We start from the raw sequence: 57,671 nt of genomic DNA, 5'->3' as shown, positions 1-57,671 counted from the left end.
CCAGTAATCACTTTAACAGGAGCAAATCCACAGGAGATTGAGTTAGGATCAGGATATACAGAATTGGGAGCTACTACAGATGACGGAAGTATGGTTAGTATTGATAGTTCTGATTTTGTAGATGCAGTTGGTCAGTATACAATTCGTTACAATGCGACAGACGCATCTGGTAATATGGCGACAGAATTTACCAGAACAGTAAATGTAGTTGATACTACAGCCCCAATAATCACTTTAACAGGAGCAAATCCACAGGAGATTGAGTTAGGGTCAGGATATACAGAATTGGGAGCTACTACAGATGATGGGAGTATGATTAGTATTGATAGTTCTGATTTTGTAGATGCTGTTGGTCAGTATACGATTACGTATAATGCTACCGATGCATCCGGTAATATGGCAGTAGAAGTTACTAGAACGGTAAATGTAGTTGATACTACAGCGCCAGTAATCACTTTAACAGGAGCGAATCCACAGGAGATAGAATTAGGATCAGGATATACAGAATTGGGAGCTACTACCGATGATGGAAGTATGGTTGCTATAGATAGTTCTGATTTTGTAGATGCTGTTGGTCAGTATACGATTCGTTATAATGCTACGGATGCATCCGGTAATATGGCAATAGAAGTTACCAGAACGGTAAATGTAGTTGATACTACAGCGCCAGTAATCACTTTAACAGGAGCAAATCCACAGGAGATAGAATTAGGATCAGGATATACAGAATTAGGAGCTACAACCGATGATGGAAGTATGGTTAGTATTGATAGTTCTGATTTTGTAGATGCTGTTGGTCAGTATACGATTCGTTACAATGCTACAGATGCATCCGGTAATATGGCAATAGAAGTTACCAGAACGGTAAATGTAGTTGATACTACAGCACCAGTAATTACTTTAACAGGAGCGAACCCACAAGAGATAGAATTAGGATCAGGATATACAGAATTAGGAGCTACAACAGATGATGGAAGTATAGTTACTATTGATAGTTCTGATTTTGTAGATGCTGTTGGTCAGTATACGATTCGTTATAATGCTAAAGATGCATCGGGTAATATGGCAGTAGAAGTTACCAGAACGGTAAATGTGGTTGATACTACAGCACCAGCAATTACTTTAACAGGAGCGAATCCACAGGAGATAGAATTAGGATCAGGATATACAGAATTAGGAGCTACAACCGATGATGGAAGTATGGTTAGTATTGATAGTTCTGATTTTGTAGATGCTGTTGGTCAGTATACGATTCGTTACAATGCTAAAGATGCATCGGGTAATATGGCAATAGAAGTTACTAGAACAGTAAATGTAGTTGATACTACAGCGCCAGTAATTACTTTAACGGGAGCGAATCCTCAAGAGATAGAATTGGGATCAGGATATACAGAATTAGGAGCTACTACGGATGATGGAAGTATGGTAACTATTGATAGTTCTGATTTTGTAGATGCCGTTGGTCAGTATACGATTCGTTACAATGCTACAGATGCATCGGGTAATATGGCGATAGAAGTTACCAGAACGGTAAATGTAGTTCCATTGTTAGGTATTTCTGATCAAGAATTGGTTGAGGTTTTTGTCGCACCAAACCCTGCGAATTATCAATTTGAAATAGCTGGATTGAAAAAGCAAGAAACAACCATTTTTATGTATGATTTTAGTGGGAAGCTAGTAAAATATATAAAACAGTATATGGGAGGAATGATAGACATCAGAGATCTAAGTTCTGGAGTCTATTTTGTGAAATTGGATATACCAAATAGTAAAACTTATAAGTTGATGAAGAACTAATAACACTAAGTTTTAGTGAAAAAGGATTTTCATAAGATTCGGCTAATAAGATAAGATTTACTAGTAAACCACTTAAATTTTTAAGTGGTTTATATCTTTTTAATAAGAAATGATAGTAAAACGACTCTATTTTAACATATTATAAAAAAACACTACCTAAGTTATGTGAAACAAGTAATTTTATTTTGTAACTTGATCTCGATTTATAAAAAATAGCGGAAAATTTAGTTTTTTTTACTATACTTATAATGTGCAAACCCAAAATTACTATACTATGAGAGTACTACTACTATTATCATTTGTTTTATCCCTACTTGTTTCCTGCAAGTCTCAGCAAAAAGGTGATGCCCTTACCGAAAATGAAGGTATTGAGGAGATCACCGAAGATGAACTGCTTACTGGAAAAGTTCTTGGAAATCGCAAGAAAAAAATCCAATATGTTGCTGTGAAATTGGTTGTAGATGAGAACACTTGTATGAAAGCTTATACTGATGAGGATGGTCTTTATGACTTTTTGGTAAATCCTAGTAAGCTGAATGAGAACAGTTATTTCGAATTTGTTTACAAAGGATATGTAAAAAAACAAGTTCCTTATAGCGAAATTGCCAAGAATGGTACGGTTAGATTAAGTACGAAAGGAGATGTGGTAACCACTACAGATTACCGTCTTTTTTATGAGGCTGTTCGATCTTGCAAAGACGAATTATAAATTCATCATYACACCTTATTTTCAGTGTTTTTGTTAAGCATAACAGTTTAAAATTGTTATACTAGGGAAATTTTACGCTTAGTTTTAGCGGATTTGTATATAGCTTCTACAATTCTGATGTCTTTTATTCCTTCTTCTCCAGGAACAAGCATATCGGTATTATTAATGATTGATAGAGCATCATCATCCATTTGTTTGGCCTGTTGGTTAGCGATGTAAGTATTCAATTGTTTTCCATCACTTGTCGTTCCCTTTACTCCAGAATACATGGAAAATGGTTGCAATTCATACCAACCATTAGCCGCGTCAACATGAAGTCTATGCATATCATGACCCAAACTTGTTTTTCCATGTGCAATTACTCCAGAAGGAAATTCTAAAGTAAAATGAGTCGTTTCATCAGTTTCGGTAAATATTTTCGGCCTTGTAGTCATCTGTTCAGCGACTACAGAAATAGGCTCCTCTCCAGTCGCATATCTGGCAGCATTCAGTGAATACACACCAAGATCATACATCGTTCCTCCACCTAATTTAGCATCGAGTCTCCAGCTTTTTTTGGGATTTCTTACATAGTAACCAATTTCCGCATGAACCGTCTTTATGTTTCCATAAGGTTTGGTAGATGCCCATTTGATCACTTGTTGCGTGTTAGGTTCATGTTGCATTCTATAACCAATAGCCAGTTTTACTTTGTTTTGTTGACAAGCTTTTATAATAGACTGGCATTCTTCTTCAGTTTTTGCCATTGGTTTTTCACACCAAACGTGTTTTCCCGTATTCGCAGCTTTTATTGCATACTTAGCATGTAGCCCTGTTGGTAAAACGATATATAACACATCTATATCTGGATTATCAGCAATACGATCTATATTCTCATAGTTATACACGTTTTTATCTGGAATACCGTATTTTTTTTGCCAAATAGGGATTTTGGAAGGTGTTCCAGTTACAATGCCTGTTAGTTTACAGTGCTTTGTTAACTGTAAGGCAGGAGCTAATACGACTGTACTATAGTTTCCCAAAGCAACAAGGCAAACACCAATTTTTTTTTCAGATGTATTAGAAAATAAATACTGAGATGGAATAAGACTGTATCCTGCAGCTAAACCAATATTTCTTATAAAAGATCTTCTATTTAGTTTCATAGGTTTTTAAATAAATAAGGTTTAAAAGATATAGATACTCCTAATTCTAGATATCGATATATTCAGAAACGGTTCTTTCTGAAACAATTTCTCCAGTATGTTTGGTGCTTGCTTTTTCGAATAATAAAAGATGTACTTCTTCATTATCTTTTGTAGTTGGACAGTGTTCCACTCCTTTTGGGACTACAATAAGCTCTCCAGCTTCAACTTTAACGGTTTTGTCCCGAAATTTCATATAAAGAGTTCCTTTTACCACCTGAAAAAGTTCATCCTCATCATCATGTTTATGCCAAACAAAATCACCACATACTTTAGCAAGGTATATCTGATTATCGTCTACGGTGGCAATTCGATGTGGATGCCATTGTTTATCGAATTTCGAAAGTTTATCTTGTATGTTTATTGCTTCCATGCTTTCAAAGTAATTAGCTATTTGAAAACAAGGTACTTATTTCTTTATTGATTCTTGTGGGTCTTAACGTTTCTTTATGCAGCAAACACCACATTGTTTTGGCGGTAATGATTACTTTTTGGGTAGAAGCATTTGTAATTTTAGTATGTCGCTCACTTTTGGCACCATGATGATGATCAATCCAGGTTTCAATAATGAGTTGATCATTTTCAAATGCAGGGTGATGATATTCTATGTAATGATTTAATACAACCCAAACATAAGTATTTCTAATCTCTTCAGTGGTTTTAGATTCCCAATGCTTCTTGGCGATATCCTGTACCCATTGAAGATACATAACGTTATTTACATGATTCATATCATCAATTGCAGAAGACGGTACAGTAATGGTATTTTGAAAAATATGAGACTCCATGATTGTTAGGTGATAACTAAACTTGATTGATACAATATACTATAAAGCTCCGTTGGTTAAAATCCAAGGATTAGTTTTGCGATATAAAAGAATAAGAAAATCCCAAAAATATCATTGCTAGTTGTGATAAATGGTCCAGTGGCAATAGCTGGATCAATTCCTCTTTTATCTAAAATTATTGGAACAAATGTGCCAATAAGTGCTGCTACAATAATTACACTCATTAGCGAAATTGCTATGGTAAGGCTGAAAGAGATTTCATATCCCATGATCATACCAAAAAGTATGATCAATAGAGCTAGTGCTGCACCATTAATTAAACTTAGTCCAATTTCTTTCAATAAACGATTCCATAGACTACCTTTTACATTGTCATTGGCCAACCCTTGTACAATAATAGCTGATGATTGCACTCCAACATTACCTGCCATTGCTGCTATAAGTGGTGTGTAAAAAAAGAGATCTCGTATTTGTGGATTATTCATAACATCTTCGAAATCTTGCATGATAAAAACACTACCTAATCCACCAAAAAGCCCTAAAATTAACCAAGGTAATCTGGCTCGTGTAAGTTCCCAAACATTATCATCCGCTTCCACATCTTGAGAGATACCAGCAGCCATTTGATAATCTTTTTCTGCTTCATCTTTAATAAAATCTACCATATCATCGATGGTAACTCTGCCTAACAATACAGTTTCATCATCAACTACTGGAATTGCTTCTAAATCATACTTCTGCATAATTCTTGCAACTTCTTCACCTTCTGTGGCAACATTTACATAATCTACTTTTGGGATATATACATCTTTAATATAGGCTTTTGTTGAAGCGGTAAGTAAATCTTTTAGTGATAATCTTCCTTTAAGTTTTCCTTCTTTATCTACTACATAAATCGAATGAACTCTTGTAACTTTCTCTGCTTGTCGACGCATTTCACGAACACAGCCCGCGACAGTCCAGGTTTCTTTTACCTTTACAAGTTCTTTTGCCATTAATCCACCTGCAGTATCTTCTTCATACAACAAGAGTTCTTTGATATCTTCGGCATGTTTTTCATCTTCAATTTCTGCAATTACCTCTTCGGCACGATCATCAGGTAATTCTGCAATCACATCGGCAGCATCATCAGTATCCATTTCTTCTAACTCTTCTGCAATTTCTTTTACAGAAAGTTTTTCTAAAATTCGCTCACGAAAATCTTCTTCTAACTCCATAAGAGCTTCAGAAGTTTTTTCGCTATCTAATAATTTAATGATGTAAGTTGCTTGATATAAATTAAGCTCTCCGATGATTTCGGCAATATCAGCAAAGTGGATTTCACCAAGCATTTCTTGCAAATGAACGTCACCTTCACTTTCAATAAGGTGTTTCACTTGGTCGATAAACTTATCTGAAATCTCGAATGACATAGAATATTCGTTTATAGGATTTCTTTACAAACGCTCACAAAGATAACCAAAGAAATGAATTGCAGTTTACAATGATGTTAAATGAGTGAATTCGTTGCTTTTTCTATTAATATTGTAAGTTCTATAAACTGATCAACATCTAATTGTTCCGGTCTTTTGGTTAATATTTCCATTTCTTTAATTTCATCAGGTAGTTGAAATGTTTTTAGACTATTTCTTAAGGTTTTTCGTCGTTGACCAAAAGCTGTTTTCACTACCTTAAAAAAAAGTTTTTCATCACATGGTAGTGTGTAGATTTCCTTTCGGATTAATCGTAATACACCACTATCGACTTTTGGAGGAGGATTAAAAACAGAAGGAGGTACCGTAAATAGATATTCAGCATCATAAAATGCTTGCGTTAATACCGATAAAATTCCATAAGTTTTGCTTCCTGGTTTTTCGCAGATACGTTGTGCAACTTCTTTTTGAAACATTCCAGTAAATTCAGGAATTCGTTCTCGGTTTTCTAAAGTTTTAAAGACTATTTGTGATGATATGTTGTATGGAAAGTTACCCGTAATAGCAAATGGATTGTTTTCAAATAGCGTATCTAAATCAAATCTTAGAAAATCTGCTTCAATAACTTCAAATCTGCCTTTGCCATTTCTTATTTCAGGATGCTCTAATGGAAAATTAGTATTGAGATATTCAATAGACTCGGTATCCAAGTCCATAGCGATCAAATTTAAATCTTTTTGAAGTATGTACTTAGTGAGTACTCCCATTCCAGGACCAATTTCAATGACATTATTGTAATTCTGTAAGGTTAAAGTATCACCGATTTTTTTGGCAATGTTTTCATCTCTTAAAAAATGCTGCCCCAAATGTTTTTTAGCACGTACAGCAGTTTTCTCATAATTTACTTTATCATGAGATCCTTGCCTTTTGTTTTTTTTGAATTTAGATGACATGCTAAAACGATTTTATTTTTTCAGAAAGAGTTTTTTCAATTGCTATTCGATCTCTTTTTCTAAACCAGGAAATTTCAAGATCAATTTTTCCACCTGATTTAGTAGTGATATAAGGTTCAGAACCTCCTTTTGCAGGATGAAAATTCTCAATTTCTGAATACAAGATTTCATGGCGACCAATGAGCATATGATTTTCATCAAAACTTATCGAAGGATTGTTGGATCTGATAATTTGAAATGCAGCGATCACAAATAGGATGAAAAGAATACTTATAACGATCTTTTCAAAAAAGGAACTTTCTATAAAGAAAGAGACAATATTGATAAATAAACTTATGATAAAGACCGCAAAACCAGCACAAACGATCAGACCAAAAATTTTAATTGCGTATAATATGGTTGCTCTATAAGTCTTCAAAAGTCTATATTTTTAATCTATTGGTAAGAAGATCACTAATCCTTCCAATTATTGTTCACTAATAACTTCTAGTTCGGTTCTGAAGGCAACAAAATGTCCCGCAAACCTATTGGACTTGGCACGCAATTGCTCGGCATCTTCTTTATAATATTTTTCAAGGGTCTCTTTACTGTCTGTGGTATATTGTACGGAGTAGGTAATACCACCCATTTCTTCATCTACTAATACTTTGCTCATCAAAGCTTTACTGAATTTTCCTGTGGCCAACATTTCTGGAATGTGTTCATTTTTCATCCAGTCTAACCATTCATCGTTTTTAGACTCTTCTATATTAATAGTTACGTTATAAATATACATGCTGATAATCTTCTTTATATAGTGCAACAAAGGATAATTTGCTACAGAATGGCAAATTTACAAAGAAGCTAAGAGCTACTATTCCTTTAATAGTAATTTATTTAATAGAAAATTAAATTCAAGAGGTTTCTAGTTAATAGCATCACCACGTAAAGCACGATATTTTTTTCTTGCATCTACAAAATAAATGCTATCGGCGTGGTTAAATATTAGCTTTTCGTATAACTCTTTTGCTTTTTCAGGTTCATTCAGCACATTTACATACAGCTCTGCTAACCAATAATACGCATCATCAACCAAAATATCTTCTGGATAGAACTCAATGATTTTTAAGTAGTTTACTTTTGCTTTTTCAAACTCTTTTTCTTTTTCAAACAGCTTAGCTTGTCTTAAGAATGTTTCATCTTCTATTTTTTCGCCTTTATGATTCACTAAGATTTCTTCATATTTGGCAATGGCCTCTTGGTTCTTATTCTGAAAAGATAATAAGTCGCCTCTTGCAAAAATTTTCAATGCCGTTTGGGTAGAATCTTCTAAGGAGTTATCGCTAATGATAAGACTCAATTCCATCGCATCATTTGCTATTAGCTGAGAAGTAGAAGATTTTAAAACATCCAATTGGGTTTGCGCCCATGCAAAATCACCTTTATAATAACTAGTTTTAGCTACTTTAAAACGAGCATCTTGCGCTAGAAAATTATTTTTAAGTGCGTTTTGTACTTGGGTGTAATATATGAGAGCTTGATTAAACTTTTGATCAAGAACAAGGATGTCTGCAATTTTCATTTTAGCTCTTGAAGATTGAAATCTGGATAGTTTTTCTTCATCCAATAAACGTTTTAAAAAATCAATTGCCTGCTTCTTTTCATCTTGATTAAAAGCTAGAAAATGAGCATAATCGATTTGTAAACCTATGGTTTCCCTAGATTTTCCATAGGTATTAAATACATCATTGTACTGCGCATTAATTTCTTTATAATCTTTTTTTTCGGCCAGATCTGTTTTAGCTTTTAGAATAATTTTATGAGCAGTAAGTTTCATATCATTTCCAGCGGGTGCTTTCAGGATATAATCCAGAATCTGCGTAGCAGATTTTATATCCTTAGCTCCAATAGCAATTCTGGCAAGATCTATAATTCCCTGTAATCCTTCATCTTTACGTTTATAAATAGCCTTTTCTTGTACAAAAGCCTTTTTAAAATCTTTTTGCTGTACAAAAAGCCAGCTCAACATTTCATTATAAATGATATCTGGATTTTGTTGTAACTTTTTGATCAATAGTTTTCGAAATATCACATTAGCTTCATTAAGAGGATCTTCTGTGATGTATTGATTAAAATTTCGTTGAACGATATTTTTATAATTAGGTTGTATCAATAACAAAGAGAGGTAGCTATTGAACATTTTTTCCAATTTTCCTTGCTCTCCATAGATTTTCGCAAGCTGTACATTAAAGTTAGCACCTGGATTAGAGGTCATTCCTCTTTCATAAATCAAAGCGGCTTGATCTAATAGATTATATTTTTCAAAAGCTTGAGCTAGAGAATAAGCTGCGTTTACATTATTACTATTGAATACATTGATCGCTTTATCATAGTACATATTGGCTTTTTCCGAATTTGCCTGCACTTCATAATGATGTCCAAGTTCTACTAATAATTGAGCATTATTAGGTTTTCTTTCGATCTGTTTTTTAAGAATTTCTTCAGCCTTGTCAAATTGTTCTAATTGTTGGTATGATTCAACAAGACCAAGTAAATAAGTGATTCTATTTGGATTTCGAGAATGAAGTTTTTGATAAACGGAAAGAGCTTTTTCGTATTGACCTTGCTGCACATAATTCTTTGCCAATTGTTCAGATTGACCAAACATTGGAACAGATAATATTAGAATAATGCATACAATCAGAAAGCGCATTCTGCAAGTTTTTTTGTAAATATAGCAAAATGCGCTTTGATATTATGTTATCACTAGTGTTAAACTAGGATATTACTACTATTAAAAAAAAGCAGAATTAATCAATATATTCGAATCCACAGTAAGGAACTAATACATCAGGAATTTTAATTCCTTTAGGTGTTTGATAATTCTCTAGAATTCCTGCTAGTACCCTTGGTAAAGCTAAAGAACTACCGTTAAGGGTATGAGCTAATTGATTTTTACCATTACTATCTTTATATCTAAGTTTTAAGCGATTGGCCTGATAAGATTCAAAATTAGACACAGAACTAATTTCTAACCAACGATCCTGAGCTGTAGAGAAAACCTCAAAATCGTAAGTGAGTGCAGAGGTAAAACCAATATCACCACCACATAACCTTAAAATTCTGTAAGGTAATTTAAGTTCATTAAGAATTTCTTTTACATGAGCGACCATTCCATCTAATGCTTCATAAGAGTTTTCTGGTTTTTCAATACGAACAATCTCTACTTTATCAAACTGATGTAAACGATTTAAACCTCTCACATGAGCTCCATAGGATCCTGCCTCTCTTCTAAAACAAGGAGTATATCCAGTACAAGTAATCGGAAGATCACTTTCATTAATTAGGTTATCTCTGAATAAATTGGTCACAGGAACCTCTGCCGTTGGAATTAAATATAAATCATCAGCAGTTACATGGTACATTTGCCCTTCTTTATCCGGTAATTGTCCAGTACCATATCCTGAGGCTTCATTTACCAAATGTGGTACTTGATATTCTTTATAACCAGCTCCGGTATTTTTATCTAAAAAATAGCTAATTAATGCGCGTTGTAGTCTTGCGCCTTTTCCTTTATATACAGGAAATCCAGCACCAGTAATTTTTACTCCAAGTTCAAAATCGATAATATCGTATTTCTTTGCTAACTCCCAATGTGGTTGTGCCCCTTCTTCTAATACAGGAATATCTCCTTCTCTGAATACTTCTTCATTATCTTCATCGCTTTGACCATTCGGAACTGAATCATGAGGAATATTAGGAATCGTATATAAAAGCTCGGTAAGTTCAGCTTTTACTTCTGGAAGTCTTTTTTCTAAAGAATTCATACTTTCCTTAATTTGAGAAGCTTTTTCCTTTAGAATATTTGCTTTTTGTGGCTCTCCGTTCTTAAATAAAATACCGATTTCTTTATTCAATTTATTAGAATCAGCTTTTATAGTATCCAATTTGGATTGAGTAGCGCGTCGCTCTTCATCCAGATCAATTACTTTGTCTAAAACAGCAGCAGCGTCAAAATTCCTCTTGGCTAATGCTTTGATATATTCCTCCTTATTCGCTATGATTTGTTGTGCAAGTAACATTGTTTTTGTTTTGGGCGATTCCACTCGTTTCCTCGTGGTCGGGCTATTCGTTATATCTTTTATTTTATTAATGAAATTTTCAGATTACAAAAAAACAGAAATAAAAATAAAAGGATGCCACTACTATCCCTTTCGCATTAAAGCAGCAAATTTAAAGAAAGATAGAAAAACAAGCATAGTAATATGTGGGTAAAATTAGTATGTAGATCTATAAAAGTTTCTACTAAGATCATCTACTTTAATTTTAGGTTTTCTATAATCTAATACCAAAAAAGGAATATAAAAACATGTTTTTATCGAATAAAAATGCATTTTATCGATAAAAAATTTAATTATTTTGAAGTTTTTTCTTACATTTATAAAAAGAATAATCAATACACTTCCTATTATGAAACTAATATACTTTTTATTTGCAGTATTTTTTATTCACACAATCTCTGCCTAAGAACTAGATGACAAAGATGTAGTTATTGCTGATTTTACTAAAGGATATAACTATCTTTCCCCTTCAAGAATTTTTGATCTACTAGACGAAAAATATCAAGAAACAAAGACGCTCGATGAAATTGATCGTTTTCTGGATAGTACGAATCAAACTTTAGGTATGATCGAAGATTGCAGAATTTTGTCAGAAACAAAAGGCAAAAAATCATATATCATGCAAGCCGAAAAATCTTCGATGATTATGAAGTTTGAATTTTCTAAAGACAACAAGATTACCCATTATGAGACCGAAGTTTTAGCAGCTTCAATCCCAACATTTTAAAATATAAAGCCCCGATAAAACAAAAAGTAGACTGCAACTTCAGGTTGTGGTCTTTTTTGTGAGGTATTTTGTGAGATGATGTTTTTCTAAACTAATTGGACTTAAAAGGTAATTTGCAAGATATAATCTTATTCTTCATAAGTGGCAAGATCCTTTAGTAATTTATTGGCTTTAAGACTATTAAAATAAGAGTTCTCGATGATAATTTGTAGCATTTGCTTGCACTTCTCTAGGTCTTTTGCTTTTAAATATAAAAGCGATTTGTACCAATATCCTTTTTCTGCATCAATAAGATCACTATGAATTAAGGTATCCAAACTTGCCTCAGACTTGGCAAATTCTCCAGTTTCTATATGAGATATTGCTTTGTATATATATAAGGTACTATTTTCTGGATCTAACTCAAGTAATGTATCAATGTGTAATAATGCTTCTTTATAATTTTTGTTTTTAAAATTCCTTTCAGCTAAGCTTAGATCCTTTTGTACTTCTTTAGAATTTCTAGTTACGAGCGAAGGCAGTTTTTCCGTATTATAATTCGCATATATTTCATCAATAGTGTATGAATCATTTTGAGGATAAAAGTTGATAAGTATTGCAAATAGGGCAGCCGCCGCAATAGCAGAAAAGAAGGTTAATCTCCTTATTTTACCTTTACGTTTATGATTCGTGGTAGCTTTTTGTATTACTTGTTTTAATCTATCAGCATTATCACGATACAAGGTGGTATATTCTTCTACTTCGGTTGTGTCTATTTTTGAAGCGTAACTCCATTCTTCTTCATTCAGAGTTTCAAAAAGTTGTTTCTCCAAAAGAAATTTTTCTCTTACATCAGGATCAGTCTTAATTTTATCCAAAAAATTATTTCGTTCCTTTTCAGAAAGTTTATTTCTTAAAAAACGTTCAATTAATATGTCTTCTTCTAAACTCATAATTCTCTAAGTGAATTATACCTTTTGTCTTTTCTAATTAGCTCTGTCAGTCGTTTTTTGCATTTAAATACTCGTTGTCTAACAACCAGTTCAGAGGAATATTCTGTATTGGCAACAATTTCTTCATAGGGTGTTTTTGCAAAGAAAAGTGTTAGGATCTCTTTGCAATTACCAGTAATTTCTGCAAATTTTTCAATAAATAACTCTTGTCGCTTTTGTTCTACAAGGGCATATGAACTATCTACATATTCATCATGTACTTCAACYTTTTCTACATTTGTTACCCTTTTTTTATGAGAATTTAACTCTCTTCGCCATAAATTTTTACAAATCGCTATTAAATACGCATCAAAACTGCCTGAAATACTAAATTTTTCTTTCTTATATCGAATTATTATTTGAATAAGACCTTTCTGAAATATATCCTCTGCATCCTCTGTATTTCCACTATTAAGAAAGATAAATTTTTTAATCGAAGGGAAGTTCTTATCGTATATCTGAGTAATTATTTTTGAGTCTTCTTTAGCAAGCTCATGTAGAAAAAAATTACCGTCCATAAATAAATGTTAAAACACAAAAATAAAATTTTATACTTTTGCGCGGGTAACTTTTCAAACTTTTATGAAGAGTAGGGAAACAAATAACGTAAAAAAATGAGGAAAAACATTATTTTAGGAGTACTAAGCTGTTTGTTCTTGTTCGCTTGTGAGCAAAATGAAGAACTTACAGAAATCGAAACAATTACTACAAAGGCTTTTGGAAATTCTGGAGGAAATACGAATTCTGCAATTCCGGATTTAACTTATGAAGATGGAACTCCTGTGCATTATACCATTGAAGATATCGAAGTAGTGGTAATCTATGAACCAGGAACAACAGAATCTCAGAAGGCGGTAATTAGGGCAAACCATGCTACCGAATTTGGTCCAGTGCAGGTAACACCATGTTCATCAAACTCTAATGGAGAAACTTGGAGTTATCAAGATTTAGTGATTCACAATTGGCGGTTTGTACCCTACCCAATCTTAAATATTATGCACAAGCAGCATATTGAAGCGGAAGATCCGGTAGAAAGAGCTGCACTTGTTAGAATCAGTCATACGACATATCAAGTTAATGATCCAAATATTGTTTGTGATTAATTAAATATTGAGAATAAGCAAGATTAAATATATCATCTTTTTTTGGCTGCTTATAGGTTATGTATTACCTATAAGTGGCCAAAATTGTTATGAGCAATTTGTAAAGCTTAAAGAAGATAAAAAGGTATTTGAGGAGATCGAGATTGATAACCTCTTAGATTGTACAAGTGATACTGCTCATATCATTGAAATATCGCATTTTTTCTCTGTTCATTTTTATAAGAAAAGGAAATATAGCCTTGCTATAAAATATGCAAAGATTGAAGTCGATCATTTTACTGATCAGTTGAAAAATAGTGTTGCTTACGAAAATGCGTTATATAATTTAGGGAGGTTTTATTTTAAAAACAGAGAATTTACTAAAGGAGTTGTTTGCTTTAAAAATGTTATTGAAACTAATATTACATCAATTAAAGTAGCAAGATCTTATGGAGAGTTGGGTAAATATTTTAGACGAAAAGGAGAATTGTATATAGCCTTGGATTATTCTAAAAAAGGTATCTACTTGTTGGAAAAAGAACCAAGTAAGAACAATTCACTAGAGTTAAGTCTTTTGTCATTATACATTAATACTACAATTATTTGTGATGAGCTAAATACTAAAACATCCTCTGATCAAGGTGTTCAGTTACTTAAAAAAGCAGATAGTTTAATATTGTTAAATCCAAAAATACTTTCACAGTATAACTTTTATTCGCTAAATGCTACTTATGCAAATTTATATGCCAATAAATACTTGAATGATTTTAGCAAATCAAAATATTACTATACTAAAAACTTAGAAAAGGGAATAGAACAAAAAGATTCTTCATTAATTTCTAATTCGTATGTAAATCTGGGAGAGTTATATTATAATCGCCGGAATGATAGTGCTTTATTTTATTTAGAACAAAGTTTAGTATATAATACAGATGATATCAATAAAAAAGCGGGAAGTTATAGAAACATTGCAAATTATTTCAATGAACGTAAAAATTACGAATTAGCTCTTGAAAATATAAAAAACTCATTGAGTTGGAGTTTTGGACTTAATGGTAAGATAACCAATCAAGCTCCATCCGAACTACAATTGTTCGAAACCACCGATAGAAGAAACGTTTTTAGAGCGTTACGGAGTAAAATTACCATTCTATTTGGTTTATACGAAAAAAACCAAGATCCCAAGTATCTAAAAGAAGTGATCCATGCGGTAACAATTAGTGATCGATTGGTTACTGTTATTATCGAGAATAGTTTTGAGATTAATACAAAATTACTATGGCGAAAAGAAGCTTCAGATACCTATACTATGGGAGTACGAGCAGCTTATCTTTTGCAGGATAAGGTCGCTATGTTCCGTTTTATGGAAAAAAATAAAGCCTTATTGCTAATACAAGGGATTAAAGAAAATACGATTCAATATGATTTGCCAAAAGGATTATTGGACAAAAGATTAGCGCTAAAAGAGAGCATTTTAAGTTTAGAGAATAGCGTACACCAAAATCAAGATATCTACACAAAAGAGAAAGATTCTCTGTTCGAATTGAAAAAAATGTATCAAGCTTTTAATGATTCACTCTATAAAGTAAACCCCAAATACATTGATGAAAAATTAAGAATAGAACCGACTTTATTGTCAGATGTAAAAGAAAAGTTAGATTCCAATACTGTAATTGTAGCGTATGCCCTAGATGAACAAAATCATGAGGTGCAAAATATATTTGGACTTGTTATCACTTCTAAAAATACATTTAGTTTCGAAGTAAAAAATACCAATGATTTATTAATTAATTTAGATCAGTATCAAAGTTTGATATCCAAACCTTTAAAGAAGAAAAAAGAACTAAATTCCTTTAAAGAGGTTTCTTACTCATTATATCAACAATTGTTTCCTGGAGAACATCTTAAAAAATTGATCAAGAATAAACATTTGGTGCTTATTCCAGATGTTTCAATGCAAAACATTCCTTTTGAAGCTTTTAATGTAAGTGAGAATTCACTAAAATATTTAATAGAACAAAATGATATTAGTTATACATATTCTGCCTCTTTTTTAGAGCATAACAGTAGAACTAAAAGAAAAACAAACTCTGATTTTATAGGGTTTGCACCGATTCAATTTTCAAATGCAAATCTTCCTGAGCTAGGTACTACCGAAGAAGAAATCTTATCGATAAATACTATTGTAAAAGGAGATACATACCTATTAGATCAGGCAAGTAAAGAAATGTTTATGAAAAAGAGTGAGGATGCTAAAATTATACATTTGGCTACTCATGCAAACTCTGGTGAAAAGCCTGAGATTTACTTTTTTAAGGATACGATCAGACTTCATGAACTCTACACCTATAAAAATAATTCTGATCTCGTTGTGCTAAGTGCATGTCAAACCAATTTAGGAAAAATTAATAAAGGCGAAGGTGTCTTTAGTTTAGCAAGAGGATTCTTTTATTCTGGTGCCAATACGGTTGTTTCATCCTTATGGAATGTAAATGACACTTCTACTTCCAGTATCATGAAAGATTTCTATGAAGATCTGGACGCTTCTTCTTCTAAAGTTAAAGCATTAAGTAATGCTAAACGAAAATATATAAAAGAGCATTCATTATCTGAAGTATCGCCTTATTATTGGGCTTCTTTTGTATTAATTGGAGATACAAATCAAGTCTTTGAAAACAACTTCACAGCCTATTATATCATAGGGTTCCTAATTCTTATCTTCTTTATTTTTATTTTTTTTAGAAAAAAAGGGTAACAAATTTCAAAAGTGTGAAGAGTAGGTAAACGAAATTCATTTTGAAAGATCCAATTCTGATTTATAAAACGAATAATTTTTAAGAAAAGTTAAATTCTAACGATTAAGAAGATCGTACGCTTCTTAAACGCGACTTTCTTTCTAAGTGATTTCTAAAAACAAAGGGAATAATGAAAAAACGAGGCACAATTTATCCTCAAAAAGCAAACCAGCATATGATACTTGGAGCTCAATCGTAAGAACAAGTAAAACCTGGAAAATTGCCAAAGCTAGAAGACTTATAGTTGGCTAGTAATAGCAAAGGGAAAAAGATTCAAAAAACAATACTTAAGTAACAGTAATGCAGAGCAGATTTTGCTTTGTGTATGGATACGTATTGCCTTAGTTGTAGTATTTAATTCTTGAAGAAACTGGAAATAATTACTGGTTTTATAACTGTATTGACACAAACTCTGAGTGTCATTAAATGTTCGGAGACATCATTCAATTTTAAATTAATTATTATGAAAAAATCGTTGTTAAGCTTAGGGAAAGTACTAACTAAATCAGAACAAAAAAATGTTGTTGGAGGTGCTACCATAACACATTATGATCCTTATTGTGATTTATATGAAGGGCAAATAAGACCTGGTTGTCCATGTGTACAGGGATCAGCTTGTATGACTGTAGATTATGAGCGCATGGTGCCGGTTCCAGGAACATGTCAGGGAAGTGTTTGTGTGGCATAAAACCTTATTTCAAAAAAGTTGTGGTTAAATACTTCTTTACACAAGAGCTCTATCCTTGAGCTCTTGTTTATCACAACTTTGATACACTACTTTTTTATGTCTTAGTCAACATCTTTAAAATAGAAAATTGATATCGTAATAAAAGGGCTTCACCTCATGATTACTAATACTTTGGAATACAAAAACAATCAAAAAATAATTCACTTTATGAAAACTTTAGTGTTGAGCATTATTTTAATGCTTATATCTATAGTATCTGTGTTTTCACAGGAACTACCTAAGATTACTCCGCCTTCACCCGAGGCATCTTCAATGACAAAGTTTACAGATGTACCTGTGACTTTAAGTAATGGAGCAGCAAATATATCTGTTCCTATCCATACCATAAATTTAAAAGGGATTTCCATTCCTATAGCTTTAAACTACCATACAAGAGGTGTTAAAGTAGATGAAATAGCATCTAGAGTCGGAATAGGTTGGGCTTTAAATTATGGTGGCATAATTTCAAGAACTGTATTAGATAAACCAGATGATGGTGGTAGATGGGGATACTTGAAAAAAAATCATGAATTCGAATATATAGATTCTACAACACAAGAAGCAGTTTTTAATGATTATTGTGCTTCAGATGGTCAATTGGATCTTGAATCCGATGTGTTTAATTTAAGTATGGGAGATGTATCTGCTAGTTTTTACTTCAGTCAGTCTGATATAAATAATCCTATCCTTAAAAAGTTTGATGATATTAAAATTACTGCAAAATGGGAAAATGGAATCATTGTAGGATTTATAGGAAAAGATAAAACAGGAAATACATTTTATTTTGGTCAATCAAAAGATGGATCTATAGAGTATTTTTCTGAGAAAGAAGTGGATAATACATCCGTATATAGAACTACAGGAGGAATAGAATATGGTATAGGAAACGAGCAGATATATAAGACATATAACTCTTGGCATCTCATAGAAATCGAAACTATTTATGGGGAAAGGGTGGAGTTTGTTTATGAAGCAGAAACGGTAAACTATGTTAGTAAATTTTATGATTCATACATTCCTCAAAATCCAGGATCGCCAGATGCGTGGTTGAACGGTTGGAGACCTATTAATGAAAGTCAAAAACAATGTATGTTCTCTAAAATTAGAGAAAAACAATATCAATTAAGTGAGATAAGATATGGAAATGGAAATAGCCCAAAAGTAAACAAAGTTTTATTTCATAAATCAAGAAATTCTAGATTGGATTTAACTGGTAGTTTCGCTCTAAGAAGTATTGAAGTTAGGGATCTGAATGATAAGTTTATCAAATCTTATGATCTAAATTATACTTATTCTCATAATACAGTCACTTCAGGGTATTTGACATCATTAGTTCAACTTGATCCTCAAAGTCATTATCGATTAATGCTAAGTTCTGTTCAGCAAAAAGATGAAAACAATAACTTTTTACCTCCTTATGAATTTGAATATGACGATCAAACATTACCAAATAGATTTTCGAATTCTAAAGATGTTTGGGGATATTTTAATGGACAAAATAATGGGCAATTTTTAACATTAAATCCGTATAACCCCTTAATTCAGCCCAATAGAGAAATTCACTTGGATAAATCCGAAGCTGGAATATTAAAAAAAGTAACTTATCCAACAGGTGGATATAGTGTATTTACTTATGAGCATAATGTCGCTAAACCTTCATATAGTATGAGTGGTTTTTTAACCTATGATTTTAATCCAACGAAATCGGGTAATGTTGGTTTATCACATATTGAATTTAGGACACATTACGACGGTCAATTTTATGCAAAACCGTTTACAGTARATAATATAGTTCGAGATAAAGTAACCACAAATATTTGGTTTGATGATGAAAGGTATTGCTTAGAAAATGTATGGGAAAGAGGTTGTAAATTTAGAGTTACCATTGCAAATAGTAACGGAACTTCATTTATGGAGCTTTTTAAAGGCCAAAATCAAGTTGTTTTACCTAATGGAAATTACGTACTCAAAGTAGAACCTAAGGATAACGCGCATACACCACTAGATCTAAATGCTCTTGATGGTTTCAGTGTATCCTTAAGTTGGAGAGAAGCACTTGCAAGTACCAATGATTTAGTATATGGACCGGGAAAAAGAATTCAAAAGGTGGAGTTTTTTGATTCAGATAATAAGCCTATTTCATCAAAAGAATACGAATATACAAATCCAGATGGGACTTCTAGTGGAGTATTAATTGGTCTTCCTGATTTTTATTCTGTAGCGGCTTTATCGCAACCCAACTATCAATTCCACACCGGTGTAATGGCAGGTAGTAAAACCAATATTTATCAAACAAATCAAATTGCGTATGCTAATGTTACAGAATACTTGGGAGAAAAAAATAGTAATGCAGGAAAAACCAGACATCAATTTACGGCCTTTTTAGATGGAGGATTATTTTATAGATATCCTTATAGTACTCCAAATGATAACGGTTGGTTAAGGGGGAAAAATATTAAAACTGAATACTACAAATATAATAGTGCCTCAAGTGATTATACGTTGATAAAAGAAGTTGAAAACAAATATCTATATGGAGGTTCTCCAGATGAAAAAGTTTTAACCGGTGATTTTATAAAGTTTGACTATAATCCTAATCAAATTAATTACCATAAGTTCATCAAGTTTGTTCCTATACATACGAAAACCATTTTTAATAATACTTCTGGAGGTATAGGAGAAACTGGTTGGAACTCTGCAAGTATTGAGATTTGTACTTTTCAAGACAATCTGATTCACTACCGAACTTCAGGTACATTCGATCTATTAAGTACTACAGAACGTAATTATTTGAATGGTAAAGTTCTGGAAAGTAAAACAGAACACTCTTATGATTATAGTAGTCATTACCAGTTAAAAAGTAGCGAAATGACAGATAGTAAAGGAGATGTTTATAAAACTGAAAATGGGTTTAACCAAGCTTTAATGAATTTAAATAGAGTACAACCAGTTACTTCAACTGCTTACAAAAACAATACAAAATTAAGTGTTCAGCATACATCATATGCTAATTTTGGACAAATTTTATTGCCAGAAAAAATCCAAACTAGTAAAGGTAATCAGATAATTGTTGAGGATCGGGTAGTATATCATAGTTATGATGGAAATGGCAATCCTGAAAGAGTTAGTAAAAAAGGAGGTGTCTCTGTCTACTATCTTTGGGGATATCATGGAACACAACCAATTGCTAAAATAGAAGGAGAAGCGTGTCAATACATTTATCAGCCGAATAAGAGGAGATATGTGCTTAGCTGTTCAAGAACAAACCAGCAAAATCAAGCAATTATAGATGCGATTAATGCTTCAAATGTAGATCAAGATGAAGCTACTGAAAATATACTACGCACTCATTTAACAACTTTACGCAATGTTTTTCCCGAAGCACAAGTCACAAGCTTTACATATGATCCTATGATAGGAGTAACCAGTATTACTGATCCAAGAGGAGAAACGGTGTATTATCACTATGACAACTTTAACCGATTAGAGTTTGTGAAAAATTCGAAAGGTGAGATTTTAACTGAACAGAACTACAACTATAAAAACCAATAGCAAGATGAAAAAGATATTTATAATACTGCTACTCTTTCCGTTTGCTATGTTTTCACAAAGTCAAACAGAAAACTATACCGAAACAAGAACATATAAAATACCTACCACCACTCCGATTATAGAGTATGATAAAGATAAAGTTTTGTCTACGGTTCAATATTTTGATGGATTAGGTAGGTTAAAACAAACTGTGGGTGTTGAAGCAGGGGGAAAAACAGTTTCTAAAAATGTAATTCCGATTGATTGGACACTAAACAATACGGGACCTACAGATTTTTATACTGCTGGTTCTGCTACAGAAAACAAAATAATTAATGGGGCAACACCATTTGGAAATACAGATTTGGTATGGGAGTGTATTCCGGATGCTGCATCTAATTTTGATGGTGGATGGAATACTCGATTTTTCTCCATTGATAATACAAAGACCTATCAATACGCGGTTTGGGTTAAACGTACAGGTTCTCAAGCTGGAACTACCTATCATGGTACTCAAAATGTAAATAATCTAAATGGTACAGAAAATAGCAACCCATATTTCTGGGCTGGTGATTTACCGCAACTAAACACTTGGTATCTTATGGTTGGGGTTATACATCCGCATAGTTATACAGGTGGTGATATAGGAGTGAGTGGTGTATATGATATAAATGGTAATAAGGTAATAGATGGAACCGAGTACAAATGGCGTCCTGGACTAAATCAAACACGCTTTAGAAATTACTTATATTATTGTACAGATACAGCAGTACGTCAATACTTTTGGAGTCCAATAGCTCAAGTTGTTGATGGAACAGAGTTGTCTATAATAGATATGGTAAGAAGAAAATCTACATTTATTACTGAAGAAAAAGCAAGTGACATCGTTACACATGTTGCCTATGATGATTTTGGTAGACAAGTAAAAGAATATCTACCGTTTGCTGATCAAGCTAATAATGCTAATATTAGAATAGGGGATATAGAACAAACCACTCAAAGGTATTATCAGCAAAAGTATGAAGCAGATTTTGCAGGAGTATCCTTACCAACGGATATTAATGCTTATAGTGAGAAGGACATAGAAGATTCTCCTCTTGGTAGAGTCAACAAACAAGCAGCACCTGGTACAGATTGGAAATTGGGGAATGGTCATGAAATCAAATTTGATTATGATGCAAATTTGGCGAATGAAGTTAAAATTTACGAAGTAACTACCAGTTTTGCTAACAATACCTATATACCAACATTACAAGGTGGAACTACCTATTATACACAAGGGCAGTTATACAAGACCGTGACTAAGGATGAAAATTGGATGTCTGGACAGACTTATACATATGATCATACCACAGAAGAATTCAAAAATAAAAGTGGACAACTTATCTTAAAACGTACCTATAATAGAAATCAAAAACATGATACGTATTATGTATATGATGACTTTGGAAATTTAACCTATGTGATTCCACCAAAAGCAGAAGGAACGATTTCAAAACCAAATACTACTACGTTAAAAGAATTATGTTATCAATATGTATACGATTATCGTAATCGATTGGTCGAAAAGAAAATCCCAGGTAAAGATTGGGAGTATATCGTATATGATAGTCAAGACAGGCCAGTATTAACGCAAGATGCCAATTTAAGATCGAGAAATAAGTGGTTGTTTACAAAGTATGATAAATTAGGAAGAGTCATATACACTGGTAAATGGACAGATGGAGATCATTTTTCAAGAGCTGAACTACAGAATGAGGAAATCATAAATGACACCAGAGTTAATGAAGATAGAACTACTGCGGTACAGAATTATGCAGGGCAAAGTTATAATGGAATCCCAATGTTTTATACCATGATACTTCTTCCAGATTCTGATGTTGAATTACATACCGTAAATTATTACGATACTTATGTGGATGTACCAATAGGTTTTTCTGCTCCGGTAAGTGTATATGAGCAAGATGTTACCACTAGGACAAATGGACTGGCTACAGTATCAAAAACACGTGTGTTAGAATCTAATAGTTGGATTACCACAATTACCTATTATGATCAAAAAGGTCGTCCAATTTATGTGTACAGTGATAATCCTTATTTGGGAACTGTAGATATTATGGAAAGCAAGCTTGATGATTTTACAGGGAAAGTATTAGAAACCAAAACTACCCATAAAAAAACAGGAAAAATAGATATCGTTACGGTTGACCGCTTTGAATATGATCATATGGATCGATTGGTGAGTCAAACCCAACAAATTAATAACCAAATATCTGAGCGTATTGTAAAAAATAACTACGATGACTTAGGTCAGTTGGAAAGTAAAATGCTGGGTAATGGAACCAAAGCAGGATACACAGACGTAACTAGTGGACTTACAATTAGTAATAATGAGATCACCAAAATAAGTGGTGGTGGTTGGGCCGTAGGTTTGGCAACCAAGGGAAGTATCGATGGCAATGGATATGTAGAGTTTATAGCTAACTCGGATAATACTCCTATGATGATAGGTTTATCCAATAGTAATAGCAATGCACACTATTCTACAATTAATCATGCGATCTACCTGTATTGGACCAAAAGGCTGATCATTTATGAAAATGGTAAACATAAAGGAGAGTATGGCAAATTTGTAAAAGGAGATGTTTTTAGAGTAGAACGTATTGGTAATACCATCCATTACAAAAAGAATGGAGAAACCTTTTATGTTTCTAAAACTGCTTCTTTTGGAAGTTTGCTAGGGGACATATCAATGCATACTAATGGTGCAAAAATCAAGAACTTTAAAATTGTAGACAATAATCGTGGTTTGCAGAAAGTGGATTATGACTATAATGTGCATGGTTGGTTAACCGCTATAAACGAAGATGGAAATAGCGATAATGATCTGTTTAATTTTAGCTTAAAGTATAATACAGGTAGTGAGGCTGCTAAGTATTTGTATAATGGAAATATTGCGCAAACTACTTGGCAAACACAAAATATCGACCCTGGCACTAAATCTTATGTTTATAATTATGATGCGTTAAACAGGATTATAGGAGCACATGGAACTGCCAGTGACAAATATGATTTGGATGAAATAGGCTACGATAAAAATGGGAATATTTCTAATTTAGTTAGATTGGGGCACACAAATCAGGAAGCAACTGTTTTTGATGTAATGGATGATCTAACGTATACCTATGATAGTGGTAATAAATTACTAGCAGTAAATGATCATGAAGGTATTCCATTTGGTTTTAAAGATGGGAATACCAATGGTAATGACTATAGCTATGATACTAATGGTAATATGACCAAAGATTGGAATAAAGGAATTTCTGACATCTACTATAATCATCTTAATTTACCTACTGGTATTGACTTTGGTGCTATTGATGATAGCACTATTAATTATGTCTATGATGCTACAGGGGTGAAGTTGAAAAAATATGTAGTAAATGAAACTACAGGAGCAGAAACAGAAACTTTATACGCAGGTAATTACGTTTACGAAAACGGAGAATTACAATTCTTTAATCATGCAGAAGGGTATGTGCAAAAGGATAATTTAGGAAAATACAACTATGTTTATCAGTATAAAGATCATTTAGGTAATATCCGTTTATCATTTACCGATAGTAATGATGACGGTGAAATCACAACACCAACTACAGAAATCTTTTATGATGATGCTAGTAATACGGCTGGATGGGATAGTGTAGGAGCTTTGTATGGTTCTTCTGCTATTATCGATGGTAAACATACCGTATCTGGCAGCAAGGCAATCAAATTATCAAAAAACGGTTCAGGAGAAGTATACGCCCATAGCAATAATTGGATTACTATAAACAATACTGTGGTTACAGATTATATCTTTTCTGGTTGGATTTATATAGAGGCCCCAAGTAGTGCATATGGTAGAATCTTGTTATTTATGAATGAGAATGAAGAAACAGGATACTCTACGCAGATAGCAGAAGCCCCTAGATTGCGTCAAACAAACAGATGGTTGTATGTAGAAAAGCGAGTAACGGTACCTGCTAATATCGATAAATTGAATCTGCGTTTAGGTATCTATACAGGAGGCTCCAAAGTAGAAGGTTGGTTTGATGATTTACGTATTACCAAAGTAAATGATGCCTCCTATAGCGAAATTTTAGAAGAAAAGAATTATTATCCTTTTGGATTACCACAAAAAGGATATAACACAATGATTTCTTCTCATGGGAATAGTGCAGCACAAAAGTTTGGATTTACAGGAAAAGAGCATCAAGATGAATTGGGACTTGGATGGATTGATATTACAGCGCGTAATTATGACGCAGCTTTAGGTAGATGGATGAATATCGATCCATTAGCAGAAGAAATGCGCAGACACAGTCCCTATAACTATGCTTTTAACAACCCTATTTATTTTATGGATCCTGATGGAATGAAACCTCAAGATTGGATAAAAAATTTGGAAACAGGTGAAGTGAAATGGTATGATCAAAAGGGAGACTATGCTATTTCAGCTGCTGCCCAAAAAGATGGTAATTTGGATCAAGGGTCTATTTTGGGTCTTTCTGACGATGTAAAAAGTAAATATAAGAATCTTGGAGAATTTTTCTTTGGAACTAAAGGAGAAACGTTCTCAGATCAAATACAAATACTAGAACAACAGAACGAATATTTAAGAGAAGTTTCTAATGCTATAAATGAAAAAGCAGGGGTTGAGTATACTGGAAAGGATTTTATTTCGAAAGACCTAACACATATGGCTTTAAAATCGATTTTCATGGAGAATGTGTCTTCTCAAAAAAATGTAAATAATCTACAAACAAAAGTTGATGACTTTATAATGAAGAAAGTTAAAAGTAAAGCAGAAGGCTATGTGACAGGTAAGCTTGAAAAGTGGTCAAAATTAGGTAAGAAAACAATGCCAATTTTTGAACAGTTATTGAAATCACAACCTGCCGGAGATGGTACTAGAAATTCTGAATTTAGACGAAAAGCAGTTAATGCATTTAATAGTAAAGTAAAGCCTTTATTAACATATAAAACTTTGGATGCTATTTCAAAGCATCAATATAATTGATGATATATTAACTATTGAACTAGCTCGGAAATCATTTCCGAGCTAGTTTTTTATAGAGATCGTTTTTAAACCTGTAAATGTTGCTTTCTAAATTTAGAAGGTGTTACTCCTTCAAATCGTTGAAAGGTTCTATTAAAAAAAAGTCATAAATTCTAGACTATCTTCGAAATAATTATGGATTCAATTTCCTCTTGATTTTTTATGATTATTTTTTTTAAATAATTAGATCGTCTCCTATAAAATACGAGCAGTTATCTATACGATACATATATGATTTTCTAGTCATAAGTGAATTTATATATTTGTTAATTCTAAAGCTTGTTTTAAGGCAAACTCTGAATTAACTTTTATCTCTGGTATTGTTCCATGCCTATTTTTATCACTTGCTCCAATACGATAAAAATGTTTCGAAGAAATCCCGATATTTAATTTAGAAAAAGGAAGTTCTACATTTATTACTTCACCAAATGAAACAGCATGTCCACCAGTTTCTTGTCCAATAACTGTTCCCATATCATAATGTTTAAAGCACCAAGAAAAATCAGATGCAGATGAGTAGGTTTTTGTATTAATAAGTAAATATAAACTGTTTGAGTAACGCAAAGGTTCATTACGGAGAGGATGTAACTGCGCTATGTTAGTTGTTATCTTTCCATTAGGAATCGAGTTGCTTTGATTATAAAATGTTGAATCAATATACCCTTTTTTCAAATAGTATTCATAAGCCTTTTTCTGTTATTTGCCTGATTTTGCTAAGGATTTATAGTATTGATTAAAAGGTTTGTTTGCTATGTATTGAAATAGTTCATCCCCAAGTTGAGAATTACCTCCACTATTATCTCTTATATCAATTATAAGATGTTCTGTATTAAGATTTGAAATTTTGGTAAAAGTTTTGATCAGAAACTCTTTGAAGGATGCAAGATCTCTAAAGGAATTGAAATCTATGATACATACCTTACCATTATTAAGAAATTTTGCAGAATAGTTGTTTGTAGATATATCATTAGGATTGTTTTTTAGTCTTTTGTAGGATTTAAAATCTATTCCTTGGACATAATGTACACTTTGTTTATTGTTGGATTCAATCTGAACCTCATAAGATCTGCAAAATCCAAATTGACTATAGAATAATTCTGATAATGTATACTCAATTCTTTTAATTTTAAACTCTTTTGTCTCTCCACTCATTAAGTCAACAGAAGAGTCTATTAATTGCTCAGTATGAATTCCATTGACCGCAATAACTTTTGAGCCCTCTTGAATAGTAGAATCAGAAGACGCTTGTATAAGAATCTCTTTGTCTTTATCATTTATAGTAGCTTTAAAGGGTAAAAATTTTTGTTGAAGTCGATAATACTCTCTAGGAAATTTAGCAAAAGTGTGGCCGTCATTATAAAGACCCATTAATTTACTAACATTGTTATAGTGTTTGTAAATTGATATACTATCATTAATAATAAGACTCTTTATTTTTTCAAATTCAGAATATATCAAAGGTTTTGAAACATAATTATATGGGTTAGGATGAACCTCTTCTATATATTTTTTTAGTGTGTCTATCTCTGAAAGTGCTTCCTCTTTAGAAATCAATGTTTCTTCAAAACAAGCTTTCTGACCTATATTCTTAAGCGGGTTCATTGCGCTTAATGCTGATAAGAATAAAACTCCTAAGAATAAACTATAATTTTTTCGGTTCATAGTTTTTATATACTTAATAATTAATAAACTTTAAATGTGGGAATGATTTCAAACTAAATAAGAATTCATATCAATTCTGGTTATTGTTTATTTATCAATTTTCAAATTGAATTATTCTATTAACTAAAATGATATTTTGTAGCTTATGTTTGGGATAATTATGGCTTCTACATTTGTATACCGCATTCGTTTATTGGTTACCTATACTATTTTTTTTGTATTTGGAAATTCTCGTTATATTTTATAGAAGATATTTATGGAGTAGTATCCTAATAGTTGTTTATTCTAATATTTCTCCTTGCTTAACTTTAAGAACAATAGAATTATTTATTTCTCTTATATCTGCCAAAGGATCAGAATCTAAGACTAAAAAACTTGCTTCAAAACCTTCTTGCAAATGACCAATATTTCTGTTTGGGAGTGTTGTCTTTGCAGCATTTTCAACCCACATTTTTAGAAGTTCAAGATTGCTAAAAATGTTTAAATCGTAAAGGAGTTGGAATTCGCCAACTGAATTGTCATTAAACATATCAGATCCAATAGCGAGAGTTACTTTTTCTTCTTTAAATATCTTTAGATTTTGTTTAATATTATCAAGTAAATCTGTGTAAAGTGAATCTTCTTTTTTTCTGTTAATCAATGATATTGTAGTGGTAACAACCGTATTCTTTTTCCTTGCTAAAACTACATCTTCTCGAGGTACTATATTACCGTTAAATATCTCAGGGAAGTGAGCAATTTCGTCCACACCAGATTTAACTGCTACATGAAAATCATGGGCGGTTTCCACATGCGCACTTACCCGTAAATTATTTTCATGAGCTTTTTTAACAATTATAGGAACTAGAGCTGGATTTAAACCTTTTTTTCCAAAAAAAGTAGTATCATTTTTTCGTTTTTCATATTCTTCAGAATGAAGAAGCATTATTTTAATAAAATCAGGTTTAAAAGATAAAATATGGCTCCATTTATTTTCTAAATCGTTCTGATTATCTATCGTAAAAAAACCATGTGATTCGATATCATCTAATGTGTCAAAGAGACCTTCAAACCAACCTGATTCAAGAAACCATTCACGTAATGCTACAGGATGACCACCAGTTGCTGTAAGAGGCGCATGAGCCATACTAATGTCTATTCCATTTGGTTTATTGTAATGATGCATCAATGGGTCAATCTGTTTTTTTATGGAAGAAAGTTGTTTTACATAAAATACACCATTTTTAAGGTAAGAGTTAATCCGTTTTTCTAGCTGGAATGCGCTTTCCAGATTATGGTTATGTGCTTCAGCAAATGGAGGAATGACATACTTCCCTTTTAAGTTTATAATAGTATCATTTAATTCATTTTTATTCTCAAACGATAATATACCGTTTCGAACCCATGCAGTTTTCTTTTCAAAAGTGTTTCCGTTGAACCAATTGCCATTTTTCAACTCCATTGTTAAGCTCTTGGGATTGATATAAGATTCTTTTTTATCTGTATTTTCTTTACTCTGACACGAGACTAGGAAAAATAGTACGATAAGAGTATAATAAACATTAGTTTTCATAACATGGTTTTTTATATGTTTTGTAAAAGATTTTTATTTTGATCTACTAGTTAAAAAGCTATTTTGTAGCTTATGTTTGGAATAATTATGGCTTCTTTAAATTTATCAACTGTATTGGTTTGTAGATTAAATCTGTGACCTTGAAATTCTTCAAAATTTGTGGCATTTAAAACCTTGAGAGATAGTCTTTGAGTGGATTTTTGTTTATTCCATTCATAGTTAATAGTAAAATCGGTTAAGAATGCTGTTTTTGCCTGTTGAGTAAATGGATTTGCATCATTATACACTACATCACTTTGTAATATTGATGCTTGGTTGTCTATCGGCGAATATCGATTACCTCCTTGTACACTCGCTCTAATATTAATTCCTAATAAACTTTGTTTGCTTTTACCAAATCTAAATTCCTTACCAGCCAGCGCTGTAATTAAAAAGCTTTTGTTAAACCTTGTGTTGAACCATTCATTGGTATCAGTTTTGTATTTCGAATCAAATATGGATCCAGATATCAAATAATAAAACCCATTATTCATATATTGTTCTAAGGTGATGTCTATCCCATAATTTTGTCCTTTACCTGCATTTATATATCTGTCTGTAATAAACCAATCTTGTTCCAAGTTTATAAGAGAGGTAGTGGTATTAGTCACTATAGGAATGTCAAATAAATATTGAAAATAAGGCTCAACTTTTAAGTGTAAATTTTTTGAAATATTCCAATCGTATGCCAGTACAAAATGATGAGCTTTTGAAAGTTTTAATTCTCTATTGGCTTGGACATTATTGATATCTATGGTTCTGGCGAAGTAAATATTTAAAGGTTCTATCCTGCTATGCAGACCATAACCAAAACTTACTGCATTATTTTCATTAATTTGATGGCTTGTACCTAATCTTGGTTCAATAGAAATGCTGTTATTTAAGCTAAATAGCTGAGCATTAATGCCTAGATTGAGTTTCCATTTTTTAAAAGACAAAGAAGATTGAGAATATAAGGATACTAATGAACTAAATCCATTTTCGGAAGCTATGGTGTTCAAAGTATTTGTGTTTTCATCCCTTTCTTTCAAATCGATATGATAAGCCAATCCTCTATAGGTTATTCCTGTTCTATGAGTATGTTTTGTACTAAATTTTTTGTTTAAATAGGATTTGAATATGATATTATAGTGATTATTGTTTATTTCGTTTTCAGGCTGTAATTGTGATTGACTGTTTAGTCTATCAGTTTTTAAACTGATGCCATTTGTCGAAGTTGAAATAGTCGTGTTTAAATACGCAGAATTTTTAAGGCTTAATCTGTTATTTATACCAAAAGCACCCATGTATTGACTTACATCTTGTTGTTCGATATCTTCATAATACACTTGATTATTGAGATCTTTTTCTGGTAGTGTTTCTGAATTATCTACCAAACCAATTCCCCAAACAGAAAACAACCCTGCTTTTTTTGTTGGTAAATTTAGTTTGAACGATATATCCTGATAATTTATATCTCCTGAATCATCTGGTAGTAATGGAGAAATAAGACCTAGAGTTGAGTATCTATAATTGGCTAGGTAAGAAGCACCTTTTTCTTTTTTACCTAGAGGACCTTCAGAAGTTAAATCTATGCCTATTAGACCGGCTTCTATACTATGTTCGTGATCAACAGAGTTTCCATTTCGCATTTTTATGTCAAAAACACCTGATAAAGCATTGTTATATTCAGCGGGAAAAGCACCAGTAAGAAAATCAGAGTTGGCTAACAAATTACTACTTAATGCTGTTAACCCACCACCACCAAAAGCACTTAAATTTGCAAAATGGTTAGGGTTGGGTATTTCTATACCTTCAATTTTCCATTGTAAATATTTGGGTGCATTACCTCTAACAATAATAGCATTATTACCAACGTTACTTGTAGCTACTCCAGGGAATGAAGATGCTAAACGAGCAGGATCGTCAAAACCTCCTGCATATCTACTGGCTTCTTCAACGCTTAACATTCTTGCGCTTACCGTTGCCATTTTATTAATTGGTTTTTCTTTCCTTGTTTTAGGGCGTATAATAACTTCGTCCAGCGCATAAGGACTTTCTGTTAATTCAATAGTTAAGTTTACTTCCTTAGCCGAAGTAACCACTATTTCTGGGATTATTAATGGTTCATATCCTAAGAAAGAAACTTCAATATTATAACGCCCCACAGGTATGTCTTCGAGTATAAAATTACCTTCAATATCTGTAGTAGTTCCTATAATTGGTTGGACGTTCAAAATCGCAACCGTAGCATATGGAATTGGCTCTTGAGATGCATTATCGAATACATGTCCTTTGATAGTTTGTGTAAACTCTTGTGCTTTTACTACTGTTATAAATAATAGTAATAACCAAAACAAATTTTTATTAAGCATAATTAGTTATGTTAATTTTGAGATACAAAACTAACTAGTGAAGTATGCTAAATTGTTCGTTTTTATATAAGAGAACCTATTTTTTAATAAAAATGTAAAATATTGACAATCAATTATTTAAAATAAAAAAAGGTTTGTTTTTATAAAGTAGAACGTGATTTTTTATATTCTGAAGGTGTTTGGTGTGTAAATTTTTTAAAAGTAGTATTGAAAGCAGTTTTAGAATTAAAACCAGATTCGAAAGCAATACCAAGAATGGATAAGTTGTCATTACTCTTATTGGCAAGAAGTTCTTTTACAAGTTCAACACGATATTTGTTTACAAACAAAAAAAAGTTTTTATTAAAACCAACATTTATCAAATATGATAATTGATGTGGGCTTAAATTAATTAATTTGGAAAGGCTGATTAATGATAAATCCGAATCCAAAAATGGTTTATCTTTTTCCATTATTTTAATAAGTTTTTCTTTTAAAAATATCAATTCATCATCATCGATTACTTTTTGCCGCTCAATATTGGTTTGGCTTTTTGTTTGTATAATTTGAATACGCTCGGTTTCATTTAGCGTAAAAATTTCTTTCTGCTTTAGTGCATTAAAAGCGATGAAAAATATTATAAATAATACAAAGGTGTTAGCGAATAAATTTAAGTCGTTTTCACTAAAGAAAATGTTGTACCCTGCAATAAAAAAAGATAATGCTAACAAAGCATAAATGATGTGTTCCAGCCATTTGAGATCTATCTCGACAGTATTTGAAGAAAATAAACGAATACTTTTTTTATGATGTTGAATCTTTATATAAGAATACGTAATAAAGTATATGGCTTGTAATACAATAAGACTGATAAGCGCAGTAAATAAGGTTTTATTGGCCGGGTATTGTTGTTCAAATAGGAGCACTATTAGCAAAATAAAAGGGGAGATGAGATGTAACAAATCTCTTTTTTCAAATCTATAATCAGGATTGGTAAAATATACTGTACTGTAATAAAAAACTACAGGAGTTAGAAATTGAAAAAATCGGACTGGTAAAAAAGAAGAAATATCCTGAGTAAAATCAAGCTTTGTGAGTTTTAAAATTTCATCTAACCAAAAAGTAGAAAATAGAAGTGAGAAAATACCAAGCCAAAAATTAGCTTTTTTATTCGCGTTTAACGGATTTGTAATTAATACAAAAAATAGTAAAAAAAGCCCACCAAATATTAAAATTACAACTATTGTATTCATTCGTTCCAATACTATTTTTGACTTCCTAAGTAAAAATAAATATATCGAAAAAGAAATTTAGTATAATTATAGAATATTTTTAAATCTAAAATCTTAATCTGTTTTACTTAATATATGTGATTGCTATTCTAGAATAAGCTTCAATATTATGTTTGGATCACTAAAAATCTGTCGAATCAGTGGCCTCTTTATTAACCGCATATATTTTTACATTGCTGTTTTTTCCTTTTAAAAAGGTATCTCCAATAAAATCAAATTCCTTATTACCAGATAATAAGTTGAATAATTCTTCAGATATCAGAAATTCTTTTTCAAAAGTACTACATTGACTTTGAATCCTAGACGCGGTATTTATCACATCACCATGAAATGCAATTTCTCGTTTTATTTGCCCAATCTCGGTCATAACTATCTTTCCAATGTGGCAACCACATTTAAATTTTGGGACAAGGTTGCATTCAGTTTTATAGTAAAGAGCTTTTTTTGTTAATGCGTTTTGATATGAATAATAGAATTTAATAATATTTTGAATTTTTAAGCCCTTTTTCCGGTGTCCAAACTAATACGACTTAATCTCCTACATATTGATAAATCTCTGCACCAAAATCTTCTGTCATATCTAACTGATCAAAGCAATCCTGAATAAGTTGACTATACTTCATATGTCCAATCTTTTCTGCAATACTGGTTGAAGAGTTGAGATCAAGAAACATTATTATTCTATCAACTTCCTTCGGTTTATAAAATTCCCAGCTCTACGAAGTTTATAACTTCGTAGCAACATCGGTTCTTTTAACCTTTGTAACTTTAAAGGTGTCAATTTTTTGAAGAGTTTATGAAAATGATTTATGAACTAGTTCTGAAATCATTTCTGAGCTAGTTTTTTATAGAGATCGTTTTTTATACCTGTAAATGCTGCTTTCTAAACTTAGAAGGTGTTACTCCTTCAAATCGTTGAAAGGTTCGATTAAAACTGGTTTTAGAGTTAAAACCACATTCCAGGGCAATAGCTAGTAATGTGTACTGAGAAAAAGAAGGACTTTTGATTTTTTTCTTTACTTCTTCTACTCTAAAACGATTTACATAATCATAAAAACTCACCTTCATATATTGATTCAATAGATACGATAGTTTTTTATCAGAAATGTGGAGTTTTTCAGATACAGATTTTAAAGATAAGTCTGGAGTCAGGTAATACTGTTCTTCCTTGATTAATTGATTCAATTCAGTATATAATGCATCCATCTCTTCAGGATCATAATTGGTTTTATTAGGGGTAGCATTTGTGACTTCTTCTTTTTGTGTAATTGCAGATAGTATAACATCTACTTCTTTTTTTAATAAAAACTCCGGTAATAAGAGCTTCGTTTGTGAAATACCTTTGTAGGCTAAATACACAATCAAAAAAACGACAAAAAGAGCGATAATTCCAATCGCTGAATTGATATCTCCAAAAACTACTTCATAAATTGTGATGCTAATATCAATACCAAAGATTAAAATGGTACAGTACAAAAACTTTTGTAACCAATTTAAATCATTTGGATTTATATGTGCATAATAGAGTTTTACCAATTTTTTCGTTCTGGCAAGGGTTTTAAGAGCGATGACACAGTAAATCAATGAATAGATATTGCTCAGTGCCCAAAGATTTTCCAACCCTTCACGTAAATGTCCAAACGTATCTGGTCGTTGGATCAAACTGATTAATTTTGGGATACTAGCAAAAAGAAGGTATAGTATCGGGATGATAAAGTGCTTGTAATTGTCTTTAATAATATGTTTTGTAGGAAAGAAAATAGCTCTTACATACAAATACAAAAACGGACCAATACTTATCGGGATCGTATCCTGAAATAAAAAGGCCGTATAAAAAATAGTTTCATACTCATTTATAAAACCAAAAAAAGAAATTTGAGTAAACAAAATCCATGTAAAAATGACAAAGAGTATTTTGAAATGAACCTCTTTTAATCCATTTTTCCATAAAATATAAAGTAATAATGCATTAGCGAGTATGCCTAAATGAAGAGCAAAATCCATAAGGGGTAGTTGAGTTGTAAGTTTTTTATAAATGACGAAAATTCTGACTATTAATTACATGTTTTATAATTGATTGTTATTGAAATAATTAATTTAAAAATTATTATTGTTCAAGTTGTAAGCCCGATAAACTCTTACCGAGTAACCCCAATGATAAAATCGTAAAAAAGTACCACATCTTCTTTTGGTACGAATTTAACAGAAATTTAGTAGTACTTAGCATACAATTAAAATCAATCATATTGATATCTCAGTTAGAAATATTAATAATTAAAACGAATGTTTGTTTTATGGATTCCTGAGATGCAATTTTATCGTTGGAAATTTTAGGTTGACCATACATGAGTTATAGTTATAAGACACAAACCTTGAGTGTCTTAAAATGTTCAAGGGCTAGTCAGTTTTTTAAATTATTACTTATGAAAGAATCTTTATTGAGTTTAGGAAGAGAATTGCAAAAAAAAGAACAAAAACAAATTAAAGGAGGAAACCTTAATCAAATAGGATCAAGCCCTTGTGTGGGACCTATTGGTAAAAGTTGTGTGCCAGGCGCTAATGATTGTCCGGATACAATGATTTGTAGTGCTTATGCAAGTATTGATAGCTTTAGTGGTGCTGGTACTTCGGTATCTTGGTATGATGTAAAAGCAGAATGTATTTGCCTTTAATTTTTTGATAATGGTACAATTAAATTTTGGTTAAACGTCAAGCATGATTTTATATAAAACTCAAAATTTATTTGCGCTTTAATAAAATATATCAAGGTTGGGGTATAAGGGTTGAAAAATTAGGTGTAATATATAATAGGGGAATAGGCAAAATAGTATATTACACCAGACCCTTATGTGTTTCCTGGAAAATACACTTTAACTAAGAAAAATAAAAAAAGCTATGCGTGGGGCATAGCTTTTTGCATAATATGACGATGCGAATTTTGGGGATCAATATGTTTGAGTATTCTTGTATGTTTCTTTCTAGTGGCAACTCTTGGTTACTTATTTTATGTTTCATACAAACTGTACTAATTATCATAACTCTGGTGTAAAAATACTATGCATTTCAAGAAATTATGCTTGGATAAAGATGAGCGAAGTGTTGGTGTAGACCAAATATAATTTACTGTCGTTTAATAGGAGTTTACTGCCATTTGGTAGATTTTCTTACTAAAAATAGCCCATAGATAGCATCAAAGACTATAGATCACTTACTGATTCAGAAAAGAAACCAATAGGATATGTTTTTAAGATACAGGGATCTCAATATTGATAACCGTTCCTCTATTAATTGTAGAGTCGATCATAAGATTCCCGGATAGAAGTTTTAGTCTGTTTCGTATATTTTCAAAACCAATACCTTCTCCCGTTTTCGAAGTGTCAAACCCAACACCATTATCTTCAAAAAGGAGTTGCAAAATAGTTTGATATCGGTTTAAATAAATATCTACCTGATCTGCCTGTGCGTGTTTTAATGTATTGGTAAGTAATTCTTGTATGATTTTGAAGAGTTCTTCCTTTAAAGGACTTTCAATTTCATTGATTTTTTCTTCTGGATATGGGTTGAAAGAAATTTTTTGATTACTACCATTTTCTATGTTATTCACATACTCTTTGATAAGAGAGGATACTCCGTTATCTTGGAATTTTTTGGAAGCTAGATTATGAGAAATATCTCGAACCTGATGATAAGTTTCATCAATTTGCTTGATGATTTTGGATTGGAAACTTTCTTGATCATTAGCACCAGAAATTTGTAATTTTATACTGGCTAGATTTCCTCCGATACTATCATGTAATTCTCTAGCAAGACGTTTTCGTTCCCTATTTTGACCATCCATTGTAGCATTGATGAGGTTTAATTCCTGATCGATCATTAATGCATGGACTTTTTGAGAATTCACCTCTTCTTGAGATTTGTTTAAGGCAATTTGAGTTTTCAATTTTTGAAAATAAACTAATAACAGGGCAATTACAGGAAGTAGTACCGCTAAGAATCCTATTAAAAAAGCTTTTTTAATCGTTCGCTGTCTTTCGATTTCGCTCTCTTTTAATAGCTGTTCTTCTTTGAGAGCGAGAATTTCTTTTTCTTTTTCTAAGGTTTGATATTTAACCTCCATTTCTTTAACAATAGCCTTGTTCTGATTCGTTAAAATCTGGTTAGAAATGGATAGATATTGAGTCATTAAATTATAAGCATTCTCATAATCCTTATCAGCAACTTTTAGGTCTTTAAGCACATTGATTACATCACGTTGTAGTTCTAGTTTATTCCACTGCACGGTATTTACATATGCAGAGGATAGAACTATTTCAGCATCTTGCGCATAACCTTGGTTGTAATAGACCACACCCATTTGTATAACGGCATCAATGTATAAGTCGTAGAATTTGCTTTCTAATGCAACCTCCTTTACCGATCTAAAATATTCTAATGCATGTGGAAGGTTATTTTCAAAAATATCTATTCGCCCTAATTTTAACTGAGTTTGTAGTCTGATTTTATTGTTTTCATAAATTTTTAGACCTTCTAAAACTTCCAGATAAATGGATTTTGCTTTAGAAAAATCATTTCTAAAAAAGAAGGTGTCTGCTACTAATTTTTTTGCAAAAAGTAATATATCAGTATCTTTTGTTTTGCTAATACAGTTTTCAAAAATACTGAGAGCACTATCATATTCTTTTTGATACAGATAGACAGTCCCTAGTCCTAATTGATGGATATAATGCATTTTTTCCATTTCTGAAACCGGAGAAATTGCAATTCCGTCTAGATAATGTTTCATAGCATCATCAAACAGTCCTTTTTCTAGTTTTCCTTTTCCTAGGATGTGATATGCTTTAGAAAGGTAGAGGTCATATGCTTCGAAGGAGTCTTTTTCTGCAGAGATTTGCTCTTCTAATAGATTTCCATAATAAATAATAGAATCCGTAGTTCCGGATTGTATATGGATAGAGGCAATAGTATCAATAATTCGAGCTTTGTCTAAAAGGTTTTCTGAGTTTTTTAGTTGGTCATAATAACGCTTAGAGACTGTTTTTGGGATTTCTCCAAAAAAAGAATACCAATCTTTCTTCTCCTGACTTTTAGCAAGAAAAGAAATTAGTAGAAATACAAGTAATAATCTTTTAGTTGAAGCCCCCATTACACACTAAAATATTGCTTTACAATAATAAAGAATTATTCTTTATCATATTTAATTACCCAAGGATTGGTTGTAAAATAATTCCAATCAACACTAGTAAGGTCTACATCTGGATCTATAAGAACCCTTGGTTTTTTACCATTTACAGATACTCGACTGGTAACATATACTGCGATATCTTTTCCTTCTTTTTTATATTCTTTTTTAAGGAATTGAGCGAATTGCCAAATAGCATCAGGTTTGGTATTTACAATGCGTCGCTGTTTTTTAGATAAATATTTATTCTTATCTACTCGTATTCTTTTGGAATTTTCATCTTTAAGCTCAACATGAAAATTAGTATAACCAGATCGTCCACGTAGCATCATTCGCCAACTTAGCTTATGGCCTTCTTCGGTCCATAACACATCACCTGGAATGAACCAATGTCGCACTGGTAATGCAAGTTGAATAACAAACCAAACGGACAAAGCAGGTATTAAAAACTTTTTATAAGAAGGCACAATGATTTCGTTATCGGTATAAAATTCTTTTTTGGGCATAAAAATTCTATGAATTCTTTCTTTTGAAAAGAAAAACACACTGAATGCCAATGATAAATATGGGAATATGCCTATCTGAAATACGAAGGAATTAAATAGATGAAAAAATATACTAATACAAAAAGCTGCTAATCTTGTTCTTCTCCATAATAATAATGGAATAATTAAAAGGTCGAATAAAATTCCAAAATATGTAATGCTTACATGGGTCCAATGCTTTTGTAATATGCCTCCCACAATTGGGTAATCTGCTCTAGAGAGCATCAAATTTCTTGCTACTGTATAATCCAACCAATCTGGATACAATTTTGCTACAGATGCATAGGTGTATACAATCCAAAGTTGGATAATTATAAATAAAACACACCATCTAGGCATGGCTATTTTTTTGAGTGCAGGATTTCGTTTTACATCGATCGAAAAATAATTACCAGCAGGTAATGTACTCATCAGTATACATAGCAATAATAGGAGGTAATAATGATTATTATACGATGATTTCTGCATATAATACACACCAGCCCAAAGAATGGTGTAAGCGATCATGCTCCATCGATATTTAAAACCTATCATAACAAAGATTCCAAAAACACCCATTAATGCAAAATAGAAATACATACCATTACCTGGCAATGGTTGTAAAAACTCAAACCCGATAAAATTGAATGTAAATTGCGGCTCAACCAAAGTTCTCCGAACCCATCCGGTTAGAATAGCACCAAAAGATTCGGCAGCTATTAAAAACCCGAAAAAAACTCTAAAAATTATTAATGCACTATTGTCAATTTGTGTAAATAGCCATCGATTGATCATACCATAGAATTTATATAATCTCTAGAAAAATCTTCGTCTTCTTGCATTGCTGTTTTTAAATCTTCTAAAGAATCAAATTTCTTCTCGTCTCTTATACGTTTTAAGATTTCTATTTGAATTTTCTTTTCGTATAAATTAAATGAGGCATCAAAAAAGTGAGTTTCGATAGTCTGATGTTTTCCATTAACAGTAGGATTATTGCCAATATTCATCATGCCAAAATATAACTTACCGTTAATCTTAGATTGTACTACATAAACTCCTTTCTTTGGAATTAGTTTGTAATCTTCTTTTATATGAAGATTTGCAGTTGGATATTCTAGTTTCCGTCCTAACTCTTTTCCTTTTACAATTTTACCTGTAAGCATAAAATTATACCCCAAATACTTATTAGCTTTTGTGATGTCTCCTTCTAATAAAGCTTGTCTGATTTTGGTAGAGCTTACAGCAACATCATCAATATCTTGTTTTGAAATTTCTTCGACTGTAAAGTTATTTTGAATTCCGAAAGATGCGAGATCTGTGATATTAGAATTTCGATTGCGACCAAAACGATGATCGTATCCAATAATTACATGGCGCAGATTTAATGTTTTTACCAACATCTGCTCTACATATTCTTTGGCTGTGAGTCGGGAGAATTCCGTTGTAAATGGATGGATAACTAAGCTGTCCAAGCCTGTTTTTTCCAATATCTGAATACGTTCATCAATGGTATTTATAAGTTTGATGTTCGTATCTTTTTGCAACACCATACGAGGATGTGGGAAAAAGGTTAGAATTACGGATTCCAGATTGTCACGATTTGCAGCGTCAACTAACCGCTCAATTATTTTTTTATGTCCTATATGAACTCCATCAAAAGTGCCAATAGTAACCACTGAAGGAGTATGATTGTCATATGTTTTTGCGTCGTTATAAAGTTTCATCCGCTTTTTTATTGATTTTTTAAGGTAAGATGGAATGTATTTAAATGCGCAACAACAGTTGTTGACTTTATATGTTTATTTGATTTCAAGGAGATTAATTTTGATATAACCATACGGCTATGCTAGTTTTAATAACTCTTATATGATTTGTATGTTTCTAGGTAGCTATAAAATTAAGCAAATGTTGTGAGAACTACTATTTATTTTCCGTTAAAGGTATTCATAGTATTTGTTAATCCTGCACCTACAAAAGATTTGATTAACGATATTGATTTATCCAATCTTTCTGGCATAGCAGCTTCTTCATCAGAATTCCATTCTCCTAAAACATAATCTACTTGTCTGCCTTTGCTAAACTCAGCTCCCACACCAAATCTAAATCTACAGTATTTGGAAGTATTTAATTGCGCTTCGATGTCCTTTAAACCATTATGACCACCTGCACTTCCTTTTGCTTTTAATCGAATGGTTCCAAAAGGAAGATTAATGTCATCAGTAATGATCAAGAGATTCTCAATTGGAACTTTTTCTTTTGTTAACCAATACCGTACTGCCTTTCCACTAAGATTCATATAAGTGCTTGGTTTTAATAGTAATAACGTCCTGCCTTTATATTTATAGGTGGTTAGATCTCCTAGTTTTTCTGTTTCGAATGTTAAGCTCTCTTCTTTTGCCAATGCATCCAGCACTTTAAAACCAATATTGTGGCGTGTATTATGATATTTAGGTCCGATATTACCAAGACCTACAACAAGAAATTTTTTCATAAGATCTTCCTGAGTTTCTTCTTCTTTTTTTGAAAAAAGGTTTCTAAAAATAGCAAACATAACTTTTCTTTTCGTGAGGGATGGTAAAGATTACTCTGTATGATGCATACCCTGAGGAGCTCGAAGGGTAAACAGCTGAGGAGTAAAACCAATAGCCCGACCGAATCCTGATGGCTATCGGGAGTAGGGCATGCCCTCAAAAATCTTTTCAAAAATAAAAAAAGCACTCTGAAAAAAGAATCAGAGTGCTTTGATTGTTTTTCTATGAAGAAAAGATTAAGCTTCGGCAGTAGCTGCTTCTGCTTCTTCTTCCTCATCAGCGTCATCTGCAACTGCGTTACGCGAAGTTTTCACTTGACAGATCACCGTGTTATCAGGATGAAGAATTGTAAAATCTTCACTTGCTACATCGGTAACATATAATTTATTACCGATTTTTAATTCTGTGATATCTCCTTCGATTACGTCTGGTAATTTTGAAGCTAAACCTTTTACTTTAATACGTCTTAAGTTAAAACGTAAAACACCACCATTACGAACACCCTTAGAATTTCCAGTAGTTTTAAAAGGAATTTCCATAGTGATTGGTTTGTCATCAAAAATCTCCACAAAGTCGATGTGTAAAATTCTATCAGTTACAGGGTGGAATTGAATGTCCTGTAGGATAGCATTTATACTTTTACCATTATCCAACGCTATTACCACGGTATGAACGTCTGGAGTGTACACTAAATTTTTGAAAGCAATTTCTGGCGCTGCAAAGTGTACAATAGTGTCTCCACCATAAATAACACAAGGTACCTGTCCAGCATTACGTAAGGCTTTTGTCGCTTTCTTGCCTACGCTTTCTCTTTGAGATGCATTGATTGTTAATGATTTCATTTTTAAATATATTAATAGTTATTAATTTACATGATAAATTTAGAGCTGATAGATTCATTATTATGAACTCTATTCATTACATCTGCAAATAAATTGGCACATGTAATTACTCTGATTTTACTACTTTCTTGTTTTAAAGGAATTGAATCTGTAACGATTAATTCTTCTAATTTAGAATTTTCTAATCTCTCATAGGCTGTACCCGAAAGAATTGGATGTGTACAAATGGCTCTTACACTTTTAGCACCTCTTTCCATCATCAAATCGGCAGCTTTGGTAAGTGTTCCGGCAGTATCTACCATATCATCTACAAGGACAACATTTTTTCCGGTTACATCACCAATTAATTCCATATGAGAAATCACATTGGCTTTAGCACGTTGCTTATAACAGATAACCACATCACTTTGCAATGCTTTAGAATATGCATATGCTCTCTTAGAACCACCCATATCTGGAGAAGCTATCGTAAGATTATCCAGATTTAGAGATTGTAAGTATGGTAAAAATATCGTAGAAGCATATAAATGATCAACTGGTTTTTCAAAGAATCCCTGAATCTGATCTGCGTGTAGATCCATTGTTATGATTCTTGTTGCACCAGCAGTTTCTAGCATTTTTGCTATTAACTTTGCTGCTATAGGAACTCTTGGTTTGTCCTTTCGATCCTGACGTGCCCATCCATAATAAGGCATTACGGCAGTAATATGTCTTGCAGAAGCTCTTTTTGCCGCGTCTAACATTAATAGCATTTCCATCAAATGATCAGAGCTTGGATGTGTAGATCCGATAATAAAAACTCTGGATCCTCTTACTGATTCTTCAAAAGAAGGTTGAAACTCACCATCACTATAGGTAGATGTAATTACATTACCTAATTTGGCCCCATACGCTTGTACGATCTTTTCAGCTAATTCTGTACTTTGGTTACACGCAAAAAATTGTGCTTCTGTAATTGATTTAGGCATAGGGTAAACAGTTGTTTTGTAATGAGTTAAAACTTATTTTTTTAAAACAAGGTGCAAATTTAAAAATTTATTTCTACTCTCGTACGTATTTTATTACTTATTTAATGGATCTGATGAAATATTTTTTTAATTTTGCCGTCCAATTCAATGAAAAATGCTCAAGTGGCGGAATTGGTAGACGCGCTGGATTCAAAATCCAGTTCTTTCGGGAGTGTGGGTTCGATTCCCACCTTGAGTACTTAAAAAATAACCTTCTGCTTAGACATAAGGTTATTTTGTTTTAACTAATAAGTTCGAAGATCAATCTTAGTTAGCCGTTTTCTATTCAAAATCTAATTCAATGGTTCTAAATAAATGAACGATAGTCCAGATTGAATAGATTTAACTAGCATCATTGATTTTTAGAATCGAATGATCTATTGTTTTTTATAGCACCTATCCTTGTGTTTTGATAAAATCATATAGTAAATTCCAATATGCATATTCGCTAACACCTCCAGAAAGAAGTCCCCATTTTACTAAGGTAGATACATTACATTTATGAGCCACAACGACATTTGTTTTAGGAAATATGGTGATGTATTGTCCTCCCCAACCTCTTGCAGTATAGGCACCTTCAAAATCTGGATGATGTTTGAAATTATCAATTAACCACCATAAATAACCATATGAAAATTGATAAGGACTTGACTCATTCCCTCCATATCGTTCATTTATAGTTTGGGTTGGTATTACAGGTGTTGTGATTTTTTCAATCCATTGTTGAGAAATGATTTGTTTTCCGTTCCACTTTCCTTTGTTGAGCATTAACTGCCCAATTTTTGCCATATCTCGAGTGGATATATAAATGTGGTATGCAGGATATCTAGACTTGCTTTTTTTGTATTTCTTTTTTTGATTTTTAATGTTCCAATCTTGAAAACCAAGTGGAATAGCCAACTGTTCCTCTAAATCCTGATAAATACTTTTACCAGATTTTATTTCAAGAATTGCTCCAGCTACATTAAAATCCCAATTATTGTAAACAAAATATTCGCCAGGTGTAACAGAACCTCTTTCCAAAATGTTTCTTTTGTCATAACCTCCATTAACGGGTTCTAGAAAAACCCCTGAACTAGAGTTTAAGATATGATCTACGGTTGCAGATTTTTCGATATCTAAAAGACCTTTGTCTTCTTCAATTCCAATTTCTCCAATGGTTTGATTCAAGTTTATTGTCCCATTTTCAACATATTTACCATATAAAATACTTAAAATGCTTTTGCGACAAGAAGCAGTAAAACTGACTTCTTCAATATCTCCATACTCATATAGAATTTTACCATCCTTTAAGATGACCATTCCTGTTGTTTCAAGATCATCTTTTAGAAAATTTGTTAAAGAGTCTAATCTTTGTTGCGTAAAATTTGTTCCATCTAATGTTTTGTGTTTTTCAAAGCTAGTACCCGCAAATTGAGGTTTTGAAGTACTACAACTAAAGTTTAAAGTTGTTATAATGGATAAAATGAAAACACCCTTTATATAGGGTTTGCTAAAAAAAGTATAATTCATAATTTTAAAATTTTGTTCAAAATAAATGAACTATAAAGCGCTATTAGGTATAAAGAACAGGTGAATAACTATCAAAAAAAGTTTTGATAGTAAAAAGACAAGATCTATTGAGTTTTAGGTATGTTTAGATGTTTTTCAAGATACTGTTTTGGTGTAAAACCTACTGTTGTTTTGAAAATTCTATAAAAGCTAGCTTCAGAATTAAACCCACATTCTTTTGCTAGTCCTAAAAATGACAGGTTGTTTAGATCGTCGTTAAGCAATCGTTTTTTTACTTCTTCTATTCTTTTTTTGTTAATCACAGTGCGGAAGTTTTCGCCATAATAAGTATTAATAGAATTTGATAAGTTAGTTTCACTTACACCTATGAGTTTCGCTAATTCTTGCAGGCTTAATTTAGGGTTTAGGTGGACTTTATCTTCATCTATAGCAATTTTAAATTTTGACATGATGCTACTTTGAATTTCGTCAGTCAAATTTTTGGGTTGTTTAGGTTTTGGTTTGATTGAAAATTCTAAAGGAACTAAATCAGAATTTTTATACCCAACGAGTCCTAAATAATATATTAAAACAGCGATGAGTACATGTCCTAAACGCCAACGCCAATTGTATTCATATGGTAAAATTGAGTTTAGCATTAAATTAGTGAGTATATATATCGAAATAAATGATACTCCAAACAATAAAATATTGAGGAAATTAAGTTCGGAATACTTGGTGTCAGCGATATTTTTTGAAAGCCAATTCCTATATTTTTGAATATGTTGGAATCCAAAATATAGATAGATGATGGTACTTATTATCATAAGATATTCTTCGATGTGCTTTACTTCATTAAAAAGAAACGAATTAGCTATTATATATTTTTCTGAATAGATAGAAGTTTGCATTATAGCTATATAAACAAAAGTTGCGTAACACTGCGAAAGAAAAAATGGTATAAAATGTAACCATTGTTTACGCCCAAATGTAAACGAAGGTTGAACCAAAGATTTTAGATAAAAATAAAATAAAGGAGGAATTGCCAGTTCGATTCCGTTAGGGAAAAAACCAAAGCCGTGAATTTCCCATAAATTTAAGGAGAGCAACAATGTTTTAGTATTCAACCAAACAAAAGCTAATATGGCTAGACCTAAATATGTATTAGATTTTTTTTTCTTATGATTTGTAAATAAAAGTATGCTACAGATTGTTCCTGTAAACATTCCTATTATTATTAATATATCAAAAATTGAAAGTTGTAGATGCAATTATAATATTTATGTTTAAAGTAGAATATTGAAGACAACATAAGAATATATTCATATACAGGTATATCCTCAGGTATTGCGTCATATATGTTAGTTTACAAATCTAAAAGATTTTTTAAGGAATTTAGAATTATCTACTAGGATTGATCACTTAATTACTCCAGATTTCAGGTAAATACTAAGATAATGATATTGGTCTTATGGATAAAATAAGTGTTTAGCTTATAGCGATGTGTCTCAAAGTAATTCTTCATACGAACATTAGTCTACAAAAAACTACTACTTCTTAAACGGAATGCTGAGCACATCTATAAAATTTTTAATATATTGGGGAAAAATCCCTAATTTTTATTTGTTATAATATTTTTAAACAATAGCATTTAAAGATAATTGAACCCCAGTTTTTAAGTTATTAAAATTAATGAGTGAACATAAATATAGTATTGAACTGCCGGAAAGATTAAAAGATATCATAGAAGATTTTGTTAGTAGTTACCAAGAAATGCACGTTAGATTGGAAATGGTAAACAATAATACATCTAGAAAAGTTCGATTAACATTTGAAGGAACTCCAGAAATGAAATTTAATTTTGTTAATAGCCTTAATCTTAGAATAAAACAAAGAAAAACGTAAATACAAATGAAATGGATAGTATTAATAGAGCTCTTGAGAGCAAAGGAAAAATTAGAATAAAATTCGCTCTAACCGAAGAGGGACAAAACGAAATTATTACCGGAAATGGTATAAAAGTTCTTGGAGATTTTATGAATGAGTTTCAAAGATCTAAAGAATTTTATCTTGATAATGGCTATACTATAATCGAAGAAGATAAGAAAGACTGGATTTTAATTCTCGAAAAGTAGCTTACTATTAGTTTAAAAATAAATATTTACCCCATTTTCTAGTTTACTATCAAATACTTTAGAAGCTAACTTTTAAATAACTAATTAATTGAATTATATGTTGATTGATATTTTTCTATTTCTTTAGTCCAACTCCAGAATAATAGATTATGAACTTAAAAAAATACATTCTTTAAGTAACGTTTAAACTACCAACCTTCTGTTCCAGGTTCTCCTTTAAATGGACCAACCAAATCTGGTGTGATCCATCCAGCGTAAAAGCTACTGTTTTGAGCTTTTACTAAATCTCCATCTACAAAACATTGAAGATGTTGAGGATAGAACGCGATATAATCTTTAAGTGATCCGAATTCCGGAAAAGGATTGGCATATGACCATGCTATTGGTTGCTCAGCATTGGTTTTTAAAGCGTAGTATGTTGCTTTTCCTTTCCACTCGCAAAAGGAAGTTTTAGTAGGCATCATTACCAAAGTCGATTCGTTCACATCTGATTTCGGAATATAATATGTAGGAGGACTAGCGGTCTCCAATACTGCCAATGCATTTTTTGAACCTACAATTTTGTTACCTTGATCTTTGATGAGTATTGGTTTACTCACTTTTTCAATGATCGGTGGCCGCGGAAAATCCCAAACAGATCTTTGTCCTTCTTTAGGTTCTATTGCAAATGAAGGTCTTTTATTACCTCTATTTTTCCAATGATTGCGTGCATTATCTAACCAGTCCATAGCTGTTTTTGTAAACGTTCATGTTATAAGTTACCTTACTATAAAGGTACTAAACTAACAAGTATTTTTTTTAAGAATCTCGGATTAAGCTTTTTTTATTCCTTCCGTTTACAATGGCTAAAAAAACATTTAGCAAGAAAATGATTTGCCCGATACTGATCATTAAAATGAAGATCAAAGTGGATGCATATGGAATATCGGTAATAGTATAATATCTTTTACCTAAAAAATAGTCAACTAAAAGTTCTTGAATACTATTTCCCAAAACTACCCCTACAGAAAAGAATATATGTAATACGGCTAGTATTGGAATAGTTTTAAAATTGAATTTCTTTAATAACCAATATACCAAACCTGTAATTCCAAAAAATACACTTAAGAAAACACATAGTTGTTGCTGAGAAAACACATAATAGGTATCATGTATATTAATGTCTAATGTTTGATTTGCTTTATAATGGGATACTAATAACAAAATAGGAATACTACTCCAGAAAATTACGTATGGATGTTTAATTAATTTTATCTGCATCTATTACTATTTAGTCTATCCATTCAATTTTGTGCCCAACTTCACCTTTTGCAATCTCTCCAACTTTAAATCTTAATATTTCTGTGGCGACTTTTTTAAACTGAGTTTTCCAAGAGATCCATTCGTCTGTTTGCATGTTTGCTTCGAATTGTAACCCTCCAGATCTTAAAAATGCTGTGATATATTTTTCGTTTTCATCATAACTGAACCAATAAGGCGAACCTTTATCACCTTTTGATTTAGTTCCATAACCCAGCCATCCAGGCATTTTAGAAAACACATGTTCTAATTTATCAAAAACCTCTTTTGGCAGATCATATCGGATATTTAAGTTGCATTCTTGAATTTCCATTTTTTTATAAAGTTTAATAAACCTGTAAAACTTACAAAATATACTATTTTACTTTTATTAACTATTTTCATTTATTCACAAAGCTCATTAACAATAGTGATTTTCAGGGTTGATTCAGCTTATTTGTATGGTTAGTTTCGTTTGTTGCAAAAGTTTTAGCTACCTTAACTATCCCAACTTAGTAATATGCATACTTGTAGAGTATTTCTACCATTTTTATAACCATTTTTCAGAATAGCTTGCTAGCGTAATCCTCTAACATTGATTCTTATAATTTGAAACAGGTAGTAGTATTTAAGAAAATTTTTCAAAACATTTATCGAAAAGGAAACTTGAATCTGAATCAATGCATTTATTTATTAGCTTTTTGTAAATACAAAGCAATTTCTAATTAAGTTTTATTCCTATAACTAAAAATTTAAGTAGATAGATTATTACATTATCTAAGTGTTTTAGCTACGTGTATTCCTTATTTGGTTGTTTTTTGAGTATTATTTAAAAAATTGATTATCAATTGGTTGTATTTATGTACCCCTAAAAGTGGATTATTAAAGTCATATTAAGTAGTAATATTACATTGGCTAAATTTTAACACTTTTGTTATGAATCACACAAACTCTAAAGTAGGAAAACACCTATGTCTCATTTTTTTGACAATATGCGTAATAATCGTATTTCCTGGATGTAGTAATGATGATTCATCCAATGGAGGAATTAGAATTCCAGCTATCCTTGGATTTTTACCTGAGTCTGGAGAACCAGGTGATGAAATAACCATATTTGGTACAGATCTTTTAAACGCAACCGAGGTATCTTTTAATGGAATTACATCTACAATTAGCGATAATAAGTTAGGATCACTGACTACAATTGTTCCCGAAGGAGGAACTACCGGAAAATTATCAATTACAACAGAAGGAGGAATTGCAATTAGCGTGGAAAGTTTTGAAATTATCGTAACTGGAGCACCTCTGGTTACAAATATTTCACCGAAATCTGCTCAAGTAGGACAAGAAATTACCTTAACGGGAACAGCTATGGCAACTACAAATAAGGTAAGCGTTGGTGGAGTAGAAGCTAATATTATAAGTACATCAGATACAGAAGTGGTTTTTACATTAGGCGCATCACCAGTAGGGCTGAGTTCGATTGAGCTTACAAGTGATGGAGGAGTTTCTTCAACCGATGTCAGCGCAAATGAATTTTATGTAATTGAAGTTCTCACCCCATATTTCGAATCCTTTGACGAAGAAACCATACTTTTTAGTTCTGGTGGAGATGCGGAGATTACCAATCTCGGTGTAAGTAATATGCTCTCAGCTGAAGCCACTTTGGTACCAAATCCTATTGATAATAACTTTTATTATATCGGAGGTACTAGTGATACTGGAGATTCAGGATCTTATACAGGTCAAATTGGTCATTCTAGAGAAGCTTCAGGCTTTTTTGCAGATTTCTTTAATGAAGATAGTAGAGAACTTACTCAACTTTACTTTAATATTCAAATTAATTTTCAGGGTGTCCCTAGTGATTATAGCGGTCCACTGGCAGGATTTAGATTGCGATTTGATGAAGGTTATGATGCCGATGGTGATGGATCTACAACCGATGAATACGTAGAGTTTAGACCAAGTTTACAAAATTTAGAAGATTTAGGATATGCACCTAATGAAGATGGATGGTATACTTTATCCATAACTTTTGACCAGTTTGTAAATTCTGGACCATCTGGTGGAACAGGCACATGGTCCGTATATGCCGTGGAAACTTTAACAAGGTTTGCAATCGCGTCAAGAAGAGAACATGATGGCGAATATTCGCTAAGTATAGATAATGTTTACATAACTAAAGGAGGTCCTTTAAATGTAGATAATTAATATATAGTAACAATTAACTAACTAAAACATGCAGCTTTTCATATAAAAAAGAAAAGAGGTATACTAAAAACAAGTAAAATGAGTTTAAAAGACCGTCTAGAACAATGTGTTAGACGGGAAACAAAAGAATGTTATTAAGTTGTTCTCTTTGAACCAGAGAAACTTAAATAAAAGTATTTAAAACAGAAATTGGCATATAATTACTACATCCGGTTTAGAGAACCATAAACCAAATTCAATAATTATTCCAGATCTCACTAATATTCTGAATTAAATATAATTGCAAGTAAGTTCGATATCTAAATTCTATCTCCCACCCTTCCGGAATTTGGACATATCATTTTTTTAAATATTTGGATCATACCAGAAGATTTTTGGTTTGTAGGTCAAAGTTATAATCGATTTTAGAAGTGTTCATTCTAAACAGGTTTAATTGATAGTAAACCATTTGAATACGCAAACGATTTCGTTTATATCTCACTTTATCATACCAGACCTCTTCATTAGGTAAAATGATACGTTACAAAACTATGAATAATACTGTTTTGTATAACTAAGCGTATCAGATCACCAATAACTATAAATAACACACACAAACAAATGTAATTATGAGAATGCATTACACACACAAGAAACATTTTTTAATAAAAGGATTGTTATGGTTAGCAATACTATTATTCGTTTCTGCAGGAGCGATGGCTCAAACGATTGTCCAGAAACATGGGAGATTGAAAGTTCAAGGAAATCAGATAGTCGATAAGAATAATGATCCGGTCAGTTTAGCTGGAAATAGTCTGTTTTGGAGTAACGCGGGAGATACTTCTGATTTCTATGACAGCGAGACTGTAAAACACTTAGCGAATAATTGGAATAGTTCAATTATTAGAGCTGCTATGGGAGTTAAGGAAAACTGGGATGGAGGAACTGGATATATTGATAGTCCTAATCTTCAAAAAAATAAAGTTCGAACTATAGTTGATGCTGCAATAGATGAAGGTATTTATGCAATTATCGATTGGCATACACATGAAGCAGAAGATTATACTTCTGAAGCAGCAGATTTCTTTAGAGAAATGGCATCGATCTATGGGAATCAACCTAATGTGATCTATGAAATTTATAATGAACCTATAAATCAATCATGGTCACAAGTAAAAAGCTACGCAGAAACTGTTATCGCTGCTATTCGATCAGAAGATCCAGATAATTTGATTATTGTGGGCTCTCCAACGTGGTCACAAGATGTAGATATTGCTTCAAATAATCCTATCAATGATGCTAATACAGCGTATACCTTGCATTTTTATTCAGGAACACACACACAATTTTTAAGAAATAAAGCACAAACTGCGTTGAATAATGGTGTTGCATTATTTGTAACTGAGTGGGGAGCAGTAAATGCTAATGGAGATGGAAATGCAGATGTTCAGGAAACGGAAAGATGGATGAATTTCTTTAGAGATAACAATATTAGCCATGTAAATTGGGCTGTTAGTGATAAATCTGAAGGGTCATCAATTGTGAAACCAGGTCAAGGAATCAATGGTCTAAAAAACAATCAACTTACCGATACAGGAGTATATATCAAAAGTCTTATTGAGAATTGGACAGAAAACTCAGATGGAGATGGAGATGGCGATGGTGATAATGGAGGATCAGGAACAATTAATTGTAATTCTGTAGACTGTATTAGAAATGCGATGCAAAACGCGCAACCTGGAGATGAAATTATTATCGCTTCAGGAACGTATGAAGCTCCAGACAAAATAAATATCGGTGGAAGAGCTACAAGATATGCTTCGAATAAAAATGGAACACAGTCAAATCCAATTATTATTAGAGCCCAAAATCCATCAAATCCACCAATATTGAAGGGTGAAGATGGAAAATACGATGGTTATGTTTTGCATATGCTTGGAGATTATTGGGAAATAAAAAATATCATTTTTGAAGAAGGTTCTAAAGGAATTGTTTTTGATAATGCCAATCATGGTCTTTTAGAGAATGTAACCGTTAGAGAATTAGGAGAAGAAGGAATTCACCTTAGAGATGGATCTAGTTTTAATCTAGTAAAAGATTGTAGAGTATACAATGTAGGAATTAAAAAGCCTGGAATTGGTGAAGGCTTATATGTTGGGTCTGATAAAGGACAGCACGATCAATATGAAAGAGAATGTAATAATAATACGATAGACGGTTGTATTGTTGGCCCTAATGTAACCGCAGAAGGTGTGGATGTAAAAGAAGGAACTAAAAATACAATTATTCGTAATTGTACGTTCTCCGCACAAGGAATTTCAGGTGAAAATAGTGCAGATGCCTTTATCGATCTCAAGGGATCTTATGGATTTGTATATAACAATACATTTAACAGAGATGGATCTAATATCCTTAATGCAGGTGTTGATTTCTTAGATCGGGGAACAGGATTTAATACGGGTTATAGAAATGCTATTTTTAATAATACTTTTAATTTAGGTAGCAGAGCAAACGAAATTCCAACAGCTAGAAAAAAACAAGGAAGTCCTTCCGAAATTCATGTGTGGAATAATACACGTAATCCCAATTCTCCTGATTTTCCAGTGAGCGATGGAACAACAAATTTTGTAACAGAATCCTGTCCTAGCTGGAATATTGTGCCTTGTAATGGAGGTGGTCCGAATCAGGCACCTAACGTATCTTTTGCGTCACCATCAAGTAATTTCTCCTTAGAAGAAGGATATGCTAGTTTACTTGTAGTTGTGAACGCTTCTGATTCTGATGGTTCTGTAAGTAATGTGAAATTATATGTGGATAATAACCTAGTTCGTCAAGAAAATTCAGCACCTTATGAATGGGGGCAAGGAAGTAATTCCAATGAGTTGTTAGGGTTATCCGCAGGAACACATACATTTAAAGCAGAAGCTACTGATAATGATGGAGCCAAAAGTTCAACTACAATTACCTTAACAGTTACTAGTAGCGATACTGGAGGTGATCAAGGACCTTCCATTTCATTTGCTTCTCCAGCATCTAATATAACCGTTGATGAAGGATACAATAGCCTTTATGTAAAAGTAAATGCAAGTGATAGTGATGGATCTATAGACAATGTAAAGTTATATATCAACAATAATTTTGTAAGGCAAGAAAGATTTGATCCATATGAATGGGGACACAGTACTTCTCCTAACCCAGCAGAAACAACAAATTTACCTGCTGGTAACCATACCTTTAAAGCGGTAGCAACAGATAACGAAGGGAATACAGCTGAAACATCATTTGTATTAACAGTGAATAGTGGTAATGGAGATGGTGATGGTGATGGTGATGGAGACGGAAGTGGTGATAGTTGTGCTTTCGGAACACCTTTAAATAGCGCATTGCCAGCTTTTGATAATGTTTCTTATTCCGAAGTGCATGTACTTGGAAATGGAGGCCCATCATTAAGTAATTTCAGAAAATTTAGTATTAATTGGAATCCACAGTACAATGGATTATATCAATTTGCAATGAATACGAATAATGGTAATCCAAATTGGTATGTAGATCTTAGACCTTTTAGCAATGCTAGTTTTAATACTGGTAGTCCTGAGGTTACCATTAGCAATTCAGGAATTAGTGGCTTTGATGGATCTTATTGGGTAGCAAAAGATGGAAATAATTTTGTGATGGTTTCTAAAAATGGAGGCTTTACGATTTACTTCAGTAATTCGAGCTCAGCACCTAATTGTGACAATAAATCACCTATTGAGGAAGATAAGCTATCAAACATCAAATTATTCCCAAATCCGGTAAGTGATAATATGTTGAACGTAAGAGGTATTTCTCAGGAAAAATCCACTTTAGAAATCGCGGATATGCAGGGTAAGATCATATTACAAAGGCATATTGAAGGAAACGAAACAGGACTAGATGTCTCACAGCTAAAATCTGGAATGTATGTTCTTATAGTTAAAGGACTAAAATTCAGAAAATCTATACTGTTTACTAAGCAATAATTTGTCTTAGCCAAAATAATCATCAGGTAGCGCATGAGTTTCTACCTGATGATTATTCTCCCAAGATTTTAAATATAAAAGTCCCATGAAATCAAGATACTATTTATTAACAGTTTTATTGATCCTATTATTAAATGTTGAAGCAGTTGCACAACAAGATTTAGTATATCAATACGATTTTGATCATTTACCATCAGGTCAATATGATAGAGATATGATAAGAGATGCTCTGAATGTCTCTTTTTGTAAAGGAGCTGACGAAGGAAGAGTTTTTATAGAAGATTTCCCAAATCAAGGGAAAGTTTTAAAAGTTAAGTACCCTAAAGGAAAAGTAAAAACCAATAATAGTGGAATGCACACTAAAGTTTATTGGGAAGATACAGGAGAAGACCTAGATGAATTGTATATCAGCTATATGGTCTATTTCCCCAATGATTTTGAATTTAGAGCAGGAGGAAAATTACCAGGCTTATCTTATCAGACATCAGAAAGAAATATGTCACTTCGACTTATGTGGCGATATGATGGCCTTGCTGAATTTTATGTTCATTACAATACAGAGCCTAGTTGGGATGGATGGCATGCATCTATTAATTGGAGTTTAATAGATCCATACGAGGAACCTAACGGAAATCCGCAACCGGATCAAGTGAAGTTTAAAAAAGGACAATGGAATAAAATAGAATTGTATAATAAATTAAATACTCCTGGTCAAAATAACGGTATAATGAGAGCTTGGCTTAATGGACAATTAGCCATAAATATTACTGATAACGGAGATTATAGACAGTCAAATGAAGGAGATATACACTTAAATTCAATTTACTTATCTACCTTCTTTGGAGGAAGTGATGAGAGCTTCCAACCAACGAAAGATGTGTATGCTTATTTTGATGATTTTAAAGTGTCAAAAAATAGAATAGGTGACTCTGATGATAACGATGGAGATGATGGAGATAATGGAGGTGATACAAATCAAGCTCCTTCAGTTTCATTTGCCACACCATCTAATAGCAATTTCGAAGTCGAAGAAGGATACAATCTTTATGTAAAAGTAAACGCTTCAGATAATGACGGTAGCATTAGCAACGTAAAACTATATATAGATGATAATTTTATAAGACAAGAAAACGTGGCTCCTTATGAATGGGGTCATGCAAATTCTCCAAATTCGAGTGAAGTAAATAACTTATCAGTCGGCACACATGTTTTCAAAGCTGTTGCTACCGATAATAAAGGAGCAACCTCTCAAACAACCTTCACACTTACTGTAACTAATGAAGATGGAGACGATGATGGAGATAATGGAGGTGATAGCAGTTGTTCTTTTGGTACACCGATAAATAATAGCATTTCTAGTATAGATAAAACTACTTTTTCTGAGGTATATGTTCTGGGCTCTAACGGACCCGCTTTGAATAATTTTAGAAAAATGACTATCAATTGGAATGCAGCTAATAATGGGTTGTATCAATTCGCTATTAATACAAATAATGGAGTTCCCAGTTATTATGTGGATCTAAAAAATAAGCTTAGTCATACGTTGGGGGAATCAAATCCTTCTATTACTATCGATAATTCTGGTATATCAGGACTAGATGGTTCTTATTGGATTACTAGAAATGGAGAAGACTTCATTATGGTATCTAAAAATAAAGGCTTTACCTTATATTTCAGCAATTCTAATCAAACTCCCTCTTGCGATAATAAACTAAGGCCAGATATAGAAAACGAGTCAGAATTCTCATATTATCCGAATCCTGTGAAGAATTCACTTCTTTTAAAAGGTTTAGATACCACTCAAGAAATTGTCATATACAATATAAACGGTCAAAGAATTAATACTATTAGACCTGGTAATAAAGAAACCTCCATGTCCATTGATGTATCCTCATTAAACAATGGAATTTATTTTATGGAACTCAAATCTTTTAAAGGTACATCTAAAAGATACAAACTAGTAAAAATTTAAACACAAACTTAACTTATTAACTAACAAAAATTTTATGATTATGAAACGAAATATAATCTACAAACCGAATAAAAGGAGAAATGTTTTTACGGTATCATTCCTAGTGATATGTCTTGCATTTCTTTTTAACAACCAACAAACCTTTGCACAATGTAATACAATTATTGATGTCGATTTTAATAATTGGAATAACAGGAGATATTCTATTTCAGATATAAAAAGTGACTTTAATAATAAAGTAAAACCATGGACAGCATCTACATATAGAGGAGTTGAAGGTCCTGGAGCAGCTAGTAATTTAATAGAAAACACTCCTCAGGAGACCAGAATTGTCAATGGAACATTAAGAGCGCAGTATTTGAAGAATGATGCATCAGGTAGATCCGGTGGTTTTCTATTTGATCCGTATTTTGATGCTGTAGATGAGGCGTATTTAGAATACAAAGTAAAATTTGATGATAATTTCTTCTGGGCTACAGGAGGTAAATTACCAGGTCTTGGAGGTTCAACAAGAGGTGTAAATAGCGAAAGTAGTGGTCGTGGTGCTATTCCGTCAGGATGTAAATATAATTCAGATGGGTGGTCTGCACGTTTGATGTGGAGAAGAAATAGAGCACAAACAGTAAAGCCTTATCTTATTTTATATAGCTACTTTGCAGACAAAACTGATGGAAGTCCTAGAAAAGATGGAGATTGCGGAGATGGGAAAAGAATTTATTCTGACTTAAAGGATGACAGATGGTATACCATTCGTCAATATATTAAAATGAACACACCAGGACAGAGAAATGGTAAAGTGATCATGTGGATTGATGGTGTAGAAACCTATCGTGATAACAATGCTAAGATTCGTAACTCTGGAAAGAGTAGTTTGAAAATCAATGCTTTGATTATGAATACCTATCGAGGAGGAAAGAGAACAGATCCTGTTTGGCATTCTCCTAGAACAGAATATACTTTTTTCGATGATTTTAAAGTATGGACAGGTTGTGGTAACCCACCTGATGGAGGAGAAAACAATCCACCTAATGTTTCCTTCGCAACTCCTTCTGGAAATACAAGTGTACAAGAAGGATATAACAATTTCCAGGTTACTGTAAATGCTTCAGATAGTGATGGTTCTATTAATAATGTAAAACTGTATGTTGACGGTAGTTTAATTCGTCAAGAAAGTGTAGCTCCATATACTTGGGGACAAGGAAATAATCCTAATGAACTTCTTGGATTATCAGTAGGGCAGCATACATTCAGAGCAGAAGCCACAGATAATGATGGAGCTAAAACTAGCAAAACATTTGTACTAACTGTTAATGGTACAAGTAATAATCAAGCACCAAATGTTTCTTTTGCTTCACCATCTGGTAATATTACAGTGCAAGAAGGGTATGATCTTACCGTAGTAGCTAATGCTAACGATCCGGATGGAAGCATATCTAATGTGAAATTATATATCAATAATAGTTTAGTGCGTCAGGAAAATGTACCACCTTACGAATGGGGTCACGATAATTCTCCAAATCCAAATGAAGTCAATGGTCTTTCTGCTGGAACTTACAGTGTAAAAGCTGTTGCTACCGATAACGATGGAGAAACCGGGCAAGCAACATTTACTTTAACTGTCCAAGGAGATGATAATGGAGACGGAGATGGAGATGGAAATGACAATAATAACTGTTCATTTAATACACCTGCAAACAGTGGCTTATCTGCTATGGATAAAGTGACCTATTCAAATGTTCATGTTATTGGTAATGATGGACCTAAAC

43 protein-coding genes, 1 tRNA gene and 1 pseudogene (1 of these 45 running past the window's edge) are annotated in these 57,671 nt (G+C 32.3%); 16 read left to right on the top strand and 29 right to left on the bottom strand.

What is annotated here, in order from left to right; genetic code table 11:
• Nucleotides 1-1,797 carry the end of an immunoglobulin-like domain-containing protein gene (locus GBO31_RS23590; protein WP_219011088.1) on the top strand. The gene continues 6,489 nt to the left of window position 1, outside the view, so only the last 1,797 of its 8,286 coding nucleotides appear in the window; its start codon lies off the left edge, out of view; the stop codon is at nucleotides 1,795-1,797.
• Between the two features lie 274 nt (nucleotides 1,798-2,071).
• On the top strand, nucleotides 2,072-2,506 hold the full coding sequence (locus GBO31_RS23585) for a hypothetical protein (protein ID WP_219011087.1): 435 nt from the start codon (nucleotides 2,072-2,074) through the stop codon (nucleotides 2,504-2,506).
• 56 nt (nucleotides 2,507-2,562) lie between these two features.
• On the opposite strand, the gene GBO31_RS23580 is transcribed toward GBO31_RS23585, so the two are convergent.
• The 9 genes from GBO31_RS23580 to serS all read right to left on the bottom strand — a co-directional run bounded on the left by GBO31_RS23580 (nucleotide 2,563) and on the right by serS (nucleotide 10,904).
• Nucleotides 2,563-3,651 carry a Gfo/Idh/MocA family protein gene (locus tag GBO31_RS23580; protein ID WP_219011086.1) on the bottom strand — a complete coding sequence of 363 codons (1,089 nt, stop codon included), beginning with the start codon at nucleotides 3,649-3,651 and terminating at the stop codon, nucleotides 2,563-2,565.
• Between the two features lie 46 nt (nucleotides 3,652-3,697).
• Nucleotides 3,698-4,063 (bottom strand): cupin domain-containing protein, encoded by a 366-nt coding sequence (locus GBO31_RS23575; protein ID WP_219011085.1) that lies wholly within the window; start codon nucleotides 4,061-4,063, stop codon nucleotides 3,698-3,700.
• A 13-nt stretch (nucleotides 4,064-4,076) separates the two neighbouring features.
• Nucleotides 4,077-4,478: an acyl-CoA thioesterase gene (locus GBO31_RS23570; protein ID WP_219011084.1), complete on the bottom strand. Its 402-nt coding sequence runs from the start codon at nucleotides 4,476-4,478 to the stop codon at nucleotides 4,077-4,079.
• A 56-nt stretch (nucleotides 4,479-4,534) separates the two neighbouring features.
• Nucleotides 4,535-5,890, bottom strand: a complete 1,356-nt coding sequence (gene mgtE / locus GBO31_RS23565) for a magnesium transporter (RefSeq protein ID WP_219011083.1) — start codon at nucleotides 5,888-5,890, stop codon at nucleotides 4,535-4,537.
• A 77-nt stretch (nucleotides 5,891-5,967) separates the two neighbouring features.
• Nucleotides 5,968-6,843 (bottom strand): 16S rRNA (adenine(1518)-N(6)/adenine(1519)-N(6))-dimethyltransferase RsmA, encoded by an 876-nt coding sequence (rsmA, locus tag GBO31_RS23560; RefSeq protein ID WP_219011082.1) that lies wholly within the window; start codon nucleotides 6,841-6,843, stop codon nucleotides 5,968-5,970.
• 1 nt (nucleotide 6,844) lies between these two features.
• Entirely contained in the window at nucleotides 6,845-7,261 is a 417-nt protein-coding gene (locus tag GBO31_RS23555; protein ID WP_219011081.1) for a hypothetical protein, read from the bottom strand.
• Between the two features lie 48 nt (nucleotides 7,262-7,309).
• Entirely contained in the window at nucleotides 7,310-7,618 is a 309-nt protein-coding gene (locus tag GBO31_RS23550) for a DUF4286 family protein (RefSeq protein WP_219011080.1), read from the bottom strand.
• Nucleotides 7,619-7,747: 129 nt separating this feature from the next.
• Nucleotides 7,748-9,535, bottom strand: coding sequence for a tetratricopeptide repeat protein (locus GBO31_RS23545; protein ID WP_219011079.1), 1,788 nt, complete (start codon nucleotides 9,533-9,535; stop codon nucleotides 7,748-7,750).
• A 97-nt stretch (nucleotides 9,536-9,632) separates the two neighbouring features.
• Entirely contained in the window at nucleotides 9,633-10,904 is a 1,272-nt protein-coding gene (gene serS / locus GBO31_RS23540; protein ID WP_219011078.1) for a serine--tRNA ligase, read from the bottom strand.
• Between the two features lie 604 nt (nucleotides 10,905-11,508).
• Here serS and GBO31_RS23535 point away from each other — a divergent pair.
• Nucleotides 11,509-11,670 carry a hypothetical protein gene (locus GBO31_RS23535; RefSeq protein WP_219011077.1) on the top strand — a complete coding sequence of 54 codons (162 nt, stop codon included), beginning with the start codon at nucleotides 11,509-11,511 and terminating at the stop codon, nucleotides 11,668-11,670.
• Nucleotides 11,671-11,798: 128 nt separating this feature from the next.
• Here the strand turns inward: GBO31_RS23535 and GBO31_RS23530 are convergent, their stop codons facing one another.
• A complete protein-coding gene (locus GBO31_RS23530) occupies nucleotides 11,799-12,602 on the bottom strand; it encodes a tetratricopeptide repeat protein (RefSeq protein ID WP_219011076.1) in 804 nt (267 codons plus the stop codon).
• Nucleotides 12,599-13,159 carry an RNA polymerase sigma factor gene (locus tag GBO31_RS23525; RefSeq protein ID WP_219011075.1) on the bottom strand — a complete coding sequence of 187 codons (561 nt, stop codon included), beginning with the start codon at nucleotides 13,157-13,159 and terminating at the stop codon, nucleotides 12,599-12,601. The genes GBO31_RS23530 and GBO31_RS23525 overlap by 4 nt, the downstream gene beginning before the upstream one ends.
• Nucleotides 13,160-13,255: 96 nt before the next feature.
• Between GBO31_RS23525 and GBO31_RS23520 the strand changes: the two genes are divergently transcribed.
• From GBO31_RS23520 to GBO31_RS27100, 5 genes are all read left to right on the top strand, one after another.
• Nucleotides 13,256-13,744 carry a hypothetical protein gene (locus GBO31_RS23520; protein WP_219011074.1) on the top strand — a complete coding sequence of 163 codons (489 nt, stop codon included), beginning with the start codon at nucleotides 13,256-13,258 and terminating at the stop codon, nucleotides 13,742-13,744.
• A 7-nt stretch (nucleotides 13,745-13,751) separates the two neighbouring features.
• The gene (locus GBO31_RS23515) at nucleotides 13,752-16,478 is read left to right on the top strand and encodes a CHAT domain-containing protein (RefSeq protein ID WP_219011073.1); all 2,727 of its coding nucleotides are present in this window, start codon (nucleotides 13,752-13,754) and stop codon (nucleotides 16,476-16,478) included.
• Between the two features lie 503 nt (nucleotides 16,479-16,981).
• Entirely contained in the window at nucleotides 16,982-17,206 is a 225-nt protein-coding gene (locus GBO31_RS23510) for a hypothetical protein (RefSeq protein WP_219011072.1), read from the top strand.
• A 207-nt stretch (nucleotides 17,207-17,413) separates the two neighbouring features.
• Nucleotides 17,414-20,797: a hypothetical protein gene (locus GBO31_RS23505; RefSeq protein WP_219011071.1), complete on the top strand. Its 3,384-nt coding sequence runs from the start codon at nucleotides 17,414-17,416 to the stop codon at nucleotides 20,795-20,797.
• A 4-nt stretch (nucleotides 20,798-20,801) separates the two neighbouring features.
• On the top strand, nucleotides 20,802-25,838 hold the full coding sequence (locus GBO31_RS27100; RefSeq protein WP_246615975.1) for a DUF6443 domain-containing protein: 5,037 nt from the start codon (nucleotides 20,802-20,804) through the stop codon (nucleotides 25,836-25,838).
• A 294-nt stretch (nucleotides 25,839-26,132) separates the two neighbouring features.
• Here GBO31_RS27100 and GBO31_RS27095 read toward each other — a convergent pair.
• From GBO31_RS27095 to GBO31_RS23460, 7 genes and pseudogenes are all read right to left on the bottom strand, one after another.
• Nucleotides 26,133-27,245, bottom strand: a pseudogene (locus tag GBO31_RS27095) (S41 family peptidase).
• 574 nt (nucleotides 27,246-27,819) lie between these two features.
• Nucleotides 27,820-29,091, bottom strand: coding sequence for an amidohydrolase family protein (locus tag GBO31_RS23485; protein ID WP_219011067.1), 1,272 nt, complete (start codon nucleotides 29,089-29,091; stop codon nucleotides 27,820-27,822).
• Between the two features lie 50 nt (nucleotides 29,092-29,141).
• Nucleotides 29,142-31,484, bottom strand: a complete 2,343-nt coding sequence (locus tag GBO31_RS23480) for a TonB-dependent receptor (RefSeq protein ID WP_219011065.1) — start codon at nucleotides 31,482-31,484, stop codon at nucleotides 29,142-29,144.
• 140 nt (nucleotides 31,485-31,624) lie between these two features.
• The gene (locus GBO31_RS23475) at nucleotides 31,625-32,716 is read right to left on the bottom strand and encodes a helix-turn-helix domain-containing protein (RefSeq protein WP_219011064.1); all 1,092 of its coding nucleotides are present in this window, start codon (nucleotides 32,714-32,716) and stop codon (nucleotides 31,625-31,627) included.
• A gap of 160 nt (nucleotides 32,717-32,876) precedes the next feature.
• Nucleotides 32,877-33,236: an adenylate/guanylate cyclase domain-containing protein gene (locus tag GBO31_RS23470; RefSeq protein WP_343211344.1), complete on the bottom strand. Its 360-nt coding sequence runs from the start codon at nucleotides 33,234-33,236 to the stop codon at nucleotides 32,877-32,879.
• 49 nt (nucleotides 33,237-33,285) lie between these two features.
• Complete coding sequence (locus GBO31_RS23465) at nucleotides 33,286-33,429, bottom strand: hypothetical protein (RefSeq protein ID WP_219011061.1); 144 nt, start codon at nucleotides 33,427-33,429, stop codon at nucleotides 33,286-33,288.
• 187 nt (nucleotides 33,430-33,616) lie between these two features.
• The gene (locus GBO31_RS23460) at nucleotides 33,617-34,759 is read right to left on the bottom strand and encodes a helix-turn-helix domain-containing protein (protein ID WP_219011060.1); all 1,143 of its coding nucleotides are present in this window, start codon (nucleotides 34,757-34,759) and stop codon (nucleotides 33,617-33,619) included.
• 419 nt (nucleotides 34,760-35,178) lie between these two features.
• Between GBO31_RS23460 and GBO31_RS23455 the strand changes: the two genes are divergently transcribed.
• A complete protein-coding gene (locus GBO31_RS23455; protein WP_219011059.1) occupies nucleotides 35,179-35,427 on the top strand; it encodes a hypothetical protein in 249 nt (82 codons plus the stop codon).
• A 572-nt stretch (nucleotides 35,428-35,999) separates the two neighbouring features.
• Here GBO31_RS23455 and GBO31_RS23450 read toward each other — a convergent pair.
• The 6 genes from GBO31_RS23450 to GBO31_RS23425 all read right to left on the bottom strand — a co-directional run bounded on the left by GBO31_RS23450 (nucleotide 36,000) and on the right by GBO31_RS23425 (nucleotide 42,799).
• Nucleotides 36,000-37,898 (bottom strand): tetratricopeptide repeat-containing sensor histidine kinase, encoded by a 1,899-nt coding sequence (locus tag GBO31_RS23450; RefSeq protein ID WP_219011058.1) that lies wholly within the window; start codon nucleotides 37,896-37,898, stop codon nucleotides 36,000-36,002.
• A 35-nt stretch (nucleotides 37,899-37,933) separates the two neighbouring features.
• The gene (locus GBO31_RS23445; protein ID WP_219011057.1) at nucleotides 37,934-39,253 is read right to left on the bottom strand and encodes an HTTM domain-containing protein; all 1,320 of its coding nucleotides are present in this window, start codon (nucleotides 39,251-39,253) and stop codon (nucleotides 37,934-37,936) included.
• Nucleotides 39,250-40,182 carry a bifunctional riboflavin kinase/FAD synthetase gene (locus tag GBO31_RS23440; RefSeq protein ID WP_219011056.1) on the bottom strand — a complete coding sequence of 311 codons (933 nt, stop codon included), beginning with the start codon at nucleotides 40,180-40,182 and terminating at the stop codon, nucleotides 39,250-39,252. The genes GBO31_RS23445 and GBO31_RS23440 overlap by 4 nt, the downstream gene beginning before the upstream one ends.
• A 200-nt stretch (nucleotides 40,183-40,382) precedes the next feature.
• Nucleotides 40,383-41,009, bottom strand: a complete 627-nt coding sequence (pth, locus tag GBO31_RS23435; protein WP_246615974.1) for an aminoacyl-tRNA hydrolase — start codon at nucleotides 41,007-41,009, stop codon at nucleotides 40,383-40,385.
• Nucleotides 41,010-41,225: 216 nt separating this feature from the next.
• Entirely contained in the window at nucleotides 41,226-41,831 is a 606-nt protein-coding gene (locus GBO31_RS23430) for a 50S ribosomal protein L25/general stress protein Ctc (protein WP_219011055.1), read from the bottom strand.
• A gap of 26 nt (nucleotides 41,832-41,857) precedes the next feature.
• A complete protein-coding gene (locus tag GBO31_RS23425) occupies nucleotides 41,858-42,799 on the bottom strand; it encodes a ribose-phosphate pyrophosphokinase (RefSeq protein WP_219011054.1) in 942 nt (313 codons plus the stop codon).
• A 156-nt stretch (nucleotides 42,800-42,955) separates the two neighbouring features.
• On the opposite strand from GBO31_RS23425, the gene GBO31_RS23420 reads away from it, so the two are divergent.
• A tRNA-Leu gene (locus GBO31_RS23420) sits at nucleotides 42,956-43,037 on the top strand.
• Nucleotides 43,038-43,234: 197 nt separating this feature from the next.
• Here the strand turns inward: GBO31_RS23420 and GBO31_RS23415 are convergent.
• The gene (locus GBO31_RS23415) at nucleotides 43,235-44,350 is read right to left on the bottom strand and encodes a serine hydrolase domain-containing protein (RefSeq protein WP_219011052.1); all 1,116 of its coding nucleotides are present in this window, start codon (nucleotides 44,348-44,350) and stop codon (nucleotides 43,235-43,237) included.
• Between the two features lie 104 nt (nucleotides 44,351-44,454).
• Complete coding sequence (locus tag GBO31_RS23410) at nucleotides 44,455-45,555, bottom strand: helix-turn-helix domain-containing protein (protein ID WP_219011050.1); 1,101 nt, start codon at nucleotides 45,553-45,555, stop codon at nucleotides 44,455-44,457.
• Nucleotides 45,556-46,021: 466 nt separating this feature from the next.
• Between GBO31_RS23410 and GBO31_RS23405 the strand changes: the two genes are divergently transcribed.
• Both GBO31_RS23405 and GBO31_RS23400 read left to right on the top strand, forming a co-directional pair.
• Complete coding sequence (locus GBO31_RS23405; protein ID WP_219011048.1) at nucleotides 46,022-46,234, top strand: hypothetical protein; 213 nt, start codon at nucleotides 46,022-46,024, stop codon at nucleotides 46,232-46,234.
• Between the two features lie 11 nt (nucleotides 46,235-46,245).
• Nucleotides 46,246-46,464: a hypothetical protein gene (locus GBO31_RS23400; RefSeq protein WP_219011046.1), complete on the top strand. Its 219-nt coding sequence runs from the start codon at nucleotides 46,246-46,248 to the stop codon at nucleotides 46,462-46,464.
• Nucleotides 46,465-46,652: 188 nt separating this feature from the next.
• Here the strand turns inward: GBO31_RS23400 and GBO31_RS23395 are convergent, their stop codons facing one another.
• The 3 genes from GBO31_RS23395 to GBO31_RS23385 all read right to left on the bottom strand — a co-directional run bounded on the left by GBO31_RS23395 (nucleotide 46,653) and on the right by GBO31_RS23385 (nucleotide 48,076).
• Nucleotides 46,653-47,192, bottom strand: coding sequence for a DUF427 domain-containing protein (locus GBO31_RS23395; protein WP_219011044.1), 540 nt, complete (start codon nucleotides 47,190-47,192; stop codon nucleotides 46,653-46,655).
• A 70-nt stretch (nucleotides 47,193-47,262) separates the two neighbouring features.
• The gene (locus GBO31_RS23390) at nucleotides 47,263-47,724 is read right to left on the bottom strand and encodes a hypothetical protein (protein ID WP_219011043.1); all 462 of its coding nucleotides are present in this window, start codon (nucleotides 47,722-47,724) and stop codon (nucleotides 47,263-47,265) included.
• 10 nt (nucleotides 47,725-47,734) lie between these two features.
• Nucleotides 47,735-48,076 (bottom strand): hypothetical protein, encoded by a 342-nt coding sequence (locus GBO31_RS23385; protein ID WP_219011042.1) that lies wholly within the window; start codon nucleotides 48,074-48,076, stop codon nucleotides 47,735-47,737.
• A gap of 602 nt (nucleotides 48,077-48,678) precedes the next feature.
• Here GBO31_RS23385 and GBO31_RS23380 point away from each other — a divergent pair.
• The 4 genes from GBO31_RS23380 to GBO31_RS23365 all read left to right on the top strand — a co-directional run.
• Complete coding sequence (locus GBO31_RS23380) at nucleotides 48,679-49,953, top strand: IPT/TIG domain-containing protein (RefSeq protein WP_219011041.1); 1,275 nt, start codon at nucleotides 48,679-48,681, stop codon at nucleotides 49,951-49,953.
• Nucleotides 49,954-50,561: 608 nt separating this feature from the next.
• Nucleotides 50,562-53,933, top strand: a complete 3,372-nt coding sequence (locus tag GBO31_RS23375) for a cellulase family glycosylhydrolase (protein WP_219011040.1) — start codon at nucleotides 50,562-50,564, stop codon at nucleotides 53,931-53,933.
• An 85-nt stretch (nucleotides 53,934-54,018) separates the two neighbouring features.
• Entirely contained in the window at nucleotides 54,019-55,905 is a 1,887-nt protein-coding gene (locus tag GBO31_RS23370; RefSeq protein WP_219011039.1) for a polysaccharide lyase, read from the top strand.
• A 40-nt stretch (nucleotides 55,906-55,945) separates the two neighbouring features.
• The coding region (locus GBO31_RS23365; protein ID WP_246615973.1) for a polysaccharide lyase at nucleotides 55,946-57,671 on the top strand (1,726 nt) is incomplete at its 3' end.

Origin of the sequence: Aquimarina litoralis (assembly GCF_019295435.1) — a bacterium.
In the GTDB taxonomy this organism is placed as follows: domain Bacteria; phylum Bacteroidota; class Bacteroidia; order Flavobacteriales; family Flavobacteriaceae; genus Aquimarina; species Aquimarina litoralis_A.
This window is presented reverse-complemented; position numbering and strand designations above follow the sequence as displayed.

Coding starts and splice junctions, on each gene's coding strand:
- GBO31_RS23510 (WP_219011072.1), top strand. CDS start 16,982: ATGAAAAAATCGTTGTTAAGCTTAGGGAAAGTACTAACTAAATCAGAA.
- GBO31_RS23410 (WP_219011050.1), bottom strand. CDS start 45,555: ATGTTTACAGGAACAATCTGTAGCATACTTTTATTTACAAATCATAAG.
- GBO31_RS23570 (WP_219011084.1), bottom strand. CDS start 4,478: ATGGAGTCTCATATTTTTCAAAATACCATTACTGTACCGTCTTCTGCA.
- GBO31_RS23465 (WP_219011061.1), bottom strand. CDS start 33,429: ATGTTTCTTGATCTCAACTCTTCAACCAGTATTGCAGAAAAGATTGGA.
- GBO31_RS23430 (WP_219011055.1), bottom strand. CDS start 41,831: ATGAAATCATTAACAATCAATGCATCTCAAAGAGAAAGCGTAGGCAAG.
- GBO31_RS23475 (WP_219011064.1), bottom strand. CDS start 32,716: ATGAATACAATAGTTGTAATTTTAATATTTGGTGGGCTTTTTTTACTA.
- GBO31_RS23390 (WP_219011043.1), bottom strand. CDS start 47,724: ATGCAGATAAAATTAATTAAACATCCATACGTAATTTTCTGGAGTAGT.
- GBO31_RS23585 (WP_219011087.1), top strand. CDS start 2,072: ATGAGAGTACTACTACTATTATCATTTGTTTTATCCCTACTTGTTTCC.
- GBO31_RS23445 (WP_219011057.1), bottom strand. CDS start 39,253: ATGATCAATCGATGGCTATTTACACAAATTGACAATAGTGCATTAATA.
- GBO31_RS23370 (WP_219011039.1), top strand. CDS start 54,019: ATGAAATCAAGATACTATTTATTAACAGTTTTATTGATCCTATTATTA.
- GBO31_RS23575 (WP_219011085.1), bottom strand. CDS start 4,063: ATGGAAGCAATAAACATACAAGATAAACTTTCGAAATTCGATAAACAA.
- rsmA (WP_219011082.1), bottom strand. CDS start 6,843: ATGTCATCTAAATTCAAAAAAAACAAAAGGCAAGGATCTCATGATAAA.
- pth (WP_246615974.1), bottom strand. CDS start 41,009: ATGTTTGCTATTTTTAGAAACCTTTTTTCAAAAAAAGAAGAAGAAACT.
- GBO31_RS23400 (WP_219011046.1), top strand. CDS start 46,246: ATGGATAGTATTAATAGAGCTCTTGAGAGCAAAGGAAAAATTAGAATA.
- GBO31_RS23535 (WP_219011077.1), top strand. CDS start 11,509: ATGATCGAAGATTGCAGAATTTTGTCAGAAACAAAAGGCAAAAAATCA.
- GBO31_RS23425 (WP_219011054.1), bottom strand. CDS start 42,799: ATGCCTAAATCAATTACAGAAGCACAATTTTTTGCGTGTAACCAAAGT.
- GBO31_RS23545 (WP_219011079.1), bottom strand. CDS start 9,535: ATGCGCTTTCTGATTGTATGCATTATTCTAATATTATCTGTTCCAATG.
- mgtE (WP_219011083.1), bottom strand. CDS start 5,890: ATGTCATTCGAGATTTCAGATAAGTTTATCGACCAAGTGAAACACCTT.
- GBO31_RS23580 (WP_219011086.1), bottom strand. CDS start 3,651: ATGAAACTAAATAGAAGATCTTTTATAAGAAATATTGGTTTAGCTGCA.
- GBO31_RS27100 (WP_246615975.1), top strand. CDS start 20,802: ATGAAAAAGATATTTATAATACTGCTACTCTTTCCGTTTGCTATGTTT.
- GBO31_RS23380 (WP_219011041.1), top strand. CDS start 48,679: ATGAATCACACAAACTCTAAAGTAGGAAAACACCTATGTCTCATTTTT.
- GBO31_RS23530 (WP_219011076.1), bottom strand. CDS start 12,602: ATGAGTTTAGAAGAAGACATATTAATTGAACGTTTTTTAAGAAATAAA.
- GBO31_RS23460 (WP_219011060.1), bottom strand. CDS start 34,759: ATGGATTTTGCTCTTCATTTAGGCATACTCGCTAATGCATTATTACTT.
- GBO31_RS23455 (WP_219011059.1), top strand. CDS start 35,179: ATGAAAGAATCTTTATTGAGTTTAGGAAGAGAATTGCAAAAAAAAGAA.
- GBO31_RS23550 (WP_219011080.1), bottom strand. CDS start 7,618: ATGTATATTTATAACGTAACTATTAATATAGAAGAGTCTAAAAACGAT.
- GBO31_RS23485 (WP_219011067.1), bottom strand. CDS start 29,091: ATGAAAACTAATGTTTATTATACTCTTATCGTACTATTTTTCCTAGTC.
- GBO31_RS23440 (WP_219011056.1), bottom strand. CDS start 40,182: ATGAAACTTTATAACGACGCAAAAACATATGACAATCATACTCCTTCA.
- GBO31_RS23395 (WP_219011044.1), bottom strand. CDS start 47,192: ATGGACTGGTTAGATAATGCACGCAATCATTGGAAAAATAGAGGTAAT.
- GBO31_RS23405 (WP_219011048.1), top strand. CDS start 46,022: ATGAGTGAACATAAATATAGTATTGAACTGCCGGAAAGATTAAAAGAT.
- GBO31_RS23450 (WP_219011058.1), bottom strand. CDS start 37,898: ATGGGGGCTTCAACTAAAAGATTATTACTTGTATTTCTACTAATTTCT.
- GBO31_RS23520 (WP_219011074.1), top strand. CDS start 13,256: ATGAGGAAAAACATTATTTTAGGAGTACTAAGCTGTTTGTTCTTGTTC.
- GBO31_RS23415 (WP_219011052.1), bottom strand. CDS start 44,350: ATGAATTATACTTTTTTTAGCAAACCCTATATAAAGGGTGTTTTCATT.
- serS (WP_219011078.1), bottom strand. CDS start 10,904: ATGTTACTTGCACAACAAATCATAGCGAATAAGGAGGAATATATCAAA.
- GBO31_RS23480 (WP_219011065.1), bottom strand. CDS start 31,484: ATGCTTAATAAAAATTTGTTTTGGTTATTACTATTATTTATAACAGTA.
- GBO31_RS23385 (WP_219011042.1), bottom strand. CDS start 48,076: ATGGAAATTCAAGAATGCAACTTAAATATCCGATATGATCTGCCAAAA.
- GBO31_RS23375 (WP_219011040.1), top strand. CDS start 50,562: ATGAGAATGCATTACACACACAAGAAACATTTTTTAATAAAAGGATTG.